Here is a 55,826-nt window from a genome sequence, read left to right on the forward strand (position 1 = left end):
CCGCCGGGGGGCGGGGGGGGGGGGGGCGCCCCGCCCCCCGGCGCCCCCGGGGCCGGGGGGGCGGCGGGCGGGGGCGGGGGGGGGGGGGGGGGCGCGGGCCCCCGCCCGCCGCCGTGCGCCCGTTCAGAGCGCGGTGAGATGTCCCGGCTGCTCCGGCTGCCGGGGCACCAGCACGGGTTCCGCGGCCGCCGTGCCGGGCTCCAGCGCCAGGACCGCCGCCACCGGGTGCTCGTCGTCGTGCCCGGCGGGCCCGTCGGGCACGCCAGGGCCGCCGGGACCGCCGGGCACGCGCGTCGCCCGGGTCAGCAGGACCACGCCCCGGGCGGCCAGCCCGGCCCCGGCCAGCGCCAGCAGCACGCCGCCGGCCCCGCCGCGCAGGCCCTGCCCCAGCAGGGTCAGCCCGATGACCGCGGCGGCCACGGGGTTGGCCAGGGTCACCATGGCGAGCGGGCCGCCGAGGCCGCCCCGGAAGGCCGTCTGGGACAGCAGCAGTCCGCCGGTGGAGAACGCGGCGACGAGGACGGCGACCACGACCACCTCGAGACCCGGGTCCGTACCGGAACGCCGCGTGGCCGCCACCGTCAGCGTCTGGGTGAGGGCCGAGGCGACCCCGGAGGCGAAGCCCGACGCGGTGGCGTGCCGCAGGCCCGGCCGGGCGCCGGGCCGGGACAGCAGGCCGATCAGGGTGGCGGTGGTGCCGGCGACCGCCAGCGCCTCGGGCAGGCTCAGTATCCGTTCGGGCGCCGGTCCCGAGGCCGTGACCAGCACCGCCGCGAGCCCCAGCAGGGTGAGCGCCGTACCGCGCCACTCGACCGCGCTGACCTGCCGCCCGGCGGCCCGCGCTCCCAGCGGCACCGCCGCGACCAGGGTGAGCGCCCCGAGCGGCTGGACGACCGTGAGCGGCCCGTACTTGAGGGCGACCACGTGCAGCAGCGCGGCGGCGGCGTTCAGGCCGACGGCCGACCACCACGCGCCGGTGCCCAGCAGCCGCACCAGGCCGGCGCCGACGCTGCGGGAGGCGAGGCGTTCCTGGGCGACGGCGGCCGCGGCGTATGCGACGGCGGAGACCAGGGACAGGCCGAGGGCGAGCAGGGCGGCGGCGCTCATCGGCCGGCTCCCGCCAGGACCGGCTTGCGCTGGGCGGGCAGCCGGACGGCGCCCTCGGCCGGGCCGGAGGTGTGCCCCGGCGCGCGGACGAGCGCCAGTGCGGCGCCGAGCATGACGGCCGCCGCCAGCGCGTCGACCCAGTAGTGGTTGGCCGTGCCTACGATCACCAGCAGGGTGACCAGCGGGTGCAGCAGCCACAGCCAGCGCAGCCGCGACCGGGTGGCCGCGACCAGCCCCACCGCCACCATCAGCGCCCAGCCGAAGTGCAGCGAGGGCATCGCCGCGAACTGGTTGGAGAGGTGGTCGCCGGACGGCGGCCCGTAGACCGAGGGGCCGTATATCCGGGCGGTGTCCAGCAGGCCGGTGCCGGTCAGCATCCGCGGCGGGGCCAGTGGGAACGTGAACGGCAGCACCAGGGCGGCCGCGGTCACCGCCGCCAGGACCCGCCGGGCCCAGACGTAGTGGGCGGGGCGCCTTGCGTACAGCCAGACGAGGAAGGCGAGGGTGGCCGGGAAGTGGACGGTCGCGTAGTAGGTGTTCGCCAGGTGGACGAGGAGGTCGCCGTGGAGCAGCGCGGACTGCACGGTGGTCTCGTCGGGCAGCCGGACCGCCCGTTCGAGCTCCCAGACGCGGTGGGCGTTGTGGAAGGCGTTCGCGGTGTGGCCGACGGCCAGTCGCCGCCCGAGCTTGTAGACGAGGAAGAGCCCCGCGACGAGCAGGAACTCGCGCAGGAGCGGCGGTCGCGCGGTCGCTGTCGCGTCCGGCTCCGCTGCTGCAGGCTCCGTTCGGGCGTTCATCCCCCGGCCCCTTCGCTGACGGTCGTGCGGGTGGTGGTGCGGGCGGCCCCGGGTTCTCGCCCCGGAACTCATCGATACGTCTCCGTACCGATACGTCAGTGTACCGATACGCTTGAGTACCGGTACACTGACGTATCGATTGAGGTGCGACACACTGGAGACCGGGACTCGTCCCGTCGCGGAGTGAGGGGAGCCAACGCATGACGTCGCAGGCCGAAGACGGACCGGACACGGTCGCCGCCTCGCGCCGCTCCAAGATCACGCCGGAGCGTGAGCGGGAGTTCTTCGACGCCGTGCTGGAGCAGATCCGCGAGTGCGGCTACGACTCCGTGACCATGGAGGGCGTCGCGCACAGCACCCGGTGCAGCAAGTCCACGCTCTACCGGCAGTGGAAGACCAAGCCCCAGTTCGTCGCGGCCGCGCTGCGCGCCAACCGCAAGGTGCGCTTCGCCGGCATCGACACCGGCTCGCTCGCCGAGGACCTGTGCCTTGCCGCGCGGGCCGCGGGCGACTGGTCCAACAAGGACACCCGCCTGATGCAGGCGCTGGGCCACGCGGTCACGGCCGACCACGAGCTGGCGCAGGCGCTGCGCGAGGCCCTGGTGCTGCCCGAGATCGCCGCGCTCCAGGAGATGCTGGCGCGGGGCGTGCAGCGCGGCGAGGTGCCCGCGGACCACCCCGCGCTGGAGTACGTCCCGGCCATGATGTTCGGCGTCCTGCGCGTCCGGCCGGTCCTGAGCGGCCAGTACGCCGACGCCGACTACCTCGTCCGCTTCGTGGAGGCCACCGTGCTGCCCGCGCTCGGACTTACCCCTGACCCAGGCCGCCGTTCACGGGATGACTGAACGGTGACCTGCCTGCGCCGCACCGTGGGGACGGGGGCGGCGCGCACCCCCCGGCCGGGTGGGGTTCCCCTTGAGCGGAGGGGCGCTCCACCCGGCCGGCTGCTCTCCCAGGACGTCCTCAGACGTCCTGGCCGCTCCCGCCGCCCGACGAGACCTCGATGCCCTTGAGGATCTCGTCGATGACCGCCACGTCCTGGCCGACGTCCACGCCGAAGCGCACCACGACCATCCGCTTCGCGTCGTTGGGCGAGGGGAAGGCCACCGACTCCACGTAGCCGTCGGCGCCCTTGCTGGTGACCGCCTTCCAGCGCACCGCGTAGCCCTTCTGACCGGCCACCGTCACCGCCTTGGCGGACAGCACCTCGTGCGAGGTGATGCTGCCGTAGGTGGTACCGCCGTACGACTGCTTGGCGTTGGCCGCGATGTCCGCCTTGGCGACCTCCTCGGCGGTGTCGCCCTTGGTCCTCAGGATGCGGGCCGGCGCGGTGTAGGCGCCGCCCGCGGTGCAGGTCTGCGCGCTGTTGCCGGGGCACTTGTAGGAGTCGCCGGAGGTCACCTGGGCGCCGACGCCGATCGACTCCCCGGTCCACCCCTTGGGCACCGGCAGGCTGATGCCGTTGACCGGGTCGGGCACCGTGCCGCCGCCCTGCACCTTGGGCGCCCCGGAGCCGCCGGGCGCGGGCGACCCGCCCGGCCCGCCGCCCCCGCCCGGGCCACCGGAGCCGCCCTGCCCGCCGTCGCCGCCGAAGCCGCCAGGACCGCCGCCGGGCCCGCCCTGGCCGCCGGTCCGGCCGTCCTGCCCCTGCCGCGAACCAGCGCGCTCGGAGCCGCCGCCGTCGCCCTTGGCGAGGGCGTACACCCCGACCCCGATGCACACCAGGACCGCGGCCGCGGCCCCGACGGCTATGCCCGTGCGCAGTCCGCGCCGGGGCGCGGCCGGGGGCTGGAACGGGTACGGCGAGTACGCCGGATGCCCCGGCTGCGTCCCGTACGGCTGCTGGTACACCGGGGGAACCGGCTGCGCGCCGGCGGCCGGCTGCTGCGCCGGGGGACCCCACACGGCGGCCGTACCGGCGGGGCGGGTCCGGTCCGTCCACGCGTTGCCGTCCCACCAGCGCTCGGTGGGCGGACCGTCATTCGTCTGCCCGGGGTCGGGGTACCACCCGGGAGGAGTCACCTGCGTCATGACACCACCGTATGAGGCGTCGGTGAAAGCGGGATGAGAGCATCCCCCGCCAACTGCGCGCGGCGGGACATATCTCCGGAGATTTCCGCGGTGAATCCCGTGGCGGCACGGCGGCGGTCACCCGGCCACCACCATCCGCACCGGGGCGCGTCCCGCCGGCGGCGGCAGCCGCAGGCCGCCCCGGCCCGGTGTCAGCGAGCCGAGCACGCTCGGGTGACGGGCGCCGGTGCTGCGCGGGTCGGTGCCGGCCAGGCCGTGCGCGGTGAGGAAGCCGAGCACCGCGAAGGCGTACGCCTCCTTCGCGGCGGCGGGCAGGCCCAGTTCGTCCGAGCCGCGCACCGCGATGCCCGCGAGCCGGTGCCGCAGCGCCGCCATGAGCACCGGGTTGCGGGTGCCCCCGCCCGACACCACCACCTCGCCCGCGCCGACCCGGCGCACCGCGTCGGCGACCGTCCGGGCCGTCAGCCAGGTGAGCGTGGCCAGCGCGTCCTCGGCGGCCAGCGAGTCCACCGCGAAGGCGCGCAGGTACCCGGCGTGGAACAGCTCCTTGCCGGTCGTCTTGGGCGGCTCCAGCGCGTAGTACGGCTCGGCCAGCAGCCGTTCCAGCAGCGCCCCGTCCGGCCGGCCCCGCGCGGCCAGCGCGCCGTCGGCGTCGCAGGCCAGCCGCCCGCCGCTGAAGTGCCGGGCCGCCGCGTCGAGCAGCGCGCAGCCCGGCCCGGTGTCGAACGCCGTGCCGTCCGGCGCGGTCAGGTTGGCGATGCCGCCGATGTTCAGCGCCACGGGCCGGCCCGGCCTGCCCCGCAGCCACAGCAGGTCGACCAGGCTGACCAGCGGAGCGCCCTGCCCGCCGGCGGCCACGTCCCGGGCACGGAAGTCGGCGGCCACCGGCAGCCCGGTCGCCTCCGCGATCCACGCGGGCTGCCCGAGCTGGAGCGTGCCGCGCACCCGGCCGCCGTCCACCCAGTGGTGGACCGTCTGGCCGTGCGAGGCCACCAGCTCGGCGCGCCCGGCGCACAGTTCGCGGCCGGCGCGTACGGCCGCCGCGGCGAACGCCTGCCCGATCCGGGTGTCGATCGCGCACACCTCGGCCAGCGGGACGGCGGCCGGCGGCAGCGCCGCCGCGAGCGCGGCCCGCAGCCCACCGTCGTACGGCGCGCTCACCATCCCCAGGGGTTCCAGCACCAGCGTGTCGCCGTCCAGGCGCAGATCCGCCGCGGCGGCGTCCACCGCGTCGTACGACGTACCCGACATCAGTCCGATCACCCGCACCGCTCAACCCGCCTTTCCCGAGGGCCGTCCGAGCAGCGCCGGCACGCTGAGCGCGCAGGCCGCCGCCGCGTGGCGGGCGGGCACGTCCAGGTTCCCGGCGCGCCGCACCGCCTCCGTGATGATCAGCCCCGCGCGGGCGGAGAACACCGCGTTGGACAGGTAGTGGGCGAGCCCCGGGCCGGTCCAGCGCACCCAGGCCGGGAACAGCTCGGCCGGGCAGGGCGGGGCCCGGCCCGGCCGGCAGGCCCACCCGCGCCCCCGTGGCGCAGGCCGCCGCGCCCCGGACCACGCCGGAAGTGCCGGGATTCCGCGGCAGGTCGAACAGGGGCACCGCGGGGAGCCCCGCGCCCGCCGCGTACTCCGTGAAGCAGCCCCACCGCAGCTCATGTTGACGGTCCGTCCGCCGCACACCGGCAGGCCGGACGGGGTGCGCGTCGCCCGCCCGCGGCATTGTTCACCCGGCGGGGCAACACGTGTCCCGACCGGTCACCACACATCCCACCGGACGGCTACGCTCGGGGTCTGTACGTCATTCGGGCGACCCTGGGAGGTAACGGGATGACGCAGGGACGGCCGTCGGCGACCGGCTCGGCTCCCCTGTGGGAGCGGGACACGGAGATCGCCACGGTCACCGGGGCGCTCGACGCCCTGTGCGCCGACCGGTCGTCCGCGGGCAGTCTGCTGGTCCTGCGAGGCGAGGCCGGCCTCGGCAAGACCGCGCTGCTCAACGAGACCCGCCGCATGGCCGAGCGCCGCGGCTGCGCCGTCTGGTCCGCGCGGGGCGGCGAGACGCTGAGGTCCGTCCCGTTCAACGTGGTCCGGCAACTGCTGCAGCCCGCGCTGGTCTCCCTGCTGCCGGGGGAGGCCCGGGAGTACCTCGGCGACTGGTACGACATAGCGGGCCCCGCCCTCGGCATAGTGGACCCCCAGGAGGGCACCGCCGACCCGCAGTACGTGTGCGACGGACTCGTCGCCGCCGTGCGCCGGCTCGCCCGCCGCGAGTGGCCGCTGGTCCTGCTCGTCGACGACGCGCACTGGGCCGACCAGGAGACCCTGCGCTGGCTCTCCGCGTTCGCCGAGCGCCTGGACGACCTGTCCGTGCTGGTCGTGGTGGCCCGCCGCCCCGGCGGGGTGAGCGGGGACAGCGCCCGGCACCTGGACGCGGTGGCCGCCGCGGCCCTCCCCGTCAACCTCAGCGCCCTCACCCCGGACGCCACCGCCGGCCTCACCCGCGCCACCGTGGGCCGGCACGCCGACGATCCGTTCTGTCGCGAGGTATGGGCCGTCACCGGCGGCAACCCCTACGACACCGTCGAACTCCTGGCGAAGGTGCGGGACAGCGAGGTGCAGCCGGTGGAGGCGCGGGCCGGCGAGCTCCGGGCCCTGAACCGCTCCGCCCGCGGCGGCGGCCTCGTCGACCGGCTCAAGGGACTCGGCATCGAGGCCACCCGGTTCGCCTGGGCGGCCGCCATCCTCGGCACCGGCATCTCCGTCGGCCTCGTCGCCCGGCTCGCCGGCATGAGCACCGCGGTCGCCGGGAGCTGCGCCGAACTGCTGCGCAACGCCCGCATCCTCACCGAGCCCGCCCCCGTGGCCGGCGCCGACCCCGGGTCCGGCGAGCTGGAGTTCGTCCACCCGCTGATCGCCTCCGCCGTGTACGACTCCATCCCCGCCGGCGTGTGCACCGCCATGCACGGGGTCGCCGCGCAGATCCTCACCGAGACCGGGCACGGCGCCGCCGAGGCCTCCCGGCACCTGCTGAAGGTGCACCCGGACGACGACGAGGAACTCGTCGGGCAACTGCGCGAGGCGGCCCGCGAACACCTGGCCGTCGGCGCGCCGGACGCGGCCCGCCGCTGCCTGGAACGCGCCCTGCTGGAGCCGCCGCGCCCCGAGGTCCACGCCCACGTGCTCTACGAGCTGGGCCGGGCCACCCTGCTGACCGCGCCCGCCGTCACCGTCGAGCACCTGCGCAACGCCCTCGCCGTGCCGGGCCTCGACGACACGCAGCGGGTCGACGCCGTCGTCCGCCTCTCCCAGGCGCTGCTGCACAACGACGAACTGGAGGAGGCCGTCCGCACGGTCGAGGCCGAGGCCGCACGGCACCCGTCGTCCCCGGTCGGGATGCGGCTGCGGGCCGTGCAGTTCATGTGGGAGGGCATCCACGGCGAGACCGCCTCCCAGGAACGGTCCCGCCGCCTGGCCGAGCTGGCCCGCAGCTGCACCGGCCGGGACAACTCCGAGCGCGCCCTGCTGATCCTGCGCGGCTTCGACGCGATGACCCACGGCGAGAGCGCCGAGGACGTCGTCCAGTCCTGCGACCGCGCCCTGGTCAACGGCCGCCTGGCGCCCGGGCTCGGCTGGACCGACGGCGAGTGGGGCATCGAGCTGCTGATGATGCTCGGCAGCGCGTACGCCTACGCCGACCGGCTCGACCGCGCCGAGAGCCTCTTCGCCGAGGCCCTGCGCGCCTACACCGGCGCGGGCTGGCGCGGCGGCCACCTCTCCCTGGCCAACGCCTTCCTCGGCCTCGCCTACCGCAGACAGGGCAGGCTGCGCGACGCCGAGGCCGCGCTGCGCGAGGCACTGGCGCTCGCCGAGCGCGTCGGCCGCCGCCTGCCGCTGTACTGGTCCGCGACCTGCGGACTGGTCGACACCCTGCTGGCCCGCGGCGACGTCGAGGAGGCCTGGTCGATCGCCGGGCGGTACGGCTTCGCCCCGCCCTACCCGTCCACCATCGTGCTGCCCGACATCCGCTCCGTACGCGGCCGGCTGCTGCTCGCCGTGGGCCGCACCGAGGACGGCGTCAACGAGCTGGAGGCCGCCGAGAAGACCGCCGCCTCCCGCGGCGGCCACAACCCGGTCCTCGCCCCCTGGTCCCTTGACCTCGCCCGCGCCCTGGCCGTGCAGGATCCGGCCCGTGCCGCCCGGCTCGCCGCGGACGCCCGCCGGCAGGCCGAGCGGTTCGGCACCGACACCGCCATCGGCGAGGCCCTGCGCTGCGCCGCCGCCCTGGAGACCGGCCAACGCGCGGTGCGCCTGGCCGCCCAGGCCGTCGCGTACCTGGAGGCCTCGCCCTGCCAGTACGAGCACGCGGCGGCCCGGGTCGAGTACGGCGTCATGACCCGGTCGGTCGCCGAGCTGGAGCGGGGCCTGACCCTGGCGCGCTCCTGCGGGGCGGACGGTCTCGCGGCGCAGGCGCGGGAGGTGCTGGAGACGGGGCGCGGGCTGCGCTAGGGCCGGTCCGGCAACCCCGGCCGGCCCGCGACGCATGGCGCCGCACCCCGCGCGTCAGGCGGTCTCCTCCTCGGCCAGCACCCGCTGGGCCGTCGCGAACGCCGAGTTGGCCGCCGGCACCCCGCAGTACACGGCGGTCTGCAGCAGCACCGCGCCGATCTCCTCGGGGGTCAGGCCGTTGCGCCGGGCCGCCCGGACGTGCATGGCCAGCTCGTCGTAGTGGCCGTGCGCGACGAGCGCGGTCAGCGTGATCATGCTGCGCTCGCGGCGGGACAGTGTCGGATCGGTCCAGATCTCTCCCCAGGCGTAGCGGGAGATGAAGTCCTGGAACCGCGCGGTGAACGGGGTCTGCCTGGCCTGTGCCCGGTCCACGTGCGCATCGCCCAGCACTTCCCGGCGCACCGCCATCCCGCTCGCCGCAGGCCCGTCGAGCTGGGTGCGCAGGGCGGCCACGACGGCCTCCGGTACCTCGGCGGGCGCCAGGTGGGAGGCGCCCGGCAGCTCCAGCAGCGTGGCGCCGGGCACCGCGTCCGCGATCTCCCGCAGGTGCGCCGGAGGCGTCGCGGGGTCCTCCCGGCCCGCGACGAGCAGCGTCGGCACGGTGATCCCGGCGAGCCGGTCGCGCAGGTCGAAGGCGGCCAGCGCGTCGCAGCAGGCGGCATACGCCCCCGGGTCGGCCTCCCGGTGGTCCCGCACCAGCCGGGGCACGGTGAAACCGGGCGTGAACCAGCGGGCGTCAGCGCTCTCCACCAGCCACTCCAGGCCCTCCCGGCGCACCCGCTCGGCGCGCTCGCGCCACGGGTCCGCGCCGCCGAAGTGGGCGGAGGAGCAGATGACCGCGAGGGAGGACAGCCGCTCGGGGTGGTGCGCGGCCAGGTGCAGGCCGACCGCTCCGCCCAGCGACACTCCCGCGTAGGCGAACCGCTCGACGCCGAGGGCGTCGGCGAGTGCCAGCACCAGGCCGGCCAGGTCGCCGACGGTGGCGCCGGGCCCGATCAGGTCCGCCGCCGAACCGCCGTGGCCCGGCAGGTCCCAGCGGACTACCCGGTGACCGCCGGTCAGCTCGGGCGCGACCGCGTCCCACAGGGCGAAGGAGGTGCCGAGCGACGGCCCGAGCAGCAGCGGAGGAGCGGACGCCGGTCCTTCGTCGAGGTGGTTGAGGAGTTGCACGGTCAACGACGCTCCAGGGCAAGGTCGGTGAGGGCACCGGCGAAACCGGTGTAGCGGGCGGGGTCGGTGAGGTCGTCCAGGTCGGCCTCCTTCAGTTCGGGCTGCTCGGCCAGCAGTTCGCGCAGCGGCCGGTCCTCGTCGTGCGCGCGGCGGGCCAGTTCGGTGAGCAGTTCCTTCGCCCGGGCCCGGCCGAGCACGGGGGCCAGGGCGGCGGAGAGCCGTTCGGAGACGATCAGCCCCCGGGTGACGTCGAGGTTCCGCCGCATCGCGCCGGAGTGCGCGCGCAGTTCCTCGGCCAGTACGGCGGCGTGCGCGGCGGCGCCGCCCACCAGCCGGAGCAGGTCGCGCAGCGGCTCCCACTCGGCGTGCCAGGCGCCGGCCGGCCGCTCGTCCTCGGCGGCGAGCGAGCCGTACAGGGTGGCCGCGAGCTGCGGGGCGCGCCGGGCGGCGGCCGCGACGAGCGTGGAGCGCACCGGGTTCGCCTTGTGCGGCATGGCCGAGGAGCCGCCGCCGCTGCCCTCGGTCACCTCGCCGGTCTCCGTGCGCGACAGCGTCAGCACGTCCGCGGCGAGCTTGCCGAGCGCCCCCGCAGCGAAGGCCAGGCAGCCGGCCAGGTCGGCGACCGGGGTGCGCAGTGTGTGCCAGGGCAACGCCGGTGCGGCCAGCCCGACTTCACGGGCGTAGGCGCCGGTGAGCGCCGCCGCGTCCACGGCGCCGTAGGCGCGGAACGCCGCCAGGGTGCCGGCGGCGCCCCCGAGCTGGGCGGGGAGCGAGTCCCGCACCCGGCGCACGCGGTCGCGGGCGTCCAGCACCAGCGAGCGCCAGCCCGCCGCCTTCAGCCCGAACGTCGTCGGCACGGCGTGCTGGGTGAGGGTCCGCCCGGGCATCGGGGTGTCCCGGTGTCCGGCGGCCAGCCGGGCGAGCGCCCGCTCGGTCCGGCCGAGGTCGTCCAGGACCGGGCCCAGGGCACGCGCGGCCACCAGCATGGCCGCGGTGTCCATGATGTCCTGGCTGGTGGCCCCCCGGTGCACGTACGGACCGTGCTCCTCGCCCACCGCCTTCGTCAGGTCGGCGACCAGCGGGATGACCGGGTTGCCGCCGCCGCGGGCCCGCTCGGCGAGCGAGCGGACGTCGAAGCGGGCGGGGTCGGCGGCCTCGGTCACCGCGGCGGCGGCCGCCGCCGGCGCGAGACCGAGCCCGGCCTGGGCGCGGGTGAGGGCGGTCTCGGCGTCGAGCAGGGCGCGCAGGTAGGCCCTGTCGCTCGTCGCGGCGGCGGCTGGGGTGCCGGCCCATCCGGGGGCGAGCAGACCGGTGTCTCCCTCCTGCGGGGGCGTCTTGCGGCCGGAGGGCGGCGGCGTCACCGGAACTCCAGGAAGACCGTCTCGCCCTCGCCCTGGAGGCGGATGTCGAAGCGGTAGGTCCCGTCGCCCTCGTCGCCGGCGATCAGCGTGCCGCGCCGGTCGCCCACCCGGGCGAGCAGCGGGTCGGCGGCCAGGGCCGCCTCGTCGCCCGGCAGGTAGATCCGGGTGAACAGGTGGACGAGCAGGCCGCGCGCGAAGACGCACACGCTCAGGTACGGCGCGCTGTCCCCGCGGGCGCCGGGTCGCAGCGTCCGCGCGTACCAGTGTCCGTCCGCGTCGGTCTGGATGCGTCCCCAGCCGGTGAACTCCACGCCGTTGCGGCCCAGGTAGCCGCCCGTCGCCGGATCCCGCCGGAGCGAGCCGTCCACCTGCGGGACGGTGCCGTCGGGGCGCGGTCCCCACAGCTCGACGAGGGCGTCGGGCAGCGGCCTGCCCTCGCCGTCGAGGACGTAGCCGTGGACGGTGACCGTGTCGGGGTGCCCCAGCGGGGCGATGTCCTCGCCGCCGCGGAAGGGCAGCGCGTACCCGTAGAAGGGGCCGACCGTGTGGGACGGGGTGGGCAGCACGTTCTCGGGGCCGCCGGCGTCTGTCTTCGTCATCGCCGCGGTCACCGTCCTTCCTCGGTCCAGGTGGCGGCGGGGCCGTCCAGCACGATGTCCCAGTGGTAGCCGAGGGAGAACTCGGGCACCGACAGGCCGTGGTCGTAGGTGGCGACCAGCCGCTGCCGTGCCGCGTCGTCCGTCACGGACTGCAGGATCGGGTCGTACGGGAAGAGCGGGTCGTTCGGGAAGTACATCTGCGTCACCAGCCGCTGCGTGAACGCCGCGCCGAACACCGAGAAGTGAATGTGCGCCGGACGCCAGGCGTTGACGTGGTTGCGCCACGGGTACGGGCCGGGCTGGACGGTGGTGAAGTGGTACCGGCCCTCGGCGTCGGTGAGGGTGCGGCCGAAGCCCGTGAAGTTCGGGTCGAGCGGGGCGGCGTGCTGCTCCCGCTGATGGGCGTACCGCCCGGCCGAGTTGGCCTGCCAGATCTCCACGAGCTGGCCGCGCACGGGCCTGCCGTCCCGGTCCAGCAGCCGGCCCGAGACGGTGATGCGCTCGCCGACCGGCTCGCCCCGGTGGTGCCGGGTGAGGTCGTTGTCGACCCCGGTGATGTCGCGCTCCCCGAAGGCGGGGGAGTGCAGCTCGACCAGTTCCGGGTCCTTCGCTGTGTCGATGGCGACCAGCGGCTGCCTGGGGTGGCGCAGCACCGACGAGCGGTAGGGCGCGTAGTCCCGGCGCGGGTGGTGCTCGACGGGGGCGCCGTCGGCGATCCGCTTCCCGTACGCGGCGCGCTCGGCCGCGATCTCCTGGTCGATGTCCTGCTGGGTGAGGGTCATGGCGGTCACCTGACGCTTCCTTAGCGCTCGAGGACGAGGGCCAGGCCCTGGCCCACGCCGATGCAGAGGGTGGCCACGCCGGTGCCGGAGCCGCGGCGGGCGAGCTGGTGGGCGACGGTGCCCGCGAGGCGGGCGCCGGAGGCGCCGAGCGGATGGCCGAGCGCGATCGCCCCGCCCTGCGGGTTGAGGACCGCCGGGTCGAACTCGGGCCACTCGGCGAGGCAGCCGAGCACCTGGGCGGCGAACGCCTCGTTCAGTTCGAGCACGGACAGGTCGCCGAAGTCCCGGCCCGCCTTGGCGAGGGCGCGGCGGACGGCCTCGACGGGGGCGAGCCCGAAGTACTGCGGGTCGGTCGCGGACACACCGGTCGCCGACACCCGCGCGAGGGGCTCCCGGCCGAGCGACCTCAACCCCTCCTCGTCGGCGAGGAGCAGCGCGGCGGCGCCGTCGTTGAGCGGGGAGGCGTTGCCCGCGGTCACCGTGCCGCCCTCCGCGCGGAAGGACGGCATGAGCTTCGCCATCGCGGCGAGCGAGGCGTCCGGCCGTACGCACTCGTCGGCGGCGAAGGCGACCGGGCCGCCCTTGCGCTGCGGCACCGGCACGGGCGCCAGCTCGGCGTCGAACAGGCCCTTCTCCTGGGCGGCGGCCGCCTTGCGGTGGGAGGCGAGGGCGAACTCGTCCTGCCGCTCCCGGCTGATCCCGTGCTTGTCGGCGATCAGCTCCGCGCTCTCGCCGAGCGGGACGGTCCACCGCGGGTCCATGGCCGGGTTGACCATGCGCCAGCCGAGCGTGGTCGAGTACAGCTCGGCGTGCGCGGCCGGGAAGGGCCGGTCGTTCTTCGGCAGCACGTACGGCGCCCGGGTCATCGACTCCACGCCGCCGGCCACGGCGACGGAGGCGTCGCCCACCGCGATGGCGCGGGCGGCCTGGATCACCGCCTCGAGACCGGAGGCGCACAGCCGGTTGACCGTGACGCCCGGCACCGAGGTCGGCAGGCCGGCGAGCAGGGCGGCCATGCGGGCGACGTTGCGGTTCTCCTCGCCGGCGCCGTTGGCGTTGCCGAAGTAGACGTCCTCGATCCGCGCCGGCTCCAGGTCCGGGGTGCGGGCGAGCAGTGCACGCACGGCGTGGGCGGCGAGGTCGTCCGGGCGTACCGAGGACAGGCCGCCGTTGTAGCGGCCGATCGGGGTGCGGACGGCGTCGACGATGTAGACGGTCTTCACAGCAGGTTCTCCGCGACGGTCAGTTCGGCGTCGGTGCGGGCGGCCACCTCGTCGGCGCTCACCCCGGGCGCGGTCTCCACAAGGACCAGTCCGTCCCCGGTGACGTCGAGGACGCCGAGGTCGGTGACGATCCGGTTCACACACGCCTTGCCCGTGAGCGGGAGCGTGCACCGCCGGAGGATCTTCGGAGAGCCGTCCTTGGCCGTGTGCGTCATGACCACGACGACCGTCCGCGCGCCGTGCACCAGGTCCATCGCGCCGCCGATGCCGGTGACCAGCTTGCCCGGGACCGCCCAGTTGGCCAGGTCGCCGCCCGCGGACACCTGCATCGCGCCCAGCACGGCCACGTCGATGTGCCCGCCGCGGATCATCGCGAACGACAGCGCCGAGTCGAAGAAGGAGGCGCCCGGCAGCACCGTCACGGTCTCCTTGCCGGCGTTGATCAGATCGGGGTCGACCTCGTCGTCGGCCGGGTAGGGGCCCGTACCGAGGATGCCGTTCTCCGACTCCAGCACCACCTCGACGCCGGGCGGCAGGTGGTTGGGGATCAGCGTCGGCAGGCCGATGCCGAGGTTGACGTACTGGCCGTCCTCCAGCTCGCGGGCCGCGCGGGCGGCCATCTCCTCGCGTGTCCAGGCCATCAGGACCTCACCGTCCGCCGCTCGATCTTCTTGTCCGCCGCCTGCTCCGGGGTCAGCGCCAGCACGCGCTGCACGAAGACGCCGGGCACGTGCACCGCGTCCGGGTCCATCTCCCCGGGCTCCACCAGTTTCTCCACCTCGGCGACGGTCACCCGGCCGGCCATCGCGGCCAGCGGGTTGAAGTTGCGGGCGGACCGGTTGAAGACGAGGTTGCCGTGCCGGTCGCCCCGGGCGGCGCGGACCAGCGCGAAGTCGGTGCGGATGCCGCGCTCCAGCACGTACTCCACGCCGTCGAACTCCCGCACCTCCTTCGGCGGCGAGGCCAGCGCGACCCCGCCCGTCCCGTCGTACCGCCAGGGCAGCCCGCCGTCGGCGACCTGCGTGCCCACGCCCGCGGGGGTGTAGAACGCGGGGATGCCGGCGCCGCCGGCGCGCAGCCGCTCGGCGAGGGTGCCCTGCGGGATCAGCTCGACCTCCAGCTCACCGGCCAGGTACTGGCGGGCGAACTCCTTGTTGGCGCCGATGTAGGAGCCGGTCACCCGGGCTATCCGGCCGGCCGCGAGCAGCACCGCGAGACCGGACTCCATCGCCCCGCAGTTGTTAGACACCACGCCCAGCCCGGCCGTGCCGCGCTCGTACAGCGCCTGGATCAGTACGTTCGGCACACCGCTCAGCCCGAATCCGCCGACCGCGAGGGACGCGCCGTCCGGCACATCGGCCACCGCCTCGGCGGCCGTGGCGACCACCTTGTCCATCCGTGAAGCCCCATCTCTGCGAAATTAATCAGGGCACTGAGTATTTCAGCGAGGTGGCGCTCACGCTGCCACTGGATGCGTGAACCGTCAAGGCCTCGCATAACTCGGAATCGAGCCCGCAGACAGCGACTCCTTCGGCCGGTATTGTTCAGTGCACCAACGATTCGATCAGGGGAGCGCACATGGCCGCGGCGGACCTCACCACCCATCCCGGGCACCTGGCCCGGCGGCTCCAGCAGGCGCACTACCTGCTGTGGAACACGATGGTCTCGGAGGAGATCACCTCCCCGCAGTTCGCCGTCCTGAACGCGCTCGTCGCCGAGCCGGGCCTCGACCAGCGCACCGTGGGGGAGCGGGTGGGCCTCGACCGGTCGACCATCGCCGAGGTCGTCAGCCGGCTCGGCCGCCGCGGCCTGCTGGACAAGGTGCGCGATCCGCAGGACGGGCGCCGCTTCCTGCTCCGGCTCACCGACGACGGGGCGCGCACGCACCGCAGGCTGACCGTGCGCACCGCCCGCATGAACCAGGTCTTCCTCGCGCCGCTGACCGCCGAGGAGCAGACCGTCTTCTTCGACCTGATCCGCCGGGTCGCGGACGCCGCCGAGGAACTGCGCAACCCGGTCGAACCGCCGGCCCTCCAGCAGGGCTGACGGCCCGGTCAGCCGCCGGACGGGGCGAACACCACCCACACCTGGCCGGCGGCGAAGTTCATCGGGCCGCCGTCCGCCGCCGTGAACCGCGTGCCGTCCGCGGCGGCCGGCCGGGACCACCGCGCCGCGAAGGAGCGCCCGTCCCGCAGCACCTCCGCCCGGCCGGAACCGACCGTCTCGGTGTACGGCGTGCGGTTGCCGAGCACGTCGTGGAACTGCGAGGGGCGGATCCGCACGTACTGCACCACGACGGTCGGCGGCGCCACGGGGCCGCCGTCCGTCGTCGCCGCGGGCGTGCCGTCCATGGCGACCAGCCAGCCGCTCCGCCGTCCGGACCAGGTGAAGGTGAAGCGCGCCGCCGGGAAGCGCACCGTGCGGGTGGCCGCCGGCGCTCCGCCGGAGGGCGCCGGACCGTACCGGAATCCCGTGGTCAGCGCGGCCCGGCCCGGGGCGGAGCGCAGCAGCCGGGCGGGTCGCAGGTACAGGTTGTGCGGCGCGGCCCGGCCCGCGCCCCGGTAGAAGGCGCCCGCGGTGTCGTCGGGCGACTCGGCCCGCAGCGGAGCCCGGCCGATCAGCGGCAGCAGCTTGTGCTGGGCGCCCGAGTAGGCCAGCGTCGGCTCGTGGAACTGGCGCAGCAGTTCCAGGTCCGACTCGCGGGCGCTGCGCACCGGCCCGACCGACTTCGGCAGCCGGGTGGCGTACACCGCCATCAGCCGGCTCAGACCGCCCTCGACCTGCTCCGCGTACACCACGTCGGCGGCGCCGAGTCCGGTCTGCGGGCGCGCGGGCGGCACGTTGTCGATCTTCACGGCGAGCGGTGACCCGGCCGTGGGCGTGGGCGTTGGTGTGGGCGTGGATGCGACGGGAGCGCTCGGCGTGGGGGTGCGCGCCGGGGCGCGGGCGTCGTCGGCCGGTCCGTGGCGGGTGCAGCCCGCCGTGAGTGAGGCCACCGTCGTCGCGGTGACGAGTGCCGCCGTCAGCGCGGCGCGGCGCGTGCGCGCCGCGGATCGCATGCCCACCGTCGTCTCCCCGTTCGTATAGGTCGATTGTGTGCTCGCCGGGACAGTCCGGGCCATACCCGGTACGCCGTCTCCGCGCGCGTTCGCTGGGCCGATCGGGCCCCTGGCGTGACCCGGGCGAGCGGCCGGGGCGCGGGCCGTGTGCCGCCGGCGGGGGAGAGCGCGGGGTTCACGCAGGTTCGCCCGGGTACCCGGCACCACCCCGAAACGGACGCGCCAGGGCGAATCGGCGCGCACGCGAGCAAGGGAGCGCGACCTCATGAAGGCAGTCACCTGGCAGGGCAGGCGGGACGTGCGGGTGGAGGATGTGCCGGACCCGCGGATCGAGGAGCCCACCGACGCGGTCATCCGCATCACGTCCAGCGGTCTGTGCGGCTCCGACCTGCACCTGTACGAGGTGCTCACCCCGTTCATGACCCCGGGTGACATCCTCGGACACGAACCGATGGGCATCGTGGAGGAGGTCGGCGCGGCCGTGCCCGACCTCGCGGTGGGCGACCGGGTCGTGGTGCCCTTCCAGATCGCCTGCGGCAACTGCTGGACGTGTCTGACCGGACTGCCGACCCAGTGCGAGACCACCCAGGTCACCAGCGAGCACATGGGCGCCGCGCTGTTCGGCTACACCCGGCTGTACGGCGCCGTGCCCGGCGCCCAGGCCGAGTACCTGCGCGTCCCGCAGGCCCAGTTCGGGCCGATGAAGGTGCCCCAGGGCCCGCCGGACGACCGGTTCGTCTACCTCTCCGACGTGCTGCCCACCGCCTGGCAGGCGGTCGAGTACGCCTCCGTCCCGCCCGGCGGCACCCTCGCCGTGCTCGGGCTCGGGCCCATCGGCGACATGGCCTGCCGCATCGCGATGGCCCGGGGCGCCGAGCGGGTGTTCGGCGTCGACCTGGTGCCCGAGCGGCTGGCCCGGGCCAAGCGGCGCGGCACTCAGACGTACGACCTCAGGGTCTTCGACGACGAGAAGGAACTGGTGGAGGCGATCCGCGACGAGACCGGCGGCCGGGGCCCGGACGCCGTGATCGACGCCGTCGGCACCGAGGCCCACGGCGGCGCGACCGCGAAGCTCGTCCAGACGGCCGCCGCGATGATGCCCCGCAAGATCAGCGGCCCCATCGCCGAACGCTTCAGCGTCGACCGGCTCTCCGCCCTGTACATGGCCATCGAACTGGTCCGGCGCGGCGGCACCGTCTCGCTCAGCGGTGTCTACGGCGGGACGGCCGACCCGCTGCCGCTGCTCACCATGTTCGACAAGCAGATCCAGCTGCGCATGGGACAGGCCAACGTGCGCCGCTGGAGCGACGAGATCATGCCCTACCTCACCGACGAGGACCCGCTCGGCGTCGACGACTTCGCCACCCACCGGGTGCCGCTGTCCGAGGCCCCGCACGCGTACGACATGTTCCAGCGCAAGCAGGACGGCGCCGTCAAGATCCTGATGCAGCCGTAGGGGCGGGCCCGGCGGGAAGGGTCGGACGGGCCCTAGGAGCCGCCGCCGGTGCCCAGGATCTCCGCCAGGTCGTAGCGCACCGGCTCCTCCAGCTGGGCGTAGGTGCAGCTCTCCGGCGCGCGGTCCGGGCGCCAGCGGCGGAAACGGGCCGTGTGCCGGAAGCGGGCGCCGTTCTCCATGTGGTCGTAGGCCACCTCGGCGACCCGCTCCGGCCGCAGCGGCACCCAGGACAGGTCCTTCTTGCCCGACCAGCGGCTCGGCGCCCCCGGCAGCCGGGCCGTTTCGTGCGCCTCCACCTCCCCCCAGGCCGCCCACGGGTGCCCGGCGGCGTCGTCCATCCGCAGCGGCTCCAGCTCCTCGATCAGCTCGGCGCGCCGCTTCATCGGGAAGGCGGCCGACACGCCCACGTGCTGCAGCGCGCCCCGGTCGTCGTACAGGCCGAGCAGCAGCGAGCCCACCACCGGCCCGCTCTTGTGCAACCGGTAGCCCGCCACCACCACGTCCGCCGTCCGCTCGTGCTTAATCTTGAACATGGCCCGCTCGTCCTGCAGGTAGCGCAGCCCGAGCGGCTTGGCCACGATCCCGTCCAGGCCGGCCCCCTCGTACTGCTCGAACCACCGCCCGGCCAGCTCGGCGTCGGTGGTCGCGGGCGCCAGGTGGACCGGCGCGACCACGCCGGCCAGGGCCCGGTCGAGCAGGACCCGCCGGTCGGTGAGCGGCACGTCCAGCAGGGACCGGTCGTCCAGGGCCAGCAGGTCGAACGCCACGAACGAGGCCGGGGTCCGCTCCGCCAGCGTCCGCACCCGCGAGTGGGCCGGATGGATCCGCTCGGTCAGCGCGTCGAAGTCCAGCCGGCCCTCGCGCGCGATCACGATCTCCCCGTCCAGCACGCACCGCTCGGGCACCCGCTCCTTCAGCGCCGCCACCAGCTCCGGGAAGTAACGGGTCAGCGGCTTGCCGGTCCGGCTGCCCAGCTCGACCTCGTCACCGTCGCGGAACACGATGGCCCGGAACCCGTCCCACTTCGCCTCGTAGTGCATGCCCGGCGGGATCCTCGCCACCGGCTTGGCGAGCATCGGCTTCACGGGTGGCATCACCGGGAGATCCATGCGTCCGATTCTGCTCGCATACGTACGGAAGCGCCCGGTATGCGCGCTGTGCGGGGTGCGCCTACCGTGGCCGCATGGGTGAAGCGGTGCAACTGGAGGTGGCCGGCCGGACCGTACGGCTGTCCAGCCCGGACAAGGTGTTCTTCCCCGAGCGCGGTTTCACCAAGCTGGACCTCGCCCGGTACTACGCCGCCGTCGGCCCCGGCATCCTGCGCGCCCTGCGCGAGCGCCCCACCACCCTGGAGCGCTACCCGGACGGCATCGGCGGCGAGTGGTTCTACCAGAAGCGGGCGCCCAAGGGCATGCCCGACTGGATCCCGACCGCCCACATCACCTTCCCCAGCGGCCGCAGCGCCGACGAGATGTGCCCCACCGAGGAGGCCGCCGTGGTGTGGGCCGCCCAGTACGGCACGCTCACCTTCCACCCCTGGCCGGTGCGCCGGGGCGACGTCGACCACCCCGACGAGCTGCGCATCGACCTCGACCCGCAGCCCGGCACCGACTACGCCGACGCCGTCCGCGCCGCCCACGAACTGCGCGCCGTCCTCGACGAGTACGGCGGCCTGCGCGGCTGGCCCAAGACCTCCGGCGGCCGCGGTCTGCACGTCTTCGTCCCCATCGAACCCCGCTGGACCTTCACCCAGGTCCGCCGCGCCGCGATCGCGGTGGGCCGGGAGATGGAACGCCGGATGCCGGACCGGGTGACCATCAAGTGGTGGAAGGAGGAGCGCGGCGAACGCATCTTCATCGACTACAACCAGACCGCCCGCGACCGCACCATCGCCTCCGCCTACTCCGTCCGGCCCCGCCCGCACGCCCCCGTCTCCGCGCCGCTGCGCTGGGAGGAGGTCGGCGTGGCGCACCCCCGCGACTTCGACCTCGCCACCATGCCGGCCCGCTTCGCCGAACTCGGCGACGTGCACGCCGGCATGGACGACCACGCGTACTCCATCGAGGCCCTGCTGGAGCTGGCCCGCCGCGACGAGCACGACCACGGCCTCGGCGACCTGCCGTACCCGCCGGAGTACCCGAAGATGCCGGGCGAGCCCAAGCGGGTCCAGCCGAGCCGGGCGCGCGGTGAGCGGGCCTCCTGAAAGGCCGGAACCCGGGCCTGACGAGGGTCCGCCGCGGCGCCGGCCGGCCCGGTCTCCGGCCCGCCGGACCGCGGCTATCCTGATCGTCAGCCGCCGATGAGGAGCCCGAAGTGACCGAGGCAGTGTCGCGTCCCACGCTGGAGGCCGTGGCCGCGCGGGCCGGGGTGTCCCGGGCCACCGTGTCACGGGTGGTCAACGGCGGGGACGGAGTCCGCGAGCCGCTGGCCGAGCGGGTCCGGCGGGCGGTCGAGGAGCTCGGGTACGTGCCCAACCAGGCCGCGCGCAGCCTGGTCACCAGGCGGCACGACGCCGTCGCCGTCGTCATCGCCGAGCCCGAGGCGCGGGTGTTCGCCGACCCCTTCTTCGCCCTGCAACTGCGCGGCATCAGCAAGGAACTGACGGCCCACGACAACCAGCTCGTGCTGCTGCTGACCGAGGGCCGCGCCGACCACGCGCGCGTGGCCCGCTACCTCGCCGGGGGCCATGTCGACGGCGCGCTCGTCTTCTCCCTGCACCTCGACGACCCGCTGCCCGGCCTGATCCGCAAGGCGGGCGTGCCCACCGTGTTCGGCGGCCGGCCCGACTGGAGCGACGGCGACGGCGCCCCCGGCCCGGTGTACGTCGACAGCGACAACCGGGGCGGCGCCCGCGCCGCCGTACGCCATCTCGCGGGCCTCGGCCGGACCCGGATCGCGCACATCACCGGCGCGCTCGACCAGACCTCGGCGGTGGACCGGCTCGACGGCTACCGGGACGTCATGGGCGACGCCGACCCCCGGCTCGTGGTGGAGAGCGACTTCACCGCGGGCGGCGGCGAACACGCCATGCGCGAACTGCTGGACCGCTGCCCGGACGTGGACGCCGTGTTCGCCGCCAACGACCTCACCGCGCTCGGCGCCCTGCGGGTGCTGCGCGAGCGCGGCCTGCGCGTGCCCGAGGACGTGGCCGTGATCGGCTTCGACGACGTGCTGCCCGTCGCCGAGGAGTGTGACCCGCCGCTGACCACGGTCCGTCAGGACATCGAGGAGATGGGCCGGCTGATGGCCCGGCTGCTGCTGGGCGGCCGGACCGAGGACGGCGGCGCGGGGGAGCGGCCGGACCCCGCGGCGCCCGGCGTGGTCCTGCCGACCACGCTGATACGCCGCGCCTCCGCATGAGGGCCGGGCCGGCCCCGGACCGCGCCAGGGCCTGACTGACGATTCCCGCCGGGTCCGCGACGCCTGGTGCCGCACCTCGCCGCGTTGTCGGGTACGCCCGGGTACGTCCAGTGCGAGGGCGGCCCTCCGCCTTCCCGTGCACGGCACCGGACGCCGCGGGCTGGTCCGACGCGCACCGTCAGACAGCCCCTAGCCCTGCGGCGACTCGCTCCTGATCACCGCGAAGCGGGCGCCGTACGGGTCGGCCAGCCTGGCCGTGCGGCCGACGCCCGCCAGGGTCGCCGGCGGCACCCGCACCGTGCCGCCGAGCCGCCGCGCCTCGTCGACGACCGCGTCGGGGTCCTCGACCTCGAAGTACGGCAGCCAGCAGGGGCCCGCCTCCGCCTCCACCGGGTCGTCGGCCAGCGGCACCATCCCGCCGAACATCGCGTCCTCCCCGGCCCCCGCGGGGCTGACGCCGGTGTACGTGCCGCCGGGGAACGGCACACCGGACGTCTCCAGACCGAGGACCCGGTTGTAGAACGCGGCGGCCGCCGCGATGTCCGCCGTGTACAGCTCGACCCAGCACAGCGCGCCCGGCTCGTTCGCCACGTCGACGCCTCTGGTCCGCCCGGGCTGCCAGACGCCGAACGGCACCCCCGCCTGGTCGGCCAGGACCGCCATGCGCCCCTGCCCCATCACGTCGCGGGGCGGGAACAGCACGGCGCCGTGCGCCCGTTCGGCCGCCTCGGCGGTGGCCTGAGCGTCCTCGCTCCGGAAGTACACCGTCCAGGCCGGCGGCCGCTGGTGGTCCGGGCCGGTCCGCATGCCGCCGGCCACGGTCCTGCCGTCGAGCTGGAAGAAGCCGTAGCCGCCGGCGTCGGGCCCCGCGGACCGGAACTCCCAGCCGAAGAGACCGCCGTAGAAGGACAGGGCGCCGTCCAGGTCCGGGGTGCCGAGATCGACCCAGTTCGGAGCGCCGTTGACGAAACGGGTGGTGAGCATCTTCGCCCTCCTCGACAGGGGGCCCGTGAGCCGGGTCCCGTCCTCTGCACTGCCGAGTCTGGCACCACCCGCTGACAACGCCGCCGAGGCGCCGCGGCGCGCCGGGTCCCCGCACCGGCCGGCCCGGCCGGTGCGGGGACCCGCCGTGTTCGGCGCCGGTCCCGCGCGCCGCCGTGCGCGGGCGTCCCGTGCGCCGCATCATCGGGACGGTGCACGCCTGCGCCGGGGTTCCGGCGACGGCGTCGGCGCGGCGTTGATGCCGCGTTGATCGAACGTTTTTCGCCGCACGGCACGATCCTGGCCATGCACACCGAAACGATCACCCCGGCCGACACCGCCTGGCAGGCCCAGGCCCTGTGCGCGCAGACCGGGGCCGACTTCTTCTTCCCCGAGCCCGGCAGCTCGGTCCGCGAGGCGAAGCGCATCTGCGGCATGTGCGAGATGCGCCCCGCCTGCCTCGACTACGCGCTGAGCAACGACGAACGCTTCGGCGTCTGGGGCGGCCTGTCCGAGAAGGAGCGCCTCGCGCTGAGGCGCTCCGGCTGACACCCGGCGGCGGCTTTCGTCAGCCGGCCGCCCGCGAAGCCATGCGGGCCTTGCGCGCCGCCAGCCGCTCGTCGAAGCGGGTGGCCTCCGCGTCCAGGCCGCCCAGGAACAGGCCCAGTTCCTCCTGGGCCCGGCGGCCCTCGGGGCCGAGCCCGTCGATCTCCATGACCTTCAGGAAGCGCAGCACGGGCTGCAGCACGTCGTCGTGGTGGATGCGCAGGTTGTAGACCTCGCCGATCGCCATCTGCGCCGCGGCCCGCTCGAAGCCGGGGATGCCGTGCCCGGGCATGCGGAAGTCGACGACGACGTCCCGGACCGCCTGCATGGTGAGGTCGGGGGCGAGTTCGAAGGCGGCCTTCAGCAGGTTGCGGTAGAAGACCATGTGCAGGTTCTCGTCAGTCGCGATGCGGGCCAGCATGCGGTCGCAGACCGGGTCGCCGGACTGGTGGCCGGTGTTGCGGTGCGAGATCCGGGTGGCCAGCTCCTGGAAGGCGACGTACGCCACGGAGTGCAGCATCGAGTGCCGGTTGTCGGACTCGAAGCCCTCGCTCATGTGGGACATGCGGAACTGCTCGAGCTTGTCCGGGTCGACCGCGCGCGAGGTGAGCAGGTAGTCGCGCATCACGATGCCGTGCCGGCCCTCCTCGGCCGTCCAGCGGTGCACCCACGTGCCCCACGCGCCGTCGCGCCCGAAGAGCGAGGCGATCTCGTGGTGGTAGCTCGGGAGGTTGTCCTCGGTCAGCAGGTTGACGACGAGGGCGATACGGCCGATCTCCGTCACCCCGGACTGTTCCTTGTCCCAGGCCTCGCCGTCCTCGAACAGGCCGGGGAAGTTGCGGCCGTCGCTCCAGGGCACGTACTCGTGCGGCATCCAGTCCTTGGCGACCTTCAGATGCCGGTTCAGCTCCTTCTCGACCACTTCCTCCAGCGCGTACAGCAGCCGCGCGTCGGTCCAGGCGGACGGGCTGCCGAGGTGAGGGGAGGTGATCGTCACGGGAACTCCAGGGGGACGCCGAGCAGAAGGGGAGCGAAGGGGACGGTCCGGCGAGCGGTGCCGGGGAACCTACGTGATCGTAGGCTACGAATCCGTAGGTTACGAAGCCGTAGGTTAAGGACGCCGTAAACACCGCTGATCAGGCGCACTGGAGCGGACAGTTGACGGGTGCGTCGCCGGCCCGGGGAGCCGCAGGTCCCGGGGCCCTCCCGGGAAGGGTGTCACCGCGTCAGGCGTACAGCCCCCGCAGCCGCACCGAGAGACACGTCACACAGCCCTCGAGCTTCTCGAACTCGCCGATGTCCACGGTGACCACCTCGTGGCCCAGGTCGGTCAGCAGCTCCGCGGTCTTCGGGGCGCTCGCCGCCATCAGCAGCCGGTGGCCGCCGAGCAGCACCACGTGCGCGCCGGACTCCTCCGGCACCGACAGGAACCCCGGGAACAGCGACGGCCGGTCCACCATCGGGATGTGCCCGATGACCGTCCCGTCCGGCAGCGCGGTGACCGCCGACTTCAGATGCAGCACCTTGCTCACCGGCACGGCCACCACCCGCGCGCCCAGCGGCTCGAACGCGGCCCGCAGCTGCTGCACGCCGGCCGCGTTCGTGCGCCCGCCCCGGCCCACGTAGACGGTGTCGCCGACCTTGAGGACGTCACCGCCGTCCAGCGTGCCCGGCTCCCAGACCCAGTTCACCGAGCAGCCCAGACGGGCCACCGCCTCCTCGACGCCGGCGGTCTCCGCGCGCCGGGACTCGGCGCCGGGCCGGGTGATCAGCGCCACGTTCCGGTACATCACCACCGTGTCCTCGACGAACACCGCGTCGGGGCAGTCGTCTGCCGGGTCGACCTCGATGGTCTCCCAGCCGTGCGCGCCGAGCGCCTCGACGTAGGCCTCCCACTGCTCGACGGCGAGCTCCACGTCGACCTCCGCCCGCTCGACGTGCGTCACCAGCCCCTCGGCGAGCAGCGGGCCGGGGCGGCGGACGAGGGCCTTCTTGCTGGGCACGGGGGGCCTTTCCTGATCGGCGGTGCGGTCCGGCCCCCGTGAGCCGGGCACCGGACCGCCATCATGCAGCGCGCCATGGTCAGGACAAAACCCTCACTCTGGCTCGTTAGCAGGCTGTTCCCCTCCTGAGACACCCGGCGGAACCGGCCGGTCCGGATCCTCGAGTTCCCCGGGTGTGGTCGGGGTCAGTCTCCCTCCCTCCATCAGCAGCCACCGGGTGATGCCGATGGACTCCAGGAACGGCAGGTCGTGGCTGGCGACGACCAGGGCGCCCCGGTAGGCCTCGAGAGCCGAGGTGAGCTGCCGGACGCTCGCCATGTCGAGGTTGTTGGTCGGCTCGTCCAGCAGGAGGAGCTGGGGCGCCGGCTCGGCGAGCATCAGCGCGGCCAGCGCCGCCCGGAAGCGCTCGCCGCCGGAGAGCGTCCCCGCCTTCTTGTCGGCCCGCGCGCCGCGGAACAGGAAGCGGGCGAGGCGCGCCCGGACCCGGTTGTTGGTGGCGTCCGGCGCGAACCGGGCCACGTTCTCGGCGACGGTCGACTCGTCGTCGAGCACGTCGAGGCGCTGCGGCAGGAACCGCAGCGGCACGTGCGTCCGCGCCTCGCCGGCCCGCGCCGGGAGCTCCCCGGCGATGGTCCGCAGCAACGTCGTCTTGCCGGCGCCGTTGCGTCCGACGAGCGCGATCCGCTCCGGCCCGCGCAGATCGAGGACGCCCTCGACGCGGGCCCCGTAGGCCGTCCGCAGGTTCTCCAGGGTGAGCACCTCACGGCCGGGGGGCACGGCCGTGAAGGGCAGTTCGACGCGGATCTCGTCGTCGTCCCGTACCGCCTCCACCGCCTCGTCCAGCCGTTCCCTGGCATCGGCGAGCCGTTCCTCGTGCATGATCCGGTGCTTGCCCGCGGACTCCTGCGCGGCGCGTCTGCGCGCGCCGACGAGGATCCTCGGCAGGCTCCCGGAGTCGCCCACCTTCTGCCCGTACCGCTTGCGCTTGGCCAGTTTGACCTGGGCGTCGGAGAGTTCGCGCTGCTGCCTGCGCACGTCCGCCTCGGCGACCCGCACCATCCTTTCGGCCGCCTCCTGTTCGACGGCCAGGGCCTCCTCGTAGGCGGAGAAGCCGCCGCCGTACCGGACGATCTCCCCCGAACGCAGGTCCGCGATCTGGTCGGCCAGGTCCAGCAGTTCGCGGTCGTGGCTGACGACCACCAGCACACCCGGCCAGGCGTCGACGGCCGCGTACAGCCGGCGGCGCGCGTACAGGTCCAGGTTGTTGGTGGGCTCGTCGAGCAGCAGGACGTCGGGGCGGCGCAGCAGCAGCGCGGCCAGCCGCAGCAGCACCGACTCGCCGCCGGACACCTCGCCGACGGTGCGGTCCAGGCCGATGTGGCCGAGGCCGAGTTCGCCGAGCGTGGCCAGGGCGCGCTCCTCGACGTCCCAGTCGTCGCCGATGGCCTCGAAGTGCGCCTCGGCGACGTCGCCCGCCTCGATGGCGTGCAGGGCGGCCCGCCGGGCGGCGATGCCCAGAACCTCGTCGACGCGGAGCGTGGTGCCGAGCGTGACGTTCTGCGGCAGGTAGCCGATCTCGCCGGTCACCTTGACGGTGCCGCCGGACGGGGCCAGTTCGCCGGCGAGCAGTTTCAGCAGGGTGGACTTCCCCGACCCGTTGACGCCGACGAGTCCGGTCCTGCCGGGTCCGAAGGCGACGTCGAGGCCGTCGAAGACAGGGGTGCCGTCGGGCCAGGCGAAGGACAGGGACGTGCAGGTGAGGGACATGGACATGGGGCCTCGCGGTTGCTGGATGCGGTCTGGGCTGACGCGTGTCGAGACACCGCGAGGCGGAAACCGAAGGCCCGGGCGGCAGGGGTGCCCGTGGACGGGGGCCTGTGCCGGAGGACGGCTCGGACGCCGAGGTCGAACCCCACGCACACCTCACCGGTGTGAACGCGGTGTCTCAGGACCTCAGACGAGCAACGTCCTTCTCCGATCGACGGCAACAGAACCGGATCCAACGTACGAGGGGGGCGGGAGGCTGTCAACGCGATTTCCGCGGGCGGCCCGCGCCCCGCCGGCGCGGCGGGCCGCCCGCGGGAGGGGGCCCGGGCCTGGCCGCGCGCCCGGGGTCAGCAGGCGTCCCGCATCAGGACGGCCAGGCCGTGGTCGAGGTCGAGCTGCAGGTGCTCAAGGCCGACCGGCACGAGGTCGCCGGTCGCCTCGAGGAACCGCCGTATCTCGCCCGAGCGCACGTGCACGACCGCCGTGCCCTCGGGGGCGTGGAACTCGAGCACCGTGCGGTCGTAGCCGTACGGGCGCACGCGGACGTCGCCGTGGCCCTCCGGGCCCTCCAGGCCCGCCGCGAGGAGTTCACGGGAGAAGGTCCAGCAGACGTCGACGCCCTCCAGGGTGGCCGGCGCGGGGAAGGTCATCCGGACGGCGAACGGGTCGCGCCGGTCGTAGCACAGGACGGCGGGGATGCTCGGCATGCGCGGTGCGGCGGCGACGAGGCGGGCCTCTACGGGCTGCTCGATCATGGTGGACAACGCCTTGCTCCCTCGTGACGGACGGACGTGCTTGCGGTGTGGCACCGGTACTGGAGGAGACGTCGGATCCGGCCGGCCCGTGCACACGGGACACAAGTGACCTCGGTCACCGCGTTCATGCTTCGGGTGCGGCGACGCCTCCTGGGACGGTCTTCCGGACGCCGCCGGGACGGGTCCTGGGACCCCGCCGGGACGACACTGCGCACGCCGCCGGGACGGCCCTCTGGACGGTGCCGGGGCGGTCCGCTAGCTTCGCCCGCCATGAGGCGCTTGGGGAGCACGCGACGCGGGGGACGGACGAATCGGCTGCTGGCGGCGGGGGTGGCGTGCGCGGCGGCACTGGCCGCGGCGGCGGTGCCCGCGGCCGCCGAGGCGGCCGTACCCGCCCGGGGCGGGGTGCACTGGGCGGAGAAGGACAGCGGCGCTCCGCAGATCCGCTTCCGTGGCCTGGCCGCCGTCGACCGCCGGACCGCCTGGCTCGCCGGCACCGGCGGCACCGTGCTGCGCACCGGCGACGGCGGGGCGAGCTGGCGGAACGTCTCCCCGCCGGGCGCGGCCGACCTGCAGTTCCGGGACGTCGAGGCGTTCGACGGGCGGCGCGCGGTGGTGCTCGCCATCGGCGAGGGCGAGGCCTCCCGCGTCTACCGCACCGAGGACGGCGGGAGCACCTGGACGGAGTCCTTCCGCAACACCGACCCGAAGGCGTTCTACGACTGCCTCGCCTTCTTCGACCACCGCCACGGCCTCGCCATGGGCGACCCGGTGGACGGCCGGTTCCGCATCCTGTCCACCAGCGACGGCGGCCGTTCCTGGCGCGTTCTGCCCTCCGCCGGCATGCCGGCCGCCCTGGACGGCGAGGCCGGCTTCGCGGCGAGCGGCCAGTGCCTGGTCACCGCCGGGCCGAAGGACGTGTGGCTGGCGACCGGCGGCGGAGCCCGCGCGCGCGTGCTGCACTCCGCCGACCGCGGGATGACCTGGACGGCCACCGACACGCCGGTGCCCGCGGGCGATCCCGCCAGGGGCGTCTTCGCGCTCGCCTTCCGCGACCGCGCCCACGGACTCGCCGTCGGCGGCGACTACCGCCCCGACCGGTCCTCGCCGCGGGCCGCAGCGGTGACCGGCGACGGCGGCCGCACCTGGCGCCCGGCCGCCACCCCGCCGCCGGCCTACCGCTCCGGCGCCGCCTGGCTCCCGCACAGCCGCGGCACCGCGCTGGCCGTCGGCCCGACCGGCACCGACCTGACCACCGACGGCGGCCGCACCTGGCGCCCGGTGGACACCGGCTCCTACGACACCGTGTCCTGCACCCCGGACCTGAGCTGCTGGGCGGCCGGTGAGAAGGGCCGGGTCGCCCGGCTGGAACGCTGACGTAGCCGCGCGGAACCCGGGTACTCGTCTCCCACCGTTGAGCATCCGGAAGGGAGCGATCATGCCAGCCGGTTCCAGCCCCAAGCGCGAACGCCAGTACGAGCACATCAAGGAGAGCGCGCAGGACCGGGGTGAAAGCGCCGGGCGCGCGAAGGAGATCGCCGCGCGGACCGTGAACAAGGAACGCGCCCGCGCGGGCGAGTCCAAGACCGCCAGCCGCAGCTCGACACAGGACAGGAAGTCCTCCGGCGAGCGCGGCGGCCAGCGGTCGGGCAACCGGGTGGGCCCGCACGGCCCGACCCGCGACCAGCTCTACAACGAGGCCAGGCAGCGCGGCATCGAGGGCCGCTCGCACATGAACAAGGACGAACTGCGGCGCGCGCTGGACGACAAGAAGGGCTGAACCCGCGCGGGGTCAGTCCGCCGCCTGCCGGTGCCGGGCCAGCTCCGGCGCCGTCTTCGTGGCCCGGAACTCCGTGACGCGGTACGTGCAGACCCCGGCGGCGACGAACGGGTCGCCCGCGGCCACCTCCTCGATGCCGGCACGGTCCTCCGCGACGGCGAGGATCACCCCGCCGTCGCGGGGCTCCTTGCGCCCGGAGGCCAGGAAGCGGCCGGCGTCGTAGTGCTCGTCGAGCCAGGCGCGGTGCGCCGGCAGCACGGCCTCCACGTCCTCCAGCGGGGCGGTGTACGTCAGCTCCAGTACGAACATGATCGCGAGCCTAACGGGTGGGTCGCCGGCCGTGCCCGGGCCGTACAGTCCTGTCCACGATGAGGACCGCAGACGTGCCCGCGAACTGGCCGGTGACCGTGGAGGAGGCCCGCGCCGTGCAGGACGCGCTGCGCGGGCGGGTGGTGCTCGACGAGCCGGGGCCGCCGCCCGGGTCGGGGCGGGTGACGGGCGTGGACGTCGCCTACGACGACGAGCGCGACCTGGTGGCCGCGGCGGCCGTCGTGCTGGACGCGGCATCCCTGGAGGTCGTCGCCGAGGCCACGGCGGTCGGCCGGATCTCCTTCCCGTACGTCCCCGGGCTGCTCGCCTTCCGCGAGGTCCCGACCGTACGGGCCGCCCTGGACGCCCTGCCGTGCCCGCCGGGCCTGGTGGTGTGCGACGGCTACGGCCTCGCCCATCCGCGCCGCTTCGGCCTCGCCGCCCATCTCGGCGTCCTCACCGGCCTGCCGACGATCGGCGTCGCCAAGAACCCCTTCACCTTCACCCACGACGAACCCGGCCCGCTCCGTGGCGGCTCGGCCCCGCTCCTGGACGGCTCCGAGGAGGTCGGCCGGGCCCTGCGGACCCGGGACCGCGTCAGACCGGTCTTCGTCTCCGTGGGCCACCGCGTGAGCCTGGACAACGCCCTGGCGCACACGCTGGCGCTGACGCCCCGGTACCGGCTGCCGGAGACCACCCGCAGGGCGGACGCCCGGTGCCGGCAGGCCCTGAGACGGGCGGTCGCCGAGTACCCGGACTGAGTAGCCGTACGGATGTGCGGGGCACGGGCCGGTCGGCAGGGTGGGGCCCATGACGACGCACCGTGCGCCCAAGCCCCTCACCGATCCGAACCGGCCCGTCGAGCGGGCCGTGAACGCGGCCCTCGTGCTCTGCGTGCTCGCCGGGCTCGGCTGGATCTGCGGGATGATCTGCACCTTGGTGCGGTGGCCCCGCTGACGGGTCAGCGGCTCGCCGCGACCCGGAAGCGGATGCCCGCCCGCCGCAGCCGCTCGGTGAGCGCGTCGCCCATGGCGGCCGCGGTGGTGACCTGCCCGGCCGTCGGCGGGAGGTCGTCGAAGGCCAGGCAGAGCGCCGACTCGGCGAACATCTTCGCCGTCTCGTCGTAGCCGGGGTCGCCGCCCGAGACCTCGGTGAACACGCGCCGCCCGCCGCCCTCGCCGACGAAGCGCACCCGGAACCAGCTCCGTGCCCGCTTCTGCGCGCTCGGCCCGTCCCCGGGCCTGAGCCGGTCCGAGAGCCAGCGCCGGGCGGGCGGAAGCTGGGCGGCCGCCGCGACCGCGCCGACCGCGGCGGCCCCGCCCGCGGCCACCGGCAGGTGCCGGACCGCCGCGTAGTGCCGGTAGCGGAAGTCGGGCCCGTAGCGCTCCAGCGCCTTCGCCGAGCGGCGCACGATCTGCGGGTCGAGGGTCGGCAGCGGCAGCGCCCAGGCGCCCACCTCCCGGGCGAACCGCGGGGCGCCCGCCGGCGCCGACACCCGGCGCCCCAGCAGCCGCGGCTCGTGCCGCCGGCGGTCCCGGGCCGCCGCCGCCATCTGCCGGCCGCGCGCGAACTGGTTCAGCGCGGAGGCCAGCGTTCCGCCGGAGAAGGCGGCGTCCGCCGTCACGAACCCGTCCACGGTCAGCGGCACCCCCTCCGGCAGATGCCGGACCGTGAAGTGCACCCCCAGATCGTGCGGTACGGAGTCGAAACCGCAGGCGTGCACCAGACGGGCGCCGGTCTCCCGCGCGCGTGCGTCGTGCCGGACGTACATCAGGTCCACGAACTCGGGCTCACCGGTGAGGTCCAGGTAGTCGGTGCCGGCGTCCGCGCAGGCGGCGACCAGTTCCTCGCCGTACTCCAGATACGGTCCGACGGCCGAGGCCACCACGCGCGCGTGCTCGGCGAGGGCCCGCACGGTGGCCGGTTCGCGCACGTCCGCACGGAGCGTGCCGACCCCGGAGCCCCCGGGCAGCCGCGCCCGCAGCCGCTCCAGCGCGAGTTCGTCGCGGCCCGCCACCGCCCAGCGCAGGTCCCCGGGGGCATGCGCCGCGAGGTACTCCGCGGTGAGCGTGCCGACGAAGCCGGTGGCCCCGAAAAGCACGAGGTCGTAGGGACGTTCCGTCCTTTTTAGCCTGCTCATGTCACCCCTTGCCTCCGCAGCCCGCGCCGCTGTTGGTGGCTGAGGCTAGCGTGAGTGGTGCGGAGCCGGACGACCAGCCCGGCGACGACGGCTGCGGGCACTTGGCTAAGCGCTTGCTCGTTCAGGTCTTGTGCCGAGTGGAACGTCTTCTTAGCATCCTCGGTGTTACATCAGTTGTGTCACATGGGCTTGGGGGCAGGACGGCATGACGACGGCAGGGACGCCGGGCCACGGCCCGCTTGCGGGTGTGCGCGTGGTCGAACTGGCCGGCATCGGGCCGGGCCCGTTCGCCGCCATGCTCCTCGCCGACCTGGGCGCCGACGTGGTCCGGGTGGACCGCCCGGGCGGCCCGGGCCTCGGGATCGACCCCGCGCACGACGTGACCAACCGCAACAAGCGCTCGGTCGTCGTGGACCTCAAGGCGCCGGACGGCGCCGCGCGCGTGCTCGACCTCGCCGGGCGCGCCGACATCCTCCTCGAGGGCTACCGCCCCGGGGTCGCCGAGCGGCTCGGCGTCGGCCCCGCCGACTGCCACGCCCGCAACCCCCGGCTGGTCTACGGCCGCATGACCGGCTGGGGCCAGGACGGCCCGCTCGCCGACCGCGCCGGCCACGACGTGACGTACATCGCCCTCACCGGCACCCTCGGCATGATCGGCCGCGCCGACGGGCCCCCCGCGATCCCCGCCAACCTGCTCGGCGACTACGCGGGCGGCTCCCTCTACCTGGTCGTAGGCGTCCTGGCCGCCCTGCACCACGCGCGCGCCACCGGCGTGGGCCAGGTCGTGGACGCGGCCATCGTGGACGGCGCCGCGCACCTGTCCGCGATGATCCACGGCATGCTGTCCGCCGGCGGCTGGCAGGACCGGCGCGGCGCCAACCTCCTGGACGGCGGCTGCCCGTACTACGGCACCTACGAGACCGCCGACGGCGGCCACATGGCGGTGGGCGCCCTGGAGACGCGGTTCTACGCGGAGTTCCTGCACCTGCTCGGCCTCGACCACCTCGCCGGGGCCCGCGACGACTGGACCCGCTGGGGCGAGCTGCGCGAAGAGGTCGCCGCCCGCTTCAGGTCCCGCACCCGGGACGAGTGGACGGCTCTCTTCGCGGGCTCGGACGCCTGCGTCGCCCCCGTGCTCTCCCTGCGCGAGGCCCCGCACCACCCGCACCTGGCCGCCCGCGGCACCTTCACCGACCACGGCGGCATCACCCAGCCGGCCCCCGCCCCCCGCTTCTCCGCGACCCCCACCACCGTCCGCACCGGTCCCGCCCGGCCCGGCGCGGACACCGGGACGGTGGCGCGGGACTGGGGCATACCTCACCTCGTGAACGACGGCCCCGGCCCGGACGGCGACTGACCCCGCCACCGGGCCGCCCGGCGAGACACCCCGCCATCGGCGGCCGACCCCGCTCGGCCCACCCTCCCGAAAGGCACATCAGTGACCACCGAAGCGTACGTGTACGACGCGATCCGCACCCCGCGCGGCCGCGGCAAGGCGAACGGCGCCCTGCACGGCACGAAGCCCATCGACCTGGTCGTCGGTCTCATCCACGAGATCCGCGACCGCTTCCCGGGCCTCGACCCGGCCGCGATCGACGACATCGTGCTCGGCGTCGTCGGACCCGTCGGCGACCAGGGCTCCGACATCGCCCGCATCGCCGCGATCGCCGCCGGACTGCCGGACACTGTCGCGGGCGTCCAGGAGAACCGCTTCTGCGCCTCCGGCCTGGAAGCCGTCAACCTGGCCGCGGCCAAGATCCGCTCGGGCTGGGAGGACCTGGTCCTGGCCGGCGGCGTGGAGTCCATGTCCCGGGTGCCGATGGCCTCGGACGGCGGCGCCTGGTTCAACGACCCGATGACCAACCTGTCCGTCAACTTCGTGCCGCAGGGCATCGGCGCCGACCTCATCGCCACCATCGAGGGCTTCTCCCGCCGGGACGTCGACGAGTACGCGGCCCTGTCCCAGGAGCGCGCCGCCACCGCCTGGAAGGAGGGCCGCTTCGACCGCTCCGTCGTCCCCGTCAAGGACCGCAGCGGCCTGGTCGTCCTCGACCACGACGAGCACATGCGCCCCGGCACCACCGCCGACTCCCTCGCCGGGCTCAAGCCGTCGTTCGCGGACATCGGCGAGCTGGGCGGCTTCGACGCGGTCGCCCTGCAGAAGTACCACTGGGTGGAGAAGATCGACCACGTCCACCACGCGGGCAACTCCTCCGGCATCGTCGACGGAGCCTCCCTGGTCGCCATCGGGTCCAAGGAGGTCGGCGAGCGCTACGGGCTCACCCCGCGCGCGCGGATCGTCTCCGCGTCCGTCTCCGGCTCCGAGCCGACCATCATGCTCACCGGCCCCGCCCCGGCCGCCCGCAAGGCGCTCGCCAAGGCCGGGCTGACCATCGACGACATCGACCTCGTCGAGATCAACGAGGCGTTCGCCGCGGTCGTGCTGCGCTTCGTGAAGGACATGGGCCTGTCCCTGGACAAGGTCAACGTCAACGGCGGCGCGATCGCGCTCGGCCACCCGCTCGGCGCGACCGGCGCCATGATCCTCGGCACGCTCGTCGACGAGCTGGAGCGCCAGGACAAGCGGTACGGCATGGCCACCCTGTGCGTCGGCGGCGGCATGGGCGTCGCCACCGTCGTCGAGCGCATCTGACCTCCCAGCGGACCCCCGAGACTTCAACGGAGACGACTGTCATGACCGAGAGCACCACCATCCGCTGGGAGCAGGACGACACCGGGGTCGTCACCCTCGTCCTGGACGACCCGAACCAGTCCGCGAACACCATGAACCAGGCGTTCCGCGACTCCCTCGCCGCGATCACCGACCGCCTGGAGGCCGAGAAGGACTCCATCCGCGGCGTCGTCCTCACCTCCGCCAAGAAGACCTTCTTCGCCGGCGGCGACCTGCGCGACCTGATCCGGGTCACCCCGGAGACCGCCCAGGAGCTGTTCGACGGCGGCCTCGCCGTCAAGCGGAACCTGCGCCGCATCGAGACCCTCGGCAAGCCGGTGGTCGCCGCCATCAACGGTGCGGCCCTCGGCGGCGGCTTCGAACTCGCCCTCGCCTGCCACCACCGCGTCGCCCTCGACACCTCCGGCACGAAGATCGGCTGCCCCGAGGTCACCCTCGGCCTGCTCCCCGGCGGCGGCGGCGTCGTGCGCACCGTACGGCTGCTGGGCATCGCCGACGCGCTGCTGAAGGTGCTCCTCCAGGGGCAGCAGTACAACGCGCGCCGCGCCCAGGAGAACGGCCTGGTGCACGAGGTCGCCGCCACCCCCGAGGAGCTGCTCGCCAAGGCCCGCGCCTTCATCGACGCCAACCCCGAGTCGCGGCAGCCCTGGGACCGGCCCGGCTACCGGATCCCCGGCGGCACCCCGGCCAACCCGAAGTTCGCCGCCAACCTGCCCGCCTTCCCGGCCACCCTGCGCAAGCAGACGGGCGGCGCCCCCTACCCGGCCCCGCGCAACATCCTGGCCGCGGCCGTCGAGGGTTCCCAGGTCGACTTCGAGACCGCCCAGGTCATCGAGGCCCGCTACTTCGTGGAGCTGGCCGCCGGGCAGACCTCGAAGAACATGATCCAGGCGTTCTTCTTCGACCTCCAGGCCGTCAACTCCGGCGCCAACCGCCCCCAGGGCGTCGAGCCCCGCCAGGTCCGCAGGGTCGCCGTTCTCGGCGCGGGCATGATGGGCGCCGGCATCGCCTATTCGTGCGCCCGCGCGGGCATCGACGTCGTCCTCAAGGACGTCTCCCTGGAGGCGGCCCTCAAGGGCAAGGGCTACTCCGAGAAGCTGTGCGCGAAGGCCGTCTCCCGGGGCCGCACCAGCCAGGAGAAGGCCGACGCGCTCCTCGCCCGGATCACCCCGAGCGCCGACGTCGCCGACCTCGCGGGCTGCGACGCGGTCATCGAGGCCGTCTTCGAGGACACCGCGCTCAAGCACAAGGTCTTCCAGGAGGTCGAGTCCGTCGTCGCGCCCGACGCGCTGCTGTGCTCCAACACCTCCACCCTGCCCATCACCGCGCTGGCCGAGGGCGTGGAGCGGCAGGGCGACTTCATCGGGCTGCACTTCTTCTCGCCCGTCGACAAGATGCCGCTGGTCGAGATCATCAAGGGCGAGCGCACCGGCGACGAGGCCCTCGCCCGGGCCTTCGACCTGGTCCGGCAGATCAACAAGACGCCGATCGTCGTCAACGACTCGCGCGGCTTCTTCACCTCCCGGGTGATCGGCCACTTCATCAACGAGGGCGTCGCCATGGTCGGCGAGGGCGTCGAGCCCGCCTCCGTGGAGCAGGCCGCCGCCCAGGCCGGCTACCCGGCCAAGGTGCTCTCCCTGATGGACGAGCTGACCCTCACCCTCCCGCGCAAGATCCGCAACGAGTCGAGGAAGGCCGTCGAGGAGGCGGGCGGCACCTGGACCGCGCACCCGGCGGAGGCGGTCATCGACCGCCTGGTCGACGAGTTCGGCCGCACCGGCCGCAGCGGCGGCGCCGGCTTCTACGACTACACCGAGGACGGCAGGCGGGCCGGGCTCTGGCCGGGCCTGCGCGAGCACTTCACCCGGCCCGGGCACGAGATCCCGTTCCGCGACATGCAGGAGCGGATGCTCTTCGCCGAGGCGCTCGACACCGTGAGGCTCCTGGAGGAGGGCGTGCTGACCTCGGTCGCCGACGCCAACATCGGCTCGATCCTCGGCATCGGCTTCCCCGGCTGGACCGGCGGCGTGCTCCAGTACGTCAACGGCTACGAGGGCGGCCTGCCCGGATTCGTCGCACGCGCGCGCGAGCTCGCCGAGCGCTACGGCGAGCGGTTCACCCCGCCCGCGCTGCTCGTCGACAAGGCCGAGAAGGGGGAGCCGTTCGGCGACCGGCGCTCATGACCCGGTGAGCCACTCGCTCAGCTCCTCCCGCAGCGAGCGCTGGAACGTCGACAGCAGCGCCTGCACCACCAGCGGGTGCATGTGCGCCGACAGGGACCGCGCGTCCCGGGCGTCGCGCTCCGCCACCTCGCCGCGGAAGAGCTGGGCCAGCTCCCGGGCCGCGGCGCGCGAGTGCTCCACGAGCACCTCGCGCGCCGCGAGGATCGCCTCCTGCGACAGCGGCACATCGAGCAGCCGCACGCCGAGCCGGAGCAGACCGGCGTCCACCCGGAAGGCGTCCTCGTCCTCCCGGCGGACGACGTCCATCGCGGCCAGCCGCTCCACGTCCGCCGAAGTGAGCGGCCGCCCCGCCCGCCGCTCGAGTTCCCGCCGCGACACCGTCTCCGGGGCCTCCGGCGCCCAGGACGCGACCACCGCGCGGTGGATGGCCAGGTCGTGCGGGCTGAGCTCCGGCGGCAGCCGGCGCAGGTACCGCTCGATCGCCGCCAGGGTCATGCCCTGCTGCTGCAGCTCCTCGATCAGGGCCAGCCGCGCCTCGTGCCCGGGGCCGTAGCGCCCCACCCGCCGCGGGCCGATCTCCGGCGGCGGGAGCAGCCCCCGGCTGCCGTAGAAGCGGACGGTGCGCACCGTGACGCCCGCCCGCGCGGCCAGCTCGTCGATGGTGAGGGCCTGCTCCCCGTCCCCGGTCGTGGCGTCCGTCGTCATGTGCAGCAGTATCGCTGTCTCACCAGGCGTGTGAAACGTGTGCCGAACATGTGAGAAGTGCCCTGGTGTGACATGGACCATCGCATACCCGGTGGGCCACCTGGGAAGCTGCTGCCTTGGTCTGTACCGCGACACACCGGGGTGGTGCGGGCCAGGACCTGTACGAACCCCGGGCCCACGAGGCCCGGGCGCACCAGGAAGTGGAACCACCCGTGAGCAAGGACGCCGTGGAATCGGCACAGGCCACCGCCCGCCCCCCGGCGGACCGGACCCCCGCGGACGCGGGCGACGCCGGCTACAGCAAGGACCTCAAGGCCCGCCACGTCAACATGATCGCCATCGGCGGCGCCATCGGCACCGGCCTCTTCCTGGGCGCCGGCGGCCGCCTGCACACCGCGGGTCCGGCGCTCGCCCTGGCCTACCTGGTCTGCGGCGTCTTCGCCTTCTTCGTCGTACGGGCCCTCGGCGAGCTGGTCCTCTACCGTCCGTCCTCCGGGTCCTTCGTGAGCTACGCGCGCGAGTTCCTCGGCGAGAAGGGCGCCTACGTCGCCGGCTGGATGTACTTCCTGAACTGGTCGACCACCGGCATCGCCGACATCACCGCGATCGCGCTGTACACGCACTACTGGAGCATGTTCACGGCCATACCGCAGTGGGTGCTGGCCCTGATCGCTCTCGCGGTGGTGCTCGCGGTGAACCTGATCTCGGTGAAGATCTTCGGCGAGATGGAGTTCTGGTTCGCGATCATCAAGGTCGCGACCCTGGTGAGCTTCATGTTCATCGGCATCTTCCTGCTCGCCACCCAGCACGAGGTCGGCGGCGAGAAGCCGGGCCTGAGCGTCATCACCGACCACGGCGGCATCCTGCCGCAGGGCATGATGCCGGTCGTCCTGGTCATGCAGGGCGTGATCTTCGCGTACGCCGCCCTCGAGCTGGTCGGCGTCGCGGCCGGCGAGACCGCCGAGCCGGAGAAGGTCGTCCCGCGCGCGGTGAACTCGATCATGTGGCGCGTCGGCCTGTTCTACGTCGGCTCGGTCGTGCTGCTCGCCCTGCTGCTGCCCGGCTCGGTGTACTCCGCCGGCCAGAGCCCGTTCGTCACGGTGCTGTCCAAGATCGGCGTCCCGGCGGCCGGCGACGTGATGAACCTGGTGGTGCTGACCGCCGCCATGTCCTCGCTCAACTCCGGCCTGTACTCAACCGGCCGCATCCTGCGCTCGATGGCCACGGCCGGCTCGGCGCCGAAGTTCACCGCCCGCATGAACCGCAGCCAGGTCCCCTACGGCGGCATCCTGCTGACCTGCGCGGTCTGCGTGCTCGGCGTCGGCCTGAACTACCTGGTGCCCAGCCAGGCCTTCGAGATCGTGCTGAACGTCGCCTCCCTCGGCATCATCAGCACCTGGGTGATCATCATGATCTGCCACCTCGTCTTCGTCCGCCGGGCCCGCGCCGGCCTGGTGACCCGCCCGCACTTCCAGCTCAGGTTCAGCCCGGTCACCGAGATCGCCACGGTCGCCTTCCTGCTGGCCTGCCTCGGCATGATGTGGAACGACCCCGAGGTCGGCCGAAAGACCCTCCTGCTCGTCCCCGTGGTCGCCGTCCTCCTGGTCGCCGGCTGGTTCGGCGTCCGCCGCCGCGTGACCCGCAACGCCGAGCTGGAACTGCCCGCGCCGGCGAAGTAGCGGGCGGATCCCCGGCGGGACGGACGGGGACGTGCCCTCCCGCCGGGAAGTGACCGGACCCCGCGTGTCCGTGCACGCTCCCCGCATAAGCTGCGGTGCGACGGTGTACGACCACGGGGAGGGCGGGGCATGGGCTCGCAGGGTGAAGCGGTGGACGTGCTGGTGCTGGGCGGGGCCGGCGTGGACACGATCGTGTACGTCCCGGAGCTGCCGCTGCCCTACGCGGACAGCTACGGCATCGGCTCCGGGATCCGCACCCGCGCCGGGCAGACCGGTGACTTCGTGGCGCTCGGGCTGGACGCGCTGGGCCTGCGCACCCACCACCTGGACCTCATCGGCGACGACCCGGAGGGCGACCTCGTGCGCGCCCTGCACCGGGAGCGGGGCATCGGCCTGACCGCGCTCCCCGCCCCCGCCGGGACCAAGCGGGCGGTCAACCTCGTCGGCCCCGACGGCCGGCGGCTGTCCCTGTACGACACCAGCCGCGCCCACCCCGGCGACCGCTTCCCGGAGGACACGCTGCGCGCACTCGCCGGGGCCAGCCGGCACGTCCACGTGACCATCACCCAGCCCTGCGCCGAGGCCCTGCCCGTGCTGGCCGGGACGGGCGTACCGCTCTCCACCGACCTGCACGACTGGGACGGTGAGAACCCCTACCACGAGCCGTTCGCGCTGGCGGCCGACGTCGTGTTCCTCTCCGCCGCCGCGCTGTCCGACCCCGAGCGGACCGTGCGCCGCATCGCCGAGCGGGGCCGGGCCGAGGTCGTCGTCGCCACCGCCGGGGCAGAGGGCGCGTACCTGCTGGCCGACGGCGAGCTGACCCTGATACCGGCGGTGGCCCCGCCCGCGCCGGTGGTCGACTCCAACGGCGCGGGCGACGCCTTCGCCGCCGCGTTCCTCTACGGCCGGCTCGCCGGCGAGCCGCCCCTGCGGTGCGCCCGCTACGGGGCGGTCGCCGGCGCCCACGCCTGCACCGTCCCGGCCACCCGCGCCGAGCCGATGAGCCGCGACGCGCTGGTCGAGCGGATGGCCGCCGTCGCCGCGTGAGCCGTGCGGGGCGTCAGCGCCGGTGCACGCCGTTCGTCGCCTCGATACGCTTCCACGACCGCGGCCGTGCGACGTCCGAGCCCGCCCCGGCGAGCGACGCCGCACGGGCCGCGCGCGCGGCCGGCTTCGAGGGCTGGAACAGCCAGGTGTCGAACAGCGCCGCCAGCGGCCGGCCCGACACCCGCTCGGCGTACCTCTGGAAGTCGGCCACCGACGCGTTGCCGTACGCGTGCTCCGCGGGCCAGCCCTTCAGCACGGCGAAGAACGCGTCGTCGCCGATCTCCTCGCGCAGCGCCTGGACGGCGAGCGCGCCCCGGTCGTAGACGGCGGCGTCGAACTGATGCTCCGGGCCGGGGTCGCCCGGCGCGACCGTCCAGAACGCGTCGTCGGCCGGATGGGAGGCGTACACGTAGTCGGCGAGTTCCCGCGTGGTGCCCTCGCCCTCGTGCTCCGACCACAGCCACTGGGCGTAGCGCGCGAAGCCCTCGTTGAGCCAGATGTCCTTCCAGCCCTTCAGCGACACGTCGTCGCCGAACCACTGGTGGGCCAGCTCGTGCACGACCACCGAGGTGTTCGCGCCGTTCGCGAACTGCCTCGGGCTGTAGTAGATCCGGGTCTGCGTCTCCAGCGCGTACCCGGTGGTGGTGTTCGGCACGTAGCCGCCCGCCGAGGCGAACGGATACGGCCCGAAGTAGCCGCTCAGCCAGTCGACGAGCTCCCCGGTGCGCTCCACGCTCGCCCGCGCGGCGCCGTCGTTGTCGCCGAGGTCCTCGCTGTAGGCGTTGAGCACCGGCACACCGCCGTCGGAGGTGCCGGTGGTGATGTCGAACCTGCCGACGGCGAGCGTGGACAGGTAGGTCGCCAGCGGCTTGTTCTGCCGCCAGTTGTAGCGGGTCCAGCCCAGCTTCGAGGAGGTCGACTGCAGCGTGCCGCCCGAGATGGCCTGCGTGCCGTCGGGCACGGCCACCGACACGTCGTAGGTGGCCTTGTCGCTGGGGTGGTCGTTGCTCGGGAACCACCACCAGGCCGACTCGGGCTCGTCGGCGGCCACCGCGCCGTCCGGGGTGCGGTGCCAGGTGGTGAAGCCGTAGGCGGTCTTCTTCGACGGCACCCCGCTGTACCGGACCACGACCGTGACCTGGGCGCCCTCGGCCAGCGGCGCCGCCGGGGTGACGACGAGCTCGTGCTCGCCCGACCTGGCGAACGCCGCCTGCCTGCCGTTGACCCGCACCTCGCTCACGTCCAGCAGGAAGTCCAGGTCGAAGCTGGACAGGTCCTGGGTGGTCCGGGCCAGGATGGTCGCGGTGCCCTGCAACTCGTCCGTCCGCGGCTGGTACTGCAGCCTCAGGTCGTAGTGCGAGACGTCGTAGCCGCCGTTGCCGTAGTTCGGGTAATAGGGGTCGCCGATGCCCGGCGCGCCGGGGGTGTGGTTCGCGGCCGATGCCGGGATCGCCAGCAGGAGGGAGGCCGCCGCCAGTGCGCCCGGCGCGATGATTCTGCGGTGCACGTCAGCTCCAAGTCGTCGGGACAGGAAGTCTGTTCGGAGCCTATTCAGTCGCTGTGGCCCCTGGCCTGTCCACGCCCCCCGCCGTCACACGATCGCCATTCGGCCGTCACACGCCACCCGGCTGCCGTGAGGCCCTCTTCTGCACGGGAGTTGACGGGAGTACCGTCCGCGCATGCCGACACGCACGCGCTTCACGATCTGGAGAACGCTCGCGACCGCGGCCGTCGCGGCCCTGGCGGCCGCCCTCCTCACCCCGGCCGGCGCCCACGCCGCGCCGCGCGGGAGCCGGCCCGTCTACTCCTACGCGCACGCCGTCCGCGAGGCCGTCTGGGTGGACACCGGCCTCGACGCGGACGGCGACGGACGCACCGACCGGGTGGCCGCCGACATCGTCCGGCCCTCCGAACCCGCCCGCCAGGGCCGCAAGGTGCCGGTCATCATGGACGCCAGCCCGTACTACTCCTGCTGCGGACGCGGCAACGAGAGCCAGCGCAAGACGTACGACGCGCAGGGCCGCGTCGTCCAGATGCCGCTGTTCTACGACAACTACTTCGTCCCCCGCGGCTACGCCTTCGTCGGCGTCGACCTGACCGGAACCAACCGCTCGGACGGCTGCGTCGACGTCGGCGGCCGCTTCGAGATCCAGTCCGCGAAGGCCGTGATCGACTGGCTGAACGGCCGCGCCAGGGCGTACACGAGCCGCACCGGCGCCACGACCGTCAGGGCCGGCTGGACCAACGGCAGGACCGGCATGATCGGCAAGAGCTGGGACGGCACCATCGCCAACGGCGTCGCCGCCACCGGTGTGCGTGGCCTGAGGACCATCGTCCCGATCAGCGCCATCTCCTCCTGGTACGACTACTACTTCGCCCAGGGCGCCCCGCTCTACGACGGCGGCCCCGACGACCTGGCCGGATACGTCGAGAGCGACGCCGCCCGCGCGGCTTGCGCGGCCGTACGGAAGAAGCTCGCCGACGGCAGCCCGCGCAGCGGCGACTGGACCCCGCTGTGGACCGAACGCGACTACGTGAAGGACGCGGCCCGAGTGCGCGCGAGCGTGTTCCTCGCGCACGGCATGCAGGACCTCAACGTGCGCACCAAGCACTTCGGCCAGTGGTGGGACGCGCTGGCGAGGCACGGCGTCGAACGCAAGATCTGGCTCTCCCAGACCGGGCACGTCGACCCCTTCGACTACCGGCGGGGCGCCTGGGTCGACACCCTGCACCGCTGGTTCGACCACGAACTCCTCGGCTACGACAACGGCATCGACCGCGAGCCGATGGCCGACATCGAACGCCGTCCCGACCAGTGGGTCACCTCCCGGGCCTGGCCGCCGCAGGGCACCCGGACCACCACTCTGCGCCCGGCCCCCGGCGCGCGGGCGGGCGTCGGCACCCTCGGCCTGCGCCCGGCCACCGGCACCGAGACGTTCACCGACGACCCGGCGCTGAGCGAGACCGACTGGGCCGCCCGGCTCACCACCCCCACCCCCGAGAAGGCCGGGTTCCTCACCGCACCGCTCACCCGCGACCTGCGCCTGTCCGGCTCCTCCCGGGTGACCGTCACCGTCACCTCGACCACCGCCTCGGCCCACCTGTCCGCCGTCCTGGTGGACCTCGGCCCGGACACCGTCCGGGACTACGCCGACGCTGCCGAGGGGATCACCACGCTCGCCGACCGCTCCTGCTGGGGCGAGAGCACCCCGGGGGACAGCGCCTGCTTCAGGAAGACCGAGGCCAGGACGGTCCGGACCGACTACACGGTGTTCAGCCGGGGTTGGGCCGACCTCGGCCACCACGCCTCGCTCGGCAGGGGCGTGCCGCTGACCCCCGGCAGGGCCGTCACGATGACCCTGGACCTGGCCGCCACCGACCACGTGATCCCCCGGGGCCACCGCCTGGCGCTGGTCGTCGCCGGCACGGACCGTGACCTCATCGAACCGCCGTCCACCCGGCCGTCCCTCACCCTCGACCTGGCCCGCACGTCGGCGCGGCTCCCGCTGACCGGAGGCCCGGCGGCGTTCGCCGGGGCCGTCTCCGGCAGCACGCCCGCCGCTCCCGCACCCCGGCGGCTGACCGGCGTCGGCGCACCGGAGCGCACCGAGCACATCCCCGCGCCCTGACCCCTCAGGCGGCCGGGCCCGCGACCAGCCGGGCCGCCCGGCGGGCGCAGCCCCAGGCCACCGTGATCCCGGCACCGCCGTGGCCGTAGTTGTGCACCAGCGGCCGCCCGTCCGGCAGCGGCCGGCGTTCCAGGCGCACCGCGTCCCGGGCGGGCCGCAGACCCACCCGGTGCGCCAGGACCCGCGCACCGGCGAGCTCCGGCCGGATCCGCGCGCACCGCGCGACGATCGCCTCGGCGGTCGCGGGATCCGGGTCCAGCGACCAGTCGTCCTCCTCGGCCGTACCGCCGAGGAGGAGCCCACCCGGCTGCGGGATGAAGTAGGCCGAGTCGGCGGAGGAGTGGGCGACGGCGGTGTACCAGGTCGTGATCCCCGGGTTCTCCACCACGACGAGCTGCCCGCGCACCGGGCGCACCGCCGGGTCCGGCACCAGCGAACGGGAGCCGAGGCCCGTGCAGTTGACCACGGCACCGGCGGGCACCGCCGCGAGGTCGGTCACCTCCCGCTCCTCGACCGCCCCTCCGGCCCTCGTCAACCGCTGCCGCAGCCACGCCAGATGGACCGGCATGTCGATCACCGGCAGCCGCGCCGCCAGCCCCCCGGGCACCGCCCGCAGTCCCGGCACCCGGCCCGCCCAGTCGCCCAGCTCGTCCAGCCCCGTCCCCGCGTGTACACCCTCGACCAGGCGTACGCCCGTCTCCGCGGGGCGGGCGGCCAGCTCCTCGTGCACCGCCAGGGATTCCAGCGCCCAGGCGCCGACCAGCGGTTCGGGTTCGATCCGGTACGGCCACCACAGCCCGCCGGCCACCGCCGAGGTCGTGCGTTCGGCGGGCTCGCGCGCCCACACCCGCACCCGCCGCCCGGACTCGGCCAGCACCACGGCCGTCGTCAGGCCGGCGATACCGCCGCCGACCACGATCACTTCGTCACTCGTCACGCGTTCCACACCCAGACGCTAGACGGATCCGCCGCGCAGCGCTCACACCCCTCCCGGTATGGGAATACTCACAGCATGTCTGCCGCATACGCGACCTTCGGCCTGACCCCGGCGACACGCGCCGGCGGTGTCCTCGCCGACGGCGGCTACCAGGTCCACCGCGACTTCGTGGACTTCGTCGTCGACGGCCGCCCCCTGCTGTTCCGGCTGGCGGACCTGGACGCCGTCTCCCCGCTGGCCTCCGACGTCCCCCCGGCCATCTTCACCGAGCACGTGCGCGGCCTGCTGGGGGAGAGCGAACCCCCGCTTCCCGGCGGCCGGTTCGTCATCTACGGCTGCCCCGAGTGCGCGGACCTGGCCTGCGGCGCGGTGACCGCGGTCATCGAGCGGGACGGCGAGGACTACGTCTGGCGGGACTTCGCCTGGCAGACCGGAGAACACGCCGATCTGGAGCTCAACGGGTACCACGGCATGGGGCCGTTCCGCTTCCGCGGCCCCGAGTACCGGGCCGCGCTCGACGCCCTCGCCGCCGGGACCGGCGCCCCGTACCCGCCCCGCCGCCGGGTGCTGCTGATCGGCCCGCGCGTCGCCGTCATGGCCCGGCTGGCCGCCGCGCTGCGCACCATCGGGATCGGCGCCGACATCACCCAGGACGCCACCGGCGTCACCGCCGGGGAGCTGCGCGGCTACGGCGCGGTCGCCTTCGGCCGGGCCGTGAGCGAGGACCGGCGCTCCGCGGTGCTGGACGCGTTCGAGCGCGCCGGCGCGGCGGTCGCCCGGGTGGACGGACTGGCCCCGGTCGTCCCGCTCCTCGTCGCGCAGATCGAACAGGCCCTGGACCGCGGCGCGCCGCCGCGCCGGCTCGGCTCCCTGTGCGCCGCCGGCGGCGCCGCGGACGTCGAGGTGACCTCCGCCTGCCGGGTCCGGGTGACCGCGTACCGCCTCGGCCTGCTCGGCCGCGCCCACGTGCGGGACGTCTTCGACGGGGTCCTGGAGCCCGGCCGCCACCGCATCCCGCTGGACCCGAAGGCGGTCAGGGGGGAGTCGTTCGTGGTGGCCCGGACCACGGGGAGTGTGCTGGTGCGGCCGGTAGGGAGGTGAGGGGCGGAGCGGGGGGCCGCCCGACGGCGGGACCCAGGACCGGAGCCGGGCCCGGGACATTAGGATCGGCGCTCTGATGACTGCCACCCTTGTCGCCAAGAACCTCGCCGCCGGGCACGGCGACCGCTCCCTGTTCGCCGGGCTCGACCTCGTCGTCGCACCGGGGGACGTGATCGGTCTCGTCGGTGTCAACGGCGCCGGAAAATCCACGCTGCTGCGCCTGCTCGCCGGCCTGACCCCGCCCGAGCAGGGCGAACTGCGGCTCTCCCCGCCGGCCGCGACCGTCGGCCACCTGCCGCAGGAGCCGGAGCGCAGGCCGGGGGAGACCGTCGGCGAGTTCCTGGCCCGCCGCACCGGCGTCGCCGAGGCGCAGCGGGTGATGGACGAGGCGACCCAGGCCCTGGTCGACGGCGCACCGGGCGCCGACGACGCCTACGCGGCGAGCCTGGAGCGCTGGCTCGGCCTCGGCGGCGCCGACCTGGAGGAACGCGCCGAGGAGGTGGCCGACTCCCTGGGCCTCGGCGTCGGACCCGACCAGCCGATGACCTCCCTGTCCGGCGGCCAGGCGGCCCGCGCCGGCCTCGCCTCCCTGCTGCTCTCCCGGTACGACGTCTTCCTCCTGGACGAGCCCACCAACGACCTGGACCTGGACGGCCTGGAGCGGCTGGAACGGTTCGTCACCGGCCTGCGCGCGGGCACCGTGGTCGTCAGCCACGACCGCGAGTTCCTGGCCCGCACGGTCACCAAGGTGCTCGAGCTCGACCTGGCCCAGGGGCGGGTCAACCTCTACGGCGGCGGCTACGAGGCCTACCTGGAGGAGCGCGAGGTGGCCCGCCGGCACGCCCGCGAGGAGTTCGAGGAGTACGCCGACAAGCGGGGCGCGCTCCAGGACCGCGCGCAGACGCAGCGCTCGTGGATGGACAAGGGCGTGAAGAACGCCCGGCGCAAGGCCGGCAACGACAACGACAAGATCGGCCGCAAGTTCCGGAGCGAGGCCAGCGAGAAGCAGGCCGCCAAGGCCCGGCAGACCCAGCGCATGATCGAACGCCTCGAGGTCGTGGAGGAGCCGCGCAAGGAGTGGGAGCTGCGCATGGAGATCGCGGCCGCACCGCGCTCCGGAGCGGTCGTGGCGACCCTGCGCGACGCCGAGGTGCGGCGCGGTGACTTCGCCTTCGGGCCGGTGTCGCTCCAGATCGACTGGGCCGACCGGGTGGCCGTCACCGGGGCGAACGGCGCCGGCAAGTCCACCCTGCTGGGCGCGCTGCTGGGCCGGGTCCCGCTGGACTCCGGGCACGCCGCCCTGGGCTCGGGCGTCCTGGTCGGCGAGGTCGACCAGGCCCGCCTGCTGTTCCACGGCCCCGAGACGCTCCTCGACGCCTTCTGCGCGGCCGTGCCCGACACCGAGCCGGCGGAGGTCCGCACCCTGCTCGCCAAGTTCGGCCTGAAGTCCACGCATGTGCTGCGCCCGGCCGCGACCCTCTCCCCGGGCGAACGCACCCGCGCGGCCCTGGCGCTGCTGCAGGGCCGCGGAGTCAACCTCCTCGTCCTCGACGAGCCGACGAACCACCTCGACCTGCCCGCGATCGAACAGCTGGAGTCGGCCCTCGACGCCTACGAGGGCACCCTCCTGCTGGTCACCCACGACCGCCGCATGCTGGACGCGGTCCGGGTGACCCGGCGCCTCGAGGTCGCCGCGGGCAAGGTGACCGAGCAGTCCTAGCCGCCCCCGGCGGCCGGGGCCGGGGCGGCTCGCCCCGGCCCCGGGACGCTCAGCGGCGGCCGTTCTTCGGGTCCAGCAGGCCGGCGCGGCGCAGCGCGTCGGCCATCGCGCTGTTGGCCGGAGCCGGGGCCTGGCGGGCGCCCCGGTCGCCGCCGCCGCGGCCCTGCCGCTGACCCTGGCCGCTCTGCCGCTGACCCTGGCCGCTCTGCCGCTGACCCTGGCCGCCCTGCCGCTGGCCCTGGCCGCCCTGCCGCTGCTGGGGCGGGCGGGCGCCGCCGCGCTGCGGCCGGCCACCGCCCTCGCCCTGGGGCGCGGCCTCGTCGTCCAGCCGCAGGGTCAGCGCGATCCGCTTGCGCGGGATGTCCACGTCCAGGACCTTCACCCTGACGATGTCGCCGGGCTTCGCCACGTCCCGCGGGTCCTTGACGAACGTCTTCGACATCGCCGACACGTGCACCAGCCCGTCCTGGTGGACGCCGATGTCCACGAACGCGCCGAAGGCGGCCACGTTCGTGACCACGCCCTCCAGGACCATCCCGGAGGACAGGTCGGAGATCTTCTCCACGCCCTCCTTGAAGCTGGCCGTCCTGAAGGCCGGACGCGGGTCGCGGCCGGGCTTCTCCAGCTCCTTGAGGATGTCCGTGACGGTCGGCAGACCGAAGGTGTCGTCCACGAAGTCGGCGGGCCGCAGCGAGCGCAGCGCACTCGTGTTGCCGATCAGGGACGCGACCTCCTGCCCCGATGCCTTCACCATGCGCCGCACCACCGGGTACGACTCGGGGTGCACGCTGGAGAAGTCCAGCGGGTCGTCGCCGCCGCGGATGCGCAGGAAGCCCGCGCACTGCTCGTACGCCTTGGGACCGAGCCGCGGCACCTTCTTCAGCTCCGCGCGGGAGGTGAACGGGCCGTTCTGGTCGCGGTGCGCGACGATGTTCTCGGCGAGTCCGGCCGAGACGCCCGACACCCGCGCGAGCAGCGGCACGGACGCCGTGTTGACGTCCACGCCGACGCCGTTCACACAGTCCTCGACCACCGCGTCCAGCGAACGCGACAGCTTCACCTCGGACAGGTCGTGCTGGTACTGGCCGACGCCGATCGACTTCGGGTCGATCTTCACCAGCTCCGCCAGCGGGTCCTGCAGCCGGCGTGCGATGGAGACCGCGCCGCGCAGCGACACGTCCATGCCGGGCAGCTCCTGCGAGGCGTACTGGGAGGCCGAGTACACGGACGCGCCCGCCTCGGACACCATCACCTTGGTGAGCTTCAGCTCCGGGTGCTTCGCGATCAGTTCGGCGGCGAGCCTGTCGGTCTCCCGGGACGCCGTGCCGTTGCCGATCGCGACCAGCTCGACCGCGTGCTCCTTGGCGAGCCGCGCCAGCTTGGCGATCGCCTCGTCCCACTTGTTGGCCGGGACGTGCGGGTAGATCACGTCCGTGGCGACGGCCTTGCCGGTCGCGTCCACCACGGCGACCTTCACACCCGTGCGGAAGCCGGGGTCCAGGCCCAGCGTGGCCCGGGTGCCGGCCGGCGCGGCCAGCAGCAGATCGCGCAGGTTCGCGGCGAAGACGTTCACCGCCTCGTCCTCCGCGGCCGTCCGCAGCCGCAGCCGGAGGTCGATGCCCAGGTGGACCAGGACGCGGGTGCGCCAGGCCCAGCGGACCGTGTCCGTCAGCCACTTGTCGGCGGGGCGGCCGCGGTCGGCGATGCCGAAGCGGTGCGCGATCGCGCCCTCGTACGAGGACGGGCCCTCGGCGGCCTCCTCCGGCTCCAGGACGAGGTCCAGGACCTCCTCCTTCTCGCCGCGCAGCATGGCGAGGACGCGGTGCGAGGGCAGGTCGGTGAACGGCTCGGCGAAATCGAAGTAGTCGGCGAACTTGGCGCCGGCCTCCTCCTTGCCCTCGCGCACCTTGGCGGCCAGCCGCCCGCGCACCCACATGCGCTCGCGCAGCTCGCCGATCAGGTCGGCGTCCTCCGAGAACCGCTCGGTCAGGATCGCCCGCGCGCCGTCCAGCGCGGCCTGCGCGTCGGCGACGCCCCTGTCCGCGTCGACGAACGCGGCGGCGGCCGCCTGCGGGTCGACCGACGGGTCGCCCAGCAGCCCGTCGGCGAGCGGTTCCAGGCCCGCCTCGCGCGCGATCTGCGCCTTGGTGCGCCGCTTCGGCTTGTAGGGGAGGTAGATGTCCTCCAGCCGCGCCTTGGTCTCGGCGCCGCGGATCCGCTCCTCCAGCTCCTCCGTGAGCTTGCCCTGCTCGCGCACCGACTCCAGAATCGCCGTACGACGGTCCTCCAGCTCCCGCAGATAGCGCAGCCGCTCCTCGATCGTGCGCAGCTGCGCGTCGTCGAGCATCTCGGTCGCTTCCTTGCGGTAGCGGGCGATGAAGGGCACCGTCGAACCGCCGTCGAGCAGTTCGACCGCGGCCCTCACCTGCCGCTCGCGTACGCCGAGTTCCCCGGCGATCCTGCCTTCGATGGACCCTACGAGGGGTGTCGTCACGATCCCGTACCGCCTTCTCCACTGAGGTTGCGCGGCAATTGTGGCAGGTGAAGCCGACAACCGGGGATCAGGGCGACACGCGGCTTGCCGCGGGCCGGGGAAGTCGGCCCCGCTGCCCCGGGCGGAGCACCGGGCACCGCCCGCGCGCCTCGCGGCGAGCCCGCGCGCCGGCTCAGCCCGCGGTGGTCCAGGTGAACCGCGGCTGCCTGCGCTCCAGGAACGCAGCGACTCCCTCCGCGGTGTCGCCGCTGCCCCGCGCCTGCTCCGCCCAGTGCGCGTCCCGGTCCGTGCGGCCGTCGGCGAACTCCTTGGCGGCGGCCTGGGTGAGCCGGGAGCGCGAGACCAGGACGCGCGTCAGCTCGGCGACCCGCTTGTCCAGCTCGCCCTCGGGCAGCACCTCGTCCACGAGCCCGGTGCGCAGCGCCCGCCCGGCGTCGATCAGCTCGGCGGTGAAGAGCAGGTACTTGGTGGCGGCCGGGCCCATCAGCGACACCAGCCGGCGGGTGGACGAGGACGGATACACGATCCCGAGCCGGGCCGGGGTCACCCCGAACATGGCCCCCTCCTCCGCCAGCCGCAGGTCGCAGGCGGCCGCGAGCTGGGCGCCGCCGCCCACGCAGTGGCCGCGGACCGCGGCGAGGGTCGGCCCCGGGAACGCGGCGAGGGCCTCCTCGGCCGCCACGGCCAGGCCCTGCGCCTCCAGCGGCGACCCCTTGAGGGTGGAGATGTCGGCGCCCGCGCAGAAGGTGCCGCCCTCGCCGGTCAGCACCAGGGCCCGCACGCCCGGGTCGGCCGCCAGCTCCTCCAGCAGCGGTGGCAGGGCCCGCCACATGCCGGCCGTCATGGCGTTGCGCTTGGCCGGATGGCGGATCACGACGGTGGCGACGGAGTCGGTGACCTGGTGCGACAGTTGGGGCTCCATGGGGCCGGATGCTATCCGCCACGCCACCGGGCCCGGCCGGGCGGGCGCGTGGGCGTGACGGACGTCGCGCGGGTCATCGGGGACGGCGTGCGCCAAACCCGTACAACCCGAATAGTTCGTGAACCTTGCACGGGAGGATCAGGAACAGTCCCGCCGGCCGCCGGTGTCATACCCAGGCGGTCAGAACCGTTCGATAACAGCTGACTTCTGTTCAGGCCGCGGGTGCGGAGCGCCTGGTTACCAACACTCGACGTGTGGTGACAATCGAGCGCGAGGGTGGCGACCGGACGATGGACAACCATGGGCGCGGGGACGGCCCGCGCCCAGCGGGGGGCGCCGAGCGGCCGCCCCATCCACTGCCGTACGAGGGAGTCTGGCGGTTCACCGCCGCCGCTGTGGACGCCTCGGTCCCGCAGGCCCGGCACGCCGTGCGGGACCTGCTGTTGCGGCAGGGGGTGCCGGTCGGCGACGACACGGTGCACGGCCTGCTGCTGATCGTCTCCGAGCTGGTCACGAACGCGGTCCGGCACGCGGCGCTGCTGTCGCCGATGCTCGCCGTGGAGGTGGCCGTCGGCGCCGAGTGGGTCCGGGTGTCGGTGGAGGACAACCACCCCTACCGGCCCACCGCCCTGGAGGCCGACCACGGCCAGACCGGCGGACGGGGACTGCTGCTGGTCCGCGAGGTGGCCCGGGAGGCGGGCGGGGCGGTCGACGTGGAGCACACGGCGAGCGGCGGCAAGGTGATCTGGGCCGCCCTGCCGCTCAAACCCGCGGCGCCGGTGTAGCGCTACCAGCCCGCGGACGGGCCCGTCAGCTCCCTGATCGCCGGGCGGGCCGCGTCCAGCACGGTCATGAACCAGGCCGAGAACGGCTCCCGGGCGTGCCGCTCCGCCAGCTCGGCCGCCGTCACGAAGGCCGTCGAGCCGACCTCCTCAGGATCCGGCGCCGGCGGCGTCTGCACCATGCCGACGAACAGGTGGTTGAACTCCTGCTCGACCAGGCCCGAGGCGGGATCCGGGTGGTTGTAGCGGACCGTGCCCGCCTCCGCCAGCAGCGAGGGCGAGACCCCCAGCTCCTCGTGGGTCCGCCGGGCCGCGGCGGCGAACGGCGCCTCGCCGGGGTACGGGTGGCCGCAGCAGGTGTTGGACCACACGCCGGGGGAGTGGTACTTGCCGAGCGCCCGCTGCTGGAGCAGCAGCCGGCCCTGCTCGTCGAAGAGGAACACCGAGAACGCGCGGTGCAACCGTCCCGGCGGCTGGTGGGCGGCGAGCTTCTCCGCCGTGCCGATCGTCACGCCCTTCTCGTCGACCAGTTCCAGCAAAATCGCCTCTGCGGTGCCGTTCGACGAGCTGTGCGTCTCGGTGGCAGGTGTGATCGGCATACCCATCCTTCGCCTCGGTCTTGCACCCCAAGTCTGCCGTACGAATCCGGCACTCCCGGCACTTCCCCGCACGTCCGCATGTCCCGCGCGGGGCCGTGCCCGAGTGGGACCCCGGTGATTCATCGTGCCCGGCGCCCCGCGCCCGGAACCGCTCACCGGGCCCGAACAGACGTACCCGCACGGCCGGGGGCGCCGTCAGTGGCAGAGCCGCGCCTCGTGCTCGGCGTGCCCGCCCGGCTCGAGCTGGAAGGTGCAGTGCTCCACGTCGAAGTGGTGGCCGAGGCAGCCCTGGAGCTCGTGCAGCATCTTCTCGTGGCCGATGGCGCTCAGCACCTCCGAGCTGACCACCACGTGGGCGGAGAGCACCGGCATCCCCGAGGTGATCGTCCAGGCGTGCAGGTCGTGCACGTCCTCCACACCGTCCAGGGCCAGGATGTGCGCCCGCACCTCGCCCATGTCGACGTCCTTCGGGGCCGCCTCCAGCAACACGTCGAGCGTCTCGCGCAGCAGCTTCACCGTCCGCGGGACGATCATGAGACCGATGACCAGAGAGGCGACCGGGTCGGCCGCCTGCCAGCCCGTGGTCAGGATCACGGCCGCGGAGATCAGCACCGCCACCGAGCCCAGCGCGTCCGCGGCCACCTCCAGGAAGGCGCCGCGCACGTTCAGGCTCTCCTTCTGCCCGCGCATCAGCAGCACGAGCGAGACGGAGTTCGCCACCAGGCCGAACAGACCGAACACGATCATCAGACCGCCCTCGGTGTCCGCCGGGGTGAGGAAACGCTGGACCGCCTCGAAGAGCACGTAGCCGCCGACGCCGAGCAGCAGCAGACAGTTGGCCAGCGCGGCCAGGATCTCGGCGCGGGCGAGGCCGAAGGTGCGGTGGGTGCTCGGCGGGCGGTTGGCGAAGTGGATGGCGAGCAGCGCCATGCCCAGGCCCAGGGCGTCGGTCGCCATGTGGGCCGCGTCCGCGATCAGGGCGAGCGAGTCCGCGAGGATCCCGCCGGCGATCTCCACCACCATGATCGTGAGCGTGATGCCCAGGGCCACCCGCAGCCGGCCGCGGTAGGCGGCCGCGGCCGTACCCGTGGGCGGTGCGTGGCTGTGCGCGTGCCCGTGGTCGTGCCCTGCCCCCATGAGAGGACCACCCTTCCCGTGTTGCGCGCGTGGTCACAGTCAACTATGGGCGGGGGGTAGGGGGCAACGCGGCACTGAACACCGTTGTCATCTCCCTGACCTGCGCAAACAAGCGGCAGGTCACGGCGGTGGCGGCTTCGGGGAGCAGTCGGCGGCCCCTCGGCGCCGCGCTCCGGCTCAGCCGCCGTGGTGCAGCCGCCAGCCCGCCCAGGCCGACTCGATCATCTCCCGCACCCCGCGCCGGGCCCGCCAGCCCAGCGCCTCGGCGGCCCGCTCGGCCGAGGCGACCGCGCGCGGCGCGTCCCCGGGCCGGCGCCCCTCCACCAGCGCGGGCCGCCGGTCGCCGGTGACCTCGCCGATGACCGTGACCATCTCCCGCACCGAGACGCCCTCGCCGCGGCCGATGTTCAGCGTCAGATCGCCCGCGGCGTCGTCCCCGGCGAGCCGCCGGGCCGCCGCGAGATGGGCCTCGGCGAGGTCGGCGACGTGGATGTAGTCGCGCACGCAGGTGCCGTCCGGCGTCGGGTAGTCGTCGCCGAAGATCCGCGGGGCCTCGTCGCGGGTGAGCCGGTCGAAGACCATCGGCACGATGTTGAACACACCGGTGTCCGCGAGTTCCGGGGCCGCCGCGCCCGCCACGTTGAAGTAGCGCAGGCACACCGTGGAGATCCCGTGCGCCCGCCCGGCCGCCCGCACCAGCCACTCCCCGGCCAGCTTGGTCTCGCCGTAGGGGTTCACCGGGGCGCAGGGGGTGTCCTCGGTGATCAGCTCCACGTCCGGGTTGCCGTACACGGCCGCCGACGAGGAGAACAGCAGCCGGCCGATCCCCGCCTCGGCGACCGCGTCCAGCAGCGTGGCCAGTCCGCCCACGTTCTCCCGGTAGTAGCGGGTGGGCTGCGCCACCGACTCGGCGACCTGCTTGCGCGCCGCGAGGTGGACGACGCCCGTCACGCCGTGCTCCGCGAAGACCCGCTTGAGCAGTTCCCCGTCCAGCGTCGAGCCCTCGACGAGCGGGACGCCCGCCGGGAGCCGGGCGGGCACGGCGGCCGACAGGTCGTCCAGCGCCACGACGCTCTCGCCGGCGCCGGTCATGGCCCGTGCCACGTGCGCCCCGATGTATCCGGCTCCGCCGGTGATCAGCCAGGTCATGGTGGTCCACCCTATGCCGAACCGGGCTGGTGTCCCCGATGGCGGAGGATGCCCGGGTCTGCGCCGCGCGGTTTGTGGGGCGGGCCCCGCATCCCCGATGATGATCGCGGCGAAGGACCGGGCAGCCCCCGGGGGCCGGGCCGTGAACGGCCGGTGAACACGGCCTTCCGCCCATCCGATAGCCTCTCCCGACATGCCGCCCGGCTGTCGCAGGACGGGGCGCCCACCATGCAGCAGACCGGCGCCCCGCGCCGGCACCCAGGGAGTGAGTTTCGGTTGTCGACCGCCATCGTCACCGGTCAGCCGGTCCCCGGATCGTCGCTCGAGAACGATCTGCGGTCCCTCGGCTTCGACGTGTGCGTGGCCCAGGACGCCGCCGAGACGCGGGCCCGGCTGGCCGCCGTGCCCGCCGGCAGCCGCGTGGCCCTGGTCGACGCCCGCTTCGTCGGCCACCCGCACGCCCTGCGGCTCGGTCTCACCGACCCGCGCTTCCCGCTCGCGGCCGTGGCCGGCGCCGTCACCGCCCAGCCGGAGGCCCGCCAGGCACTGACCCGGGCGCTGGCGGGCGAGACCTCCACGGGCGGCGGCACCGCGGTCGCCCTCGACTCCCTCGCCGACCGCGTCGTCACCGCGCTCGACGCCGACGGCGCCGCCGTGCACCGCCCCGAGCTCGGCAGCCTGGTCGCCGCCGTCCCGGCCGACCCGCAGGCCCGCAACGAGGCGCGGCAGGCCGTCGCCGCCGTGGACGACGAGGCCGTACGCCTGAAGTCGGCCGTGAAGTCCCGCGACGGCTTCTTCACCACGTTCTTCATCAGCCCGTACTCGCGCTACATCGCCCGCTGGTGCGCCCGCCACGGCCTGACCCCCAACCAGGTCACCACCGCCTCGCTGCTCACCGCGCTGATAGCCGCGGGCTGTGCCGCGACCGGCACCCGAGCCGGGTTCGTCGCGGCCGGCGTCCTGCTGATCGCCTCGTTCGTGCTGGACTGCACCGACGGCCAGCTCGCCCGGTACGCCCTGAAGTACTCCACGCTCGGCGCCTGGCTGGACGCCACCTTCGACCGCGCCAAGGAGTACGCCTACTACGCCGGTCTCGCGCTCGGCGCGGCCCGCGGCGGCGACGACGTCTGGGCCCTGGCACTGGGCGCGATGATCCTGCAGACCTGCCGGCACGTCGTGGACTTCTCCTTCAACGAGGCCAACCACGACGCCACCGCGAACACCAGCCCCACCGCCGCCCTCTCCGACAAGCTGGACAGCGTCGGCTGGACGGTCTGGGTGCGCCGCATGATCGTCCTGCCGATCGGCGAGCGCTGGG

At 74.3% G+C, this 55,826-nt stretch carries 50 protein-coding genes (1 of these 50 running past the window's edge); 21 read left to right on the forward strand and 29 right to left on the reverse strand.

Annotated features, from left to right (window positions below):
- Positions 1-123: 123 nt before the first annotated feature.
- Both ACFQ9Z_RS09650 and ACFQ9Z_RS09655 read right to left on the reverse strand, forming a co-directional pair.
- A complete protein-coding gene (locus tag ACFQ9Z_RS09650; protein ID WP_383013500.1) occupies positions 124-1,107 on the reverse strand; it encodes a hypothetical protein in 984 nt (327 codons plus the stop codon).
- Positions 1,104-1,904, reverse strand: coding sequence for a phosphatase PAP2 family protein (locus ACFQ9Z_RS09655; protein ID WP_383013502.1), 801 nt, complete (start codon positions 1,902-1,904; stop codon positions 1,104-1,106). Before ACFQ9Z_RS09655 ends, ACFQ9Z_RS09650 begins: the two co-directional genes overlap by 4 nt.
- 200 nt (positions 1,905-2,104) lie before the next feature.
- Between ACFQ9Z_RS09655 and ACFQ9Z_RS09660 the strand changes: the two genes are divergently transcribed.
- Positions 2,105-2,749, forward strand: coding sequence for a TetR/AcrR family transcriptional regulator C-terminal ligand-binding domain-containing protein (locus tag ACFQ9Z_RS09660; protein WP_383013505.1), 645 nt, complete (start codon positions 2,105-2,107; stop codon positions 2,747-2,749).
- A 118-nt stretch (positions 2,750-2,867) separates the two neighbouring features.
- On the opposite strand, the gene ACFQ9Z_RS09665 is transcribed toward ACFQ9Z_RS09660, so the two are convergent.
- From ACFQ9Z_RS09665 to ACFQ9Z_RS09675, 3 genes are all read right to left on the reverse strand, one after another.
- Positions 2,868-3,935 (reverse strand): DUF2510 domain-containing protein, encoded by a 1,068-nt coding sequence (locus ACFQ9Z_RS09665; RefSeq protein ID WP_383013508.1) that lies wholly within the window; start codon positions 3,933-3,935, stop codon positions 2,868-2,870.
- Positions 3,936-4,052: 117 nt separating this feature from the next.
- Positions 4,053-5,204, reverse strand: a complete 1,152-nt coding sequence (locus ACFQ9Z_RS09670) for an anhydro-N-acetylmuramic acid kinase (protein ID WP_383013511.1) — start codon at positions 5,202-5,204, stop codon at positions 4,053-4,055.
- Between the two features lie 3 nt (positions 5,205-5,207).
- A complete protein-coding gene (locus ACFQ9Z_RS09675) occupies positions 5,208-5,396 on the reverse strand; it encodes a hypothetical protein (protein ID WP_383013514.1) in 189 nt (62 codons plus the stop codon).
- 366 nt (positions 5,397-5,762) lie between these two features.
- Here ACFQ9Z_RS09675 and ACFQ9Z_RS09680 point away from each other — a divergent pair, with 366 nt between their 5' ends.
- On the forward strand, positions 5,763-8,441 hold the full coding sequence (locus tag ACFQ9Z_RS09680; protein WP_383013517.1) for an ATP-binding protein: 2,679 nt from the start codon (positions 5,763-5,765) through the stop codon (positions 8,439-8,441).
- Between the two features lie 54 nt (positions 8,442-8,495).
- Here ACFQ9Z_RS09680 and pcaD read toward each other — a convergent pair whose 3' ends face one another.
- The 7 genes from pcaD to ACFQ9Z_RS09715 are packed head-to-tail and all read right to left on the reverse strand — an operon-like array spanning position 8,496 to position 14,972.
- On the reverse strand, positions 8,496-9,617 hold the full coding sequence (gene pcaD / locus ACFQ9Z_RS09685) for a 3-oxoadipate enol-lactonase (protein ID WP_383013520.1): 1,122 nt from the start codon (positions 9,615-9,617) through the stop codon (positions 8,496-8,498).
- A complete protein-coding gene (pcaB, locus tag ACFQ9Z_RS09690; RefSeq protein ID WP_383013523.1) occupies positions 9,614-10,972 on the reverse strand; it encodes a 3-carboxy-cis,cis-muconate cycloisomerase in 1,359 nt (452 codons plus the stop codon). The genes pcaD and pcaB overlap by 4 nt, the downstream gene beginning before the upstream one ends.
- Entirely contained in the window at positions 10,969-11,571 is a 603-nt protein-coding gene (gene pcaG, locus ACFQ9Z_RS09695) for a protocatechuate 3,4-dioxygenase subunit alpha (RefSeq protein ID WP_383013526.1), read from the reverse strand. The genes pcaB and pcaG overlap by 4 nt, the downstream gene beginning before the upstream one ends.
- 8 nt (positions 11,572-11,579) lie before the next feature.
- Positions 11,580-12,353: a protocatechuate 3,4-dioxygenase subunit beta gene (gene pcaH / locus ACFQ9Z_RS09700; protein WP_383014448.1), complete on the reverse strand. Its 774-nt coding sequence runs from the start codon at positions 12,351-12,353 to the stop codon at positions 11,580-11,582.
- A gap of 20 nt (positions 12,354-12,373) precedes the next feature.
- A complete protein-coding gene (locus ACFQ9Z_RS09705; RefSeq protein ID WP_383013529.1) occupies positions 12,374-13,576 on the reverse strand; it encodes a thiolase family protein in 1,203 nt (400 codons plus the stop codon).
- On the reverse strand, positions 13,573-14,217 hold the full coding sequence (locus tag ACFQ9Z_RS09710; RefSeq protein WP_383013532.1) for a CoA transferase subunit B: 645 nt from the start codon (positions 14,215-14,217) through the stop codon (positions 13,573-13,575). Before ACFQ9Z_RS09710 ends, ACFQ9Z_RS09705 begins: the two co-directional genes overlap by 4 nt.
- Positions 14,217-14,972, reverse strand: a complete 756-nt coding sequence (locus ACFQ9Z_RS09715; RefSeq protein ID WP_383013535.1) for a CoA transferase subunit A — start codon at positions 14,970-14,972, stop codon at positions 14,217-14,219. The genes ACFQ9Z_RS09710 and ACFQ9Z_RS09715 overlap by 1 nt, the downstream gene beginning before the upstream one ends.
- A 182-nt stretch (positions 14,973-15,154) precedes the next feature.
- Here ACFQ9Z_RS09715 and ACFQ9Z_RS09720 point away from each other — a divergent pair, with 182 nt between their 5' ends.
- Positions 15,155-15,622: a MarR family winged helix-turn-helix transcriptional regulator gene (locus tag ACFQ9Z_RS09720; protein WP_383013538.1), complete on the forward strand. Its 468-nt coding sequence runs from the start codon at positions 15,155-15,157 to the stop codon at positions 15,620-15,622.
- An 8-nt stretch (positions 15,623-15,630) separates the two neighbouring features.
- On the opposite strand, the gene ACFQ9Z_RS09725 is transcribed toward ACFQ9Z_RS09720, so the two are convergent.
- Positions 15,631-16,635, reverse strand: a complete 1,005-nt coding sequence (locus tag ACFQ9Z_RS09725) for a DUF3048 domain-containing protein (RefSeq protein ID WP_383014451.1) — start codon at positions 16,633-16,635, stop codon at positions 15,631-15,633.
- Between the two features lie 265 nt (positions 16,636-16,900).
- Here ACFQ9Z_RS09725 and ACFQ9Z_RS09730 point away from each other — a divergent pair, with 265 nt between their 5' ends.
- Complete coding sequence (locus tag ACFQ9Z_RS09730) at positions 16,901-18,091, forward strand: zinc-dependent alcohol dehydrogenase (protein ID WP_383013541.1); 1,191 nt, start codon at positions 16,901-16,903, stop codon at positions 18,089-18,091.
- A gap of 32 nt (positions 18,092-18,123) precedes the next feature.
- On the opposite strand, the gene ACFQ9Z_RS09735 is transcribed toward ACFQ9Z_RS09730, so the two are convergent.
- Positions 18,124-19,200, reverse strand: a complete 1,077-nt coding sequence (locus ACFQ9Z_RS09735; RefSeq protein WP_383013545.1) for an ATP-dependent DNA ligase — start codon at positions 19,198-19,200, stop codon at positions 18,124-18,126.
- Positions 19,201-19,274: 74 nt separating this feature from the next.
- Here ACFQ9Z_RS09735 and ligD point away from each other — a divergent pair, with 74 nt between their 5' ends.
- Positions 19,275-20,294: a non-homologous end-joining DNA ligase gene (ligD, locus tag ACFQ9Z_RS09740; RefSeq protein ID WP_383013548.1), complete on the forward strand. Its 1,020-nt coding sequence runs from the start codon at positions 19,275-19,277 to the stop codon at positions 20,292-20,294.
- Positions 20,295-20,404: 110 nt separating this feature from the next.
- A complete protein-coding gene (locus tag ACFQ9Z_RS09745) occupies positions 20,405-21,451 on the forward strand; it encodes a LacI family DNA-binding transcriptional regulator (RefSeq protein ID WP_383013551.1) in 1,047 nt (348 codons plus the stop codon).
- Between the two features lie 189 nt (positions 21,452-21,640).
- Here ACFQ9Z_RS09745 and ACFQ9Z_RS09750 read toward each other — a convergent pair whose 3' ends face one another.
- Positions 21,641-22,435, reverse strand: coding sequence for a VOC family protein (locus ACFQ9Z_RS09750; protein WP_383013554.1), 795 nt, complete (start codon positions 22,433-22,435; stop codon positions 21,641-21,643).
- A gap of 303 nt (positions 22,436-22,738) precedes the next feature.
- Between ACFQ9Z_RS09750 and ACFQ9Z_RS09755 the strand changes: the two genes are divergently transcribed.
- Entirely contained in the window at positions 22,739-22,981 is a 243-nt protein-coding gene (locus ACFQ9Z_RS09755; protein ID WP_143639450.1) for a WhiB family transcriptional regulator, read from the forward strand.
- 19 nt (positions 22,982-23,000) lie between these two features.
- On the opposite strand, the gene ACFQ9Z_RS09760 is transcribed toward ACFQ9Z_RS09755, so the two are convergent.
- The 4 genes from ACFQ9Z_RS09760 to ACFQ9Z_RS09775 form a co-directional block, all read right to left on the reverse strand.
- Positions 23,001-23,975 carry an acyl-ACP desaturase gene (locus ACFQ9Z_RS09760; RefSeq protein WP_383013559.1) on the reverse strand — a complete coding sequence of 325 codons (975 nt, stop codon included), beginning with the start codon at positions 23,973-23,975 and terminating at the stop codon, positions 23,001-23,003.
- Positions 23,976-24,204: 229 nt separating this feature from the next.
- Positions 24,205-24,981, reverse strand: coding sequence for a dimethylargininase (ddaH, locus tag ACFQ9Z_RS09765; RefSeq protein ID WP_383013562.1), 777 nt, complete (start codon positions 24,979-24,981; stop codon positions 24,205-24,207).
- A 93-nt stretch (positions 24,982-25,074) separates the two neighbouring features.
- On the reverse strand, positions 25,075-26,754 hold the full coding sequence (locus ACFQ9Z_RS09770; protein ID WP_383013566.1) for an ABC-F family ATP-binding cassette domain-containing protein: 1,680 nt from the start codon (positions 26,752-26,754) through the stop codon (positions 25,075-25,077).
- Positions 26,755-27,095: 341 nt separating this feature from the next.
- The gene (locus ACFQ9Z_RS09775) at positions 27,096-27,512 is read right to left on the reverse strand and encodes an SsgA family sporulation/cell division regulator (RefSeq protein ID WP_383013569.1); all 417 of its coding nucleotides are present in this window, start codon (positions 27,510-27,512) and stop codon (positions 27,096-27,098) included.
- Between the two features lie 261 nt (positions 27,513-27,773).
- Between ACFQ9Z_RS09775 and ACFQ9Z_RS09780 the strand changes: the two genes are divergently transcribed.
- Together ACFQ9Z_RS09780 and ACFQ9Z_RS09785 are read left to right on the forward strand one after the other, a co-directional pair.
- Positions 27,774-28,880, forward strand: coding sequence for a WD40/YVTN/BNR-like repeat-containing protein (locus ACFQ9Z_RS09780; protein ID WP_383013572.1), 1,107 nt, complete (start codon positions 27,774-27,776; stop codon positions 28,878-28,880).
- Between the two features lie 61 nt (positions 28,881-28,941).
- A complete protein-coding gene (locus tag ACFQ9Z_RS09785; RefSeq protein WP_383013575.1) occupies positions 28,942-29,283 on the forward strand; it encodes a plasmid stabilization protein in 342 nt (113 codons plus the stop codon).
- Between the two features lie 12 nt (positions 29,284-29,295).
- Here ACFQ9Z_RS09785 and ACFQ9Z_RS09790 read toward each other — a convergent pair whose 3' ends face one another.
- Entirely contained in the window at positions 29,296-29,592 is a 297-nt protein-coding gene (locus ACFQ9Z_RS09790) for a YciI family protein (RefSeq protein ID WP_383013578.1), read from the reverse strand.
- 59 nt (positions 29,593-29,651) lie between these two features.
- Here ACFQ9Z_RS09790 and ACFQ9Z_RS09795 point away from each other — a divergent pair, with 59 nt between their 5' ends.
- A complete protein-coding gene (locus tag ACFQ9Z_RS09795) occupies positions 29,652-30,353 on the forward strand; it encodes an endonuclease V (protein WP_383013581.1) in 702 nt (233 codons plus the stop codon).
- A gap of 49 nt (positions 30,354-30,402) precedes the next feature.
- Positions 30,403-30,549, forward strand: a complete 147-nt coding sequence (mmpA, locus tag ACFQ9Z_RS09800; protein ID WP_383013584.1) for a morphogenic membrane protein MmpA — start codon at positions 30,403-30,405, stop codon at positions 30,547-30,549.
- 4 nt (positions 30,550-30,553) lie between these two features.
- On the opposite strand, the gene ACFQ9Z_RS09805 is transcribed toward mmpA, so the two are convergent.
- Positions 30,554-31,732 carry a saccharopine dehydrogenase family protein gene (locus ACFQ9Z_RS09805; protein ID WP_383013587.1) on the reverse strand — a complete coding sequence of 393 codons (1,179 nt, stop codon included), beginning with the start codon at positions 31,730-31,732 and terminating at the stop codon, positions 30,554-30,556.
- 205 nt (positions 31,733-31,937) lie between these two features.
- Between ACFQ9Z_RS09805 and ACFQ9Z_RS09810 the strand changes: the two genes are divergently transcribed.
- The 3 genes from ACFQ9Z_RS09810 to ACFQ9Z_RS09820 all read left to right on the forward strand — a co-directional run bounded on the left by ACFQ9Z_RS09810 (position 31,938) and on the right by ACFQ9Z_RS09820 (position 36,607).
- Positions 31,938-33,089, forward strand: a complete 1,152-nt coding sequence (locus ACFQ9Z_RS09810; protein ID WP_383013590.1) for a CaiB/BaiF CoA transferase family protein — start codon at positions 31,938-31,940, stop codon at positions 33,087-33,089.
- An 81-nt stretch (positions 33,090-33,170) separates the two neighbouring features.
- Positions 33,171-34,385 carry an acetyl-CoA C-acetyltransferase gene (locus tag ACFQ9Z_RS09815; protein ID WP_383013593.1) on the forward strand — a complete coding sequence of 405 codons (1,215 nt, stop codon included), beginning with the start codon at positions 33,171-33,173 and terminating at the stop codon, positions 34,383-34,385.
- A 41-nt stretch (positions 34,386-34,426) separates the two neighbouring features.
- Positions 34,427-36,607: a 3-hydroxyacyl-CoA dehydrogenase NAD-binding domain-containing protein gene (locus tag ACFQ9Z_RS09820; RefSeq protein WP_383013596.1), complete on the forward strand. Its 2,181-nt coding sequence runs from the start codon at positions 34,427-34,429 to the stop codon at positions 36,605-36,607.
- Here ACFQ9Z_RS09820 and ACFQ9Z_RS09825 read toward each other — a convergent pair.
- Positions 36,602-37,312, reverse strand: coding sequence for a MerR family transcriptional regulator (locus ACFQ9Z_RS09825; RefSeq protein WP_383013599.1), 711 nt, complete (start codon positions 37,310-37,312; stop codon positions 36,602-36,604). The genes ACFQ9Z_RS09820 and ACFQ9Z_RS09825 overlap by 6 nt on opposite strands.
- A gap of 212 nt (positions 37,313-37,524) precedes the next feature.
- Between ACFQ9Z_RS09825 and ACFQ9Z_RS09830 the strand changes: the two genes are divergently transcribed.
- The gene (locus ACFQ9Z_RS09830) at positions 37,525-38,991 is read left to right on the forward strand and encodes an amino acid permease (RefSeq protein WP_383013602.1); all 1,467 of its coding nucleotides are present in this window, start codon (positions 37,525-37,527) and stop codon (positions 38,989-38,991) included.
- Positions 38,992-39,120: 129 nt separating this feature from the next.
- Positions 39,121-40,038 carry a PfkB family carbohydrate kinase gene (locus ACFQ9Z_RS09835; RefSeq protein ID WP_383013605.1) on the forward strand — a complete coding sequence of 306 codons (918 nt, stop codon included), beginning with the start codon at positions 39,121-39,123 and terminating at the stop codon, positions 40,036-40,038.
- 13 nt (positions 40,039-40,051) lie between these two features.
- On the opposite strand, the gene ACFQ9Z_RS09840 is transcribed toward ACFQ9Z_RS09835, so the two are convergent.
- Positions 40,052-41,545, reverse strand: a complete 1,494-nt coding sequence (locus ACFQ9Z_RS09840) for a M1 family metallopeptidase (RefSeq protein WP_383013608.1) — start codon at positions 41,543-41,545, stop codon at positions 40,052-40,054.
- Between the two features lie 172 nt (positions 41,546-41,717).
- Between ACFQ9Z_RS09840 and ACFQ9Z_RS09845 the strand changes: the two genes are divergently transcribed.
- Positions 41,718-43,667, forward strand: coding sequence for a Xaa-Pro dipeptidyl-peptidase (locus ACFQ9Z_RS09845; protein ID WP_383013611.1), 1,950 nt, complete (start codon positions 41,718-41,720; stop codon positions 43,665-43,667).
- Positions 43,668-43,671: 4 nt separating this feature from the next.
- On the opposite strand, the gene ACFQ9Z_RS09850 is transcribed toward ACFQ9Z_RS09845, so the two are convergent.
- Positions 43,672-44,589: an FAD-dependent oxidoreductase gene (locus tag ACFQ9Z_RS09850; RefSeq protein WP_383014454.1), complete on the reverse strand. Its 918-nt coding sequence runs from the start codon at positions 44,587-44,589 to the stop codon at positions 43,672-43,674.
- Between the two features lie 90 nt (positions 44,590-44,679).
- On the opposite strand from ACFQ9Z_RS09850, the gene ACFQ9Z_RS09855 reads away from it, so the two are divergent.
- Together ACFQ9Z_RS09855 and ACFQ9Z_RS09860 are read left to right on the forward strand one after the other, a co-directional pair.
- Positions 44,680-45,705, forward strand: coding sequence for an oxidoreductase (locus tag ACFQ9Z_RS09855; RefSeq protein ID WP_383013614.1), 1,026 nt, complete (start codon positions 44,680-44,682; stop codon positions 45,703-45,705).
- Positions 45,706-45,781: 76 nt separating this feature from the next.
- The gene (locus ACFQ9Z_RS09860; RefSeq protein WP_383013617.1) at positions 45,782-47,425 is read left to right on the forward strand and encodes an ABC-F family ATP-binding cassette domain-containing protein; all 1,644 of its coding nucleotides are present in this window, start codon (positions 45,782-45,784) and stop codon (positions 47,423-47,425) included.
- Between the two features lie 49 nt (positions 47,426-47,474).
- Here ACFQ9Z_RS09860 and ACFQ9Z_RS09865 read toward each other — a convergent pair whose 3' ends face one another.
- Together ACFQ9Z_RS09865 and ACFQ9Z_RS09870 are read right to left on the reverse strand one after the other, a co-directional pair.
- Positions 47,475-49,919 (reverse strand): Tex family protein, encoded by a 2,445-nt coding sequence (locus ACFQ9Z_RS09865; RefSeq protein ID WP_383013620.1) that lies wholly within the window; start codon positions 49,917-49,919, stop codon positions 47,475-47,477.
- A 172-nt stretch (positions 49,920-50,091) separates the two neighbouring features.
- Positions 50,092-50,841: an enoyl-CoA hydratase/isomerase family protein gene (locus tag ACFQ9Z_RS09870; RefSeq protein ID WP_383013623.1), complete on the reverse strand. Its 750-nt coding sequence runs from the start codon at positions 50,839-50,841 to the stop codon at positions 50,092-50,094.
- A gap of 290 nt (positions 50,842-51,131) precedes the next feature.
- On the opposite strand from ACFQ9Z_RS09870, the gene ACFQ9Z_RS09875 reads away from it, so the two are divergent.
- Positions 51,132-51,626 (forward strand): ATP-binding protein, encoded by a 495-nt coding sequence (locus ACFQ9Z_RS09875; protein ID WP_383014457.1) that lies wholly within the window; start codon positions 51,132-51,134, stop codon positions 51,624-51,626.
- A gap of 2 nt (positions 51,627-51,628) precedes the next feature.
- Here the strand turns inward: ACFQ9Z_RS09875 and idi are convergent, their stop codons facing one another.
- The 3 genes from idi to galE all read right to left on the reverse strand — a co-directional run bounded on the left by idi (position 51,629) and on the right by galE (position 54,508).
- A complete protein-coding gene (gene idi, locus ACFQ9Z_RS09880) occupies positions 51,629-52,222 on the reverse strand; it encodes an isopentenyl-diphosphate Delta-isomerase (protein ID WP_383013626.1) in 594 nt (197 codons plus the stop codon).
- Between the two features lie 195 nt (positions 52,223-52,417).
- On the reverse strand, positions 52,418-53,359 hold the full coding sequence (locus tag ACFQ9Z_RS09885) for a cation diffusion facilitator family transporter (protein WP_383013629.1): 942 nt from the start codon (positions 53,357-53,359) through the stop codon (positions 52,418-52,420).
- A 177-nt stretch (positions 53,360-53,536) separates the two neighbouring features.
- Positions 53,537-54,508, reverse strand: coding sequence for a UDP-glucose 4-epimerase GalE (galE, locus tag ACFQ9Z_RS09890; RefSeq protein ID WP_383013632.1), 972 nt, complete (start codon positions 54,506-54,508; stop codon positions 53,537-53,539).
- 276 nt (positions 54,509-54,784) lie between these two features.
- Here galE and ACFQ9Z_RS09895 point away from each other — a divergent pair, with 276 nt between their 5' ends.
- Positions 54,785-55,826: the 5' portion of a DUF5941 domain-containing protein gene (locus ACFQ9Z_RS09895; protein WP_383013635.1), read on the forward strand. The gene runs 746 nt beyond the window's last position; only the first 1,042 of its 1,788 coding nucleotides appear in the window; it begins with the start codon at positions 54,785-54,787; its stop codon lies beyond the right edge, outside the window.

The organism is Streptomyces sp. NPDC056580, from assembly GCF_042793175.1.
GTDB lineage: Bacteria > Actinomycetota > Actinomycetes > Streptomycetales > Streptomycetaceae > Streptomyces.

Coding starts and splice junctions, on each gene's coding strand:
- ACFQ9Z_RS09785 (WP_383013575.1), top strand. CDS start 28,942: ATGCCAGCCGGTTCCAGCCCCAAGCGCGAACGCCAGTACGAGCACATC.
- ACFQ9Z_RS09835 (WP_383013605.1), top strand. CDS start 39,121: ATGGGCTCGCAGGGTGAAGCGGTGGACGTGCTGGTGCTGGGCGGGGCC.
- ACFQ9Z_RS09735 (WP_383013545.1), bottom strand. CDS start 19,200: ATGGATCTCCCGGTGATGCCACCCGTGAAGCCGATGCTCGCCAAGCCG.
- ACFQ9Z_RS09720 (WP_383013538.1), top strand. CDS start 15,155: ATGGCCGCGGCGGACCTCACCACCCATCCCGGGCACCTGGCCCGGCGG.
- ACFQ9Z_RS09750 (WP_383013554.1), bottom strand. CDS start 22,435: ATGCTCACCACCCGTTTCGTCAACGGCGCTCCGAACTGGGTCGATCTC.
- ACFQ9Z_RS09885 (WP_383013629.1), bottom strand. CDS start 53,359: ATGGGGGCAGGGCACGACCACGGGCACGCGCACAGCCACGCACCGCCC.
- ACFQ9Z_RS09710 (WP_383013532.1), bottom strand. CDS start 14,217: ATGGCCTGGACACGCGAGGAGATGGCCGCCCGCGCGGCCCGCGAGCTG.
- ACFQ9Z_RS09660 (WP_383013505.1), top strand. CDS start 2,105: ATGACGTCGCAGGCCGAAGACGGACCGGACACGGTCGCCGCCTCGCGC.
- ACFQ9Z_RS09780 (WP_383013572.1), top strand. CDS start 27,774: ATGAGGCGCTTGGGGAGCACGCGACGCGGGGGACGGACGAATCGGCTG.
- ACFQ9Z_RS09790 (WP_383013578.1), bottom strand. CDS start 29,592: ATGTTCGTACTGGAGCTGACGTACACCGCCCCGCTGGAGGACGTGGAG.
- galE (WP_383013632.1), bottom strand. CDS start 54,508: ATGACCTGGCTGATCACCGGCGGAGCCGGATACATCGGGGCGCACGTG.
- pcaH (WP_383014448.1), bottom strand. CDS start 12,353: ATGACCCTCACCCAGCAGGACATCGACCAGGAGATCGCGGCCGAGCGC.
- ACFQ9Z_RS09715 (WP_383013535.1), bottom strand. CDS start 14,972: ATGGACAAGGTGGTCGCCACGGCCGCCGAGGCGGTGGCCGATGTGCCG.
- ACFQ9Z_RS09665 (WP_383013508.1), bottom strand. CDS start 3,935: ATGACGCAGGTGACTCCTCCCGGGTGGTACCCCGACCCCGGGCAGACG.
- ACFQ9Z_RS09680 (WP_383013517.1), top strand. CDS start 5,763: ATGACGCAGGGACGGCCGTCGGCGACCGGCTCGGCTCCCCTGTGGGAG.
- ACFQ9Z_RS09870 (WP_383013623.1), bottom strand. CDS start 50,841: ATGGAGCCCCAACTGTCGCACCAGGTCACCGACTCCGTCGCCACCGTC.
- ACFQ9Z_RS09820 (WP_383013596.1), top strand. CDS start 34,427: ATGACCGAGAGCACCACCATCCGCTGGGAGCAGGACGACACCGGGGTC.
- ACFQ9Z_RS09725 (WP_383014451.1), bottom strand. CDS start 16,635: ATGCGATCCGCGGCGCGCACGCGCCGCGCCGCGCTGACGGCGGCACTC.
- ACFQ9Z_RS09805 (WP_383013587.1), bottom strand. CDS start 31,732: ATGAGCAGGCTAAAAAGGACGGAACGTCCCTACGACCTCGTGCTTTTC.
- ACFQ9Z_RS09655 (WP_383013502.1), bottom strand. CDS start 1,904: ATGAACGCCCGAACGGAGCCTGCAGCAGCGGAGCCGGACGCGACAGCG.
- mmpA (WP_383013584.1), top strand. CDS start 30,403: ATGACGACGCACCGTGCGCCCAAGCCCCTCACCGATCCGAACCGGCCC.
- ACFQ9Z_RS09770 (WP_383013566.1), bottom strand. CDS start 26,754: ATGTCCATGTCCCTCACCTGCACGTCCCTGTCCTTCGCCTGGCCCGAC.
- ACFQ9Z_RS09875 (WP_383014457.1), top strand. CDS start 51,132: ATGGACAACCATGGGCGCGGGGACGGCCCGCGCCCAGCGGGGGGCGCC.
- ligD (WP_383013548.1), top strand. CDS start 19,275: ATGGGTGAAGCGGTGCAACTGGAGGTGGCCGGCCGGACCGTACGGCTG.
- ACFQ9Z_RS09730 (WP_383013541.1), top strand. CDS start 16,901: ATGAAGGCAGTCACCTGGCAGGGCAGGCGGGACGTGCGGGTGGAGGAT.
- ACFQ9Z_RS09795 (WP_383013581.1), top strand. CDS start 29,652: ATGAGGACCGCAGACGTGCCCGCGAACTGGCCGGTGACCGTGGAGGAG.
- ACFQ9Z_RS09755 (WP_143639450.1), top strand. CDS start 22,739: ATGCACACCGAAACGATCACCCCGGCCGACACCGCCTGGCAGGCCCAG.
- pcaG (WP_383013526.1), bottom strand. CDS start 11,571: ATGACGAAGACAGACGCCGGCGGCCCCGAGAACGTGCTGCCCACCCCG.
- ACFQ9Z_RS09855 (WP_383013614.1), top strand. CDS start 44,680: ATGTCTGCCGCATACGCGACCTTCGGCCTGACCCCGGCGACACGCGCC.
- ACFQ9Z_RS09825 (WP_383013599.1), bottom strand. CDS start 37,312: ATGACGACGGACGCCACGACCGGGGACGGGGAGCAGGCCCTCACCATC.
- ACFQ9Z_RS09845 (WP_383013611.1), top strand. CDS start 41,718: ATGCCGACACGCACGCGCTTCACGATCTGGAGAACGCTCGCGACCGCG.
- ACFQ9Z_RS09650 (WP_383013500.1), bottom strand. CDS start 1,107: ATGAGCGCCGCCGCCCTGCTCGCCCTCGGCCTGTCCCTGGTCTCCGCC.
- ACFQ9Z_RS09810 (WP_383013590.1), top strand. CDS start 31,938: ATGACGACGGCAGGGACGCCGGGCCACGGCCCGCTTGCGGGTGTGCGC.
- ACFQ9Z_RS09860 (WP_383013617.1), top strand. CDS start 45,782: ATGACTGCCACCCTTGTCGCCAAGAACCTCGCCGCCGGGCACGGCGAC.
- idi (WP_383013626.1), bottom strand. CDS start 52,222: ATGCCGATCACACCTGCCACCGAGACGCACAGCTCGTCGAACGGCACC.